Source organism: Paenibacillus terrigena DSM 21567, from assembly GCF_000374845.1.
GTDB classification, from domain to species: domain Bacteria; phylum Bacillota; class Bacilli; order Paenibacillales; family Paenibacillaceae; genus Paenibacillus_K; species Paenibacillus_K terrigena.
Map to the genome: position 1 here is coordinate 115343 of NZ_KB895416.1, position 57671 is coordinate 173013.

Below are 57671 nucleotides of genomic sequence, written 5' to 3' on the forward strand. Positions count from 1 at the left end.
AAGATTCGGCAGAAGAAGGGATGATAGCTTTCGTGGAGTGGATTCATGAGCAAATAATAGTATTGAATGATTTCGTGTGGACTTACATTCTAATCGCGATCCTGATCGCATTAGGGGTGTACTTCTCCATTCGTTCACGGTTCGTACAGGTGACGGCGGTTCGTGAGACGTTGAGATTATTGGTGGAGAAGGAGCCAGGCGATGCCGAAGGCAAAAAGGGAGTCTCTTCCTTCCAAGCTTTTTGTATAAGCACAGCGTCGCGGGTTGGAACAGGAAATCTCGCGGGTGTAGCGATTGCCATATCACTAGGGGGACCCGGCGCCGTGTTCTGGATGTGGGTTATGGCGATTTTTGGCGCGGCATCTGGCTTTATCGAGTCAACACTAGCCCAAATTTTCAAAGAACGAGACGGATCGGCCTTCCGAGGTGGACCTGCTTATTATATGGAAAAAGCGCTGAATGCGCGGTGGTTAGGCATTATTTTTGCTATATTAATTACATTTAGCTTCGGGTTCGTATTTAATGCGGTACAAGTCAATACGATGAGCTCTGCCTTTCAAGGGTCGTTCGGGTGGGATCCGTTATGGATCGGGATTGTCCTCGCTATTATGCTGGCACTTACAATTTTCGGCGGTGTGAAGCGAATTGGGCAAGTAAGCTCCATCATCGTACCGATTATGGCAACAGGGTACATCTTATTAGCGCTTTTTGTTATTGTCATGAATTTCACGGCGATTCCTAGCGTGTTCGCATTAATCATAGAGCATGCATTCGGCTGGAAAGAGGCTGCTGCTGGGGGTCTCGGTACAGCGGTTATGATGGGGATCAAGCGCGGTTTATTCTCCAATGAAGCCGGGATGGGGAGTGCCCCGAATGCGGCGGCTACGGCAAGCGTAAGCCATCCGGTTAAGCAAGGGATGATTCAATCCCTCGGGGTATTCGTAGATACGCTTCTCGTATGCAGCGCGACGGCGTTCATCATTCTGTTCTCAGGCGTTCATACGAGCGGGGATTATGATGGTATTCAATTAACGCAGCAAGCACTAGCTTCACAGGTCGGCGACTGGGCGAATGGATTTATTGGTCTTGCCATTTTCTTGTTCGCATTTAGCTCCTTGATTGGGAACTATTATTATGGTCAGAGTAATATTGAATTCATAAGCAAAGGACGTCATACACGAATCTGGATGCTGATCTATCGGCTCATCGTGCTTGCTATGGTCATTCTAGGATCCGTAGCCAAGGTCTCGCTCGTGTGGGATATGGCCGATCTGTTCATGGGCTTTATGGCGCTCATTAATCTAATCGTTATTGCGCTGATTGGCAAATATGCGCTCGCAGCGCTCAAGGATTATCGAGAACAGAGGAAGCAGGGACTGGATCCAGTCTTTACGGCGGATTGTATTCCGGGTTTGAAGCATGCGGACTGCTGGGAAGTTAAAAGCAGTTAATAAAATATAATAAAGATTCAAAATCAGTTTTTCAGCACCTAAAAGTTTTCGAAGAAAACTGGCATCGTAAGCGATACTAGGTTGCAAGAAGCCGAAGAGCCAATGCTTCCGTAGCGAGTTTTTCTTCGAAAAACTTTCAGAGGAACGGAGTGTAGGCAAAACCTACATGAGTACCGGATTTCGAGGGTGAACGCAAGATTCGATGTCGAGAAGGCTTCTTGGAATACTTCGTGGGCAAAAGATGATTTTTGAATTACATCTAGCGGTTAATTGGGCCGAGAAAGGGAAATACTGTGAAGTATTACACTTTCTCGGTTTCTTTGTGCTGTTCAAGAGATTTGATTCAAGAGAGATAACGAGGATGCATTGAGGAGGAATGATGGATGGATTTCAGTATGGCGTTAATGTTCATTCAAGTATTTTTTGCGATTATTATCGGCCTTTATTTCTGGAACTTGTTAAGATCGCAAAAAACGAATCGGACGGCTGTGGATCGCGAATCACGTAAGGAGATGGATAAGCTGCGCAAAATGCGCTCGATTTCCCTGACGAAACCGCTCGCGGAGAAGACAAGACCGACAACGATGCGGGACATTGTAGGACAGAAGGACGGCTTGCGGGCGCTGACGGCTGCGCTATGCAGTGCAAATCCGCAGCACGTCATCATATACGGACCACCGGGTGTTGGGAAGACAGCCGCCGCGCGTGTCGTCCTAGAAGAAGCGAAGAAAAATTCAAATTCTCCATTTTTGTCAGATGCGAAGTTTACAGAGATTGATGCAACCACTGCAAGATTCGATGAACGAGGGATCGCCGATCCGTTGATTGGGTCTGTGCATGATCCGATTTATCAAGGTGCAGGAGCAATGGGGGTAGCTGGCATTCCGCAGCCCAAACCAGGTGCGGTCACCAAAGCGCACGGCGGCATCTTGTTTATTGACGAGATTGGGGAATTGCATCCGATCCAGATGAATAAGCTGTTAAAAGTATTAGAAGATCGCAAGGTGTTCTTGGAGAGTGCTTATTATAACTCCGAGGATACGAATATTCCTGTCTATATTCATGACATATTCCAAAATGGCTTGCCTGCAGACTTCCGTCTTGTGGGGGCAACGACACGTTCACCGCAAGAGATATCGCCTGCGCTTCGCTCGCGCTGTATGGAGATCTTCTTCCGTCCATTGCTTCCGGAAGAAATTCGGGTGATTGCATCGGATGCCGTACGCAAAATTGGGTTCGATCCATGTCCTGAAGCGGTAGATGTAGTATCGCGTTATGCAACCAATGGACGTGAAGCCGTAAATGTCATCCAGCTGGCTGCAGGACTTGCGATGGCTGAGAAACGTAATTCGATTACATCCGGAGATGTAGAGTGGGTTGTAAATAGCAGTCAAATCCCACCGCGTCCTGATCGTAAAATTCCACAAGCGCCAAGTATTGGCTTCGTGAACGGTCTTGCCGTCTATGGGCCGAATATGGGCACGCTGTTGGAGATTGAGGTAACGGCGATACGAAGCAAACCGGGTCAAGGGAAAGTGAACATTACAGGGGTCGTCGAAGAAGAAGAATTGGGCGGAGGGTCTCGTACGCTGCGCCGGAAGAGTATGGCGAAGGGATCCATTGAGAACGTCTTAACCGTTCTTCGGACCATTGGGCTCGATCCGTATAGCTTTGATTTGCATGTGAACTTCCCGGGTGGAACGCCGATTGATGGTCCTTCAGCTGGTATTGCAATGGCTACAGCGATTGCGTCAGCGATGAACCATGTTCCGATTGATAACAAGCTTGCGATGACAGGGGAAGTGAGTATACACGGGAAGGTGAAGCCGATTGGCGGGGTTATTGCGAAAGTAGAGGCTGCTTTCCAAGCGGGGGCAACAACCGTCATTATCCCTCGGGAGAATTGGCAGGAGATTTTCTCGGGCTTGAACGGTCTGAAAGTCATTCCTGTTGACACAATCCAAGAGGTATTCCAACATGTATTCGGTGAAGCGGTGCAAGAAGTTCTGTTAGAGCTTCCACAGGATAAGGACCTCTTTATCACGCCGCCTGCGACGTCGTTTTTGCAGGCCAAATCGATGGATGATGTGCGTTCCACAGAGTCCGGCGGAGTATAATCGCTTGATTGAGCGGCGCTTTCAGGCCAATTGGTTTTTTTAAGCAACATTTGATAAAATGTTATAAACATCTTATTGAGAGCCACTGGAGGTGCGTAACACATGGGCCTAAATAAAGCAAAAGGTCGCCGTATCCCTCTACTGCCCTTAAGGGGACTGCTTGTCTATCCTAGCATGGTATTGCACTTGGATGTGGGACGGGATAAGTCAGTTAAGGCTTTAGAGCGAGCAATGGTAGATGACAATATGATTCTGCTATGTTCTCAATCGGACGTCAATATTGAAGATCCGGGTCAGGATGATATTTACTCGATAGGCACGATTGCCAAGGTTAAACATATGCTGAAGCTGCCGAATGGTACGATTCGTGTATTGATTGAAGGTGTAATCCGCGCTGAGATCCTACAGTATGTGGATAATGCGGAATATTTCGAAGTCTCGGTGCAGGAGCTGCCGGAACAAGAATTATCCGATGCGGAGACCGATGCGCTGATGCGTACGGTGCTCAACCAGTTCGAATACTACATAAATCTGTCGAAGAAAGTAACGCCGGAGACGCTTGCTGCCGTAACGGATATTGAAGAACCTGGGCGCCTCGCGGATGTGATTACAAGTCATTTGTCGCTCAAAATGAAGGATAAGCAAGAAATTCTTGAGACGATTGATGTGACGGAACGGCTGGAGAAGCTGCTCGACATCCTGAATAACGAGCGTGAAGTGCTGGAGCTTGAACGAAAGATCAGCCAACGCGTGAAGAAGCAGATGGAGAAGACGCAGAAGGAGTACTATCTGCGCGAACAGATGAAGGCCATCCAGAAGGAACTTGGCGAGAAAGAAGGACGCCTCGGCGAAGTTGAGGAGCTGCGTGCGAAGCTCACGGAATTGAATGCGCCGGAGTCGGTGCAGGAGAAGATCAACAAGGAAATTGATCGTCTCGAGAAGACGCCTGCTTCTTCAGCAGAAGGCGGCGTAATCCGTAATTACGTCGATTGGTTATTGTCTTTGCCGTGGTCGAACAAGACGGAAGACCATTTGGATATTGAGGAAGCGGAACGAATATTGAATGAGGATCATTACGGTCTGGATAAGCCAAAAGAACGTGTGCTTGAGTATCTTGCGGTCCAACAGCTTGTCAAGCGGTTGAAAGGCCCTATTCTCTGTCTCGTTGGGCCGCCTGGGGTTGGGAAGACCTCCTTGGCTCGTTCAATCGCAAGATCGCTTGGCCGTCAATTCGTGCGCATCTCGCTCGGCGGCGTTCGGGATGAGGCAGAAATTCGCGGACACCGACGGACGTACGTAGGGGCGATGCCAGGCCGAATCATTCAAGGCATGAAGACCGCAGGCTCCATGAATCCGGTGTTCTTGCTCGACGAGATCGACAAGATGGCATCCGATTTCCGCGGCGATCCATCCGCAGCGCTGCTCGAAGTGCTCGATCCGGAACAGAACAGCAGCTTCAGCGATCATTTCGTCGAGCTGCCGTTTGACTTATCGAATGTCATGTTCGTGACGACGGCGAATGCGGTTCATAATATTCCAAGACCGCTGCTTGACCGGATGGAGATGCTATATATTCCGGGGTACACGGAACTCGAGAAGCAACAAATTGCAACGCAATATTTGGTGCCGAAGCAGACGAAAGAGCATGGCTTACAGCCAGAACAGCTTGAAATCGAAGATGCTGCACTCTTAAAGGTTATTCGTGAATATACACGGGAATCAGGGGTTCGTAATCTGGAACAGCAGGTTGCCGCGCTCTGCCGGAAAGCTGCCAAGCAGATCGTCGCTCATGAGCATGAGAAGGTCGTCATTGCACCGGATGATCTGAAGGATTATCTGGGCAGTGCGAAATTCCGATATGGTCATGCTGAAGAAGAGAATCAGATCGGTTCAGTGACAGGCCTTGCTTGGACGGAGGTTGGCGGAGAAATGTTGAATATCGAAGTCACCGTGATGCCGGGAACCGGGAAGCTGACGCTCACAGGCAAGCTTGGGGATGTCATGAAGGAATCTGCTCAAGCGGCGTTCAGCTATACGCGTTCACGCGCGGAAGCGCTGAAGCTAGAACCGAATTTCCATGAAAAATATGATGTGCACATTCATGTGCCGGAAGGCGCGATTCCGAAGGATGGACCATCCGCAGGGATTACGATCGCAACAGCGCTGATCTCAGCGCTTACGAACCGTTATGTATCGAAGGATGTTGCGATGACAGGAGAGATCACCTTGCGTGGTCGTGTGCTTCCGATTGGCGGCCTGAAGGAAAAGTCTCTTGCAGCACATCGTGCCGGGATTAAGAAGATCCTCTTTCCGAAGGAGAATGAACGCGATCTGCGGGATATCCCAGACAGCGTCAAGAACGACGTGACCATCGTCTTCGTCGGTCATATGGATCAGGTGCTGGAACACGCACTGGTCGAGCCGATTACATTATCTGAATAAAGTTGTTGAATAAGAAAGGAATTACAGACGACATGAAAGTAACACAAGCAGAATTTATCATTAGCGCTGTAGGACCTGACCAATATCCTGATGATGCCTTGCCGGAGATTGCTCTGGCAGGGCGTTCTAATGTTGGGAAGTCCTCGCTTATTAACCGTATGATTAACCGCAAGAACCTGGCCCGGACAAGCTCGCAGCCCGGTAAGACACAGTGTCTGAACTATTACCGCATTAATGATTTATTATATTTTGTAGACTTTCCGGGATACGGTTATGCGAAAGTATCGAAAACCCAGCGCCAAGCGTGGGGAAAAATGATTGAACGCTACCTGCTGGAGCGCGATCCGCTCCAATTGGTGCTTCAGGTTGTAGATTTACGCCATCCACCTTCCAAAGACGATATCATGATGCGTGAGTGGTTGATTCATTATGAGATCCCGACCTGCGTCGTTATGACCAAGGCGGATAAATTGCCGAAGAGTCAGTGGCATAAGCATATGAAAGTGATCAAAAATGACCTGCAGTTGACCGCAGAGAATCCAATGGTCATGTTCTCGTCAGAACTCGGCCTGGGCAAGGACGAGCTGTGGGAAATTATTAGCCGCTACACACAGCAGGCAGAGGAAGTTGTGGAAGATTTAACAGATGATGTAGGGAATCCTCAAAGTTAGTGTAGGAAACAGAGTATCTTCATTAAAACCTCAATTTCTTCACGGATAAATACGTATTTTTCGTGAAAAATGAAGAAAAATCAATGCTGATGAGCAGGAATAATTGTGCTTGCTAGTGTATAATATCCTTAAAGCATTGAATTTTCGAAGTTGTAAGTTAAAGAATTGAGGAGATTTGTATGGGTCAACGGTTGGCCACAGAGTATGTTAAAGCCAGTTTACAGTTAACGGAAGCAGAGATGTCCAAGTTTGTGCATAGTTTTGAAGAGCAGCACATCCATTCGTATGTGCTCGTGCTCGATAACGGCAATCAAGAAGTTGTTCTTGAGGATGGTGCAGGGGAGGAGATTCGGTTACCGTTTCAACGGAAGGCGAAGACGTATGTATGTGAAACGTCCTGCCGTCTGGTTAAACCGAAGTTGACCAATGCGATGCGTCAAGCGCTAGCAGCGTTTAAAGGAAACGCGATCGTGAATCGAATTTACAGAGGATATACGATGGAATACAAGTATGATCAGGGCAAAGTATCTCGAATTATTGAACATGTAGATGGTCAAGATCGTCTCGTATTCGAGTATAAAGATACACTTGGTCAATTGCAGCAATTATTTAATCAGTGTCAAGTGGAAGTCCAGATTGAAGGGATCCAAGATCATATTAATATGTTGCTCGATGCAAGAAATCGGGCGGAGAACCCTGAACAAATCGCCCAAATTGATGCAAAGCTAAGCGTGTATACCCAACAATTATTCGTACTAGAAGCGTAAAATCGTGCACTTATATGTAAAAGGAGTCCGTGAGGATTCCTTTTTTTGTATTGACACATATACAGGTGGATTGCATATGTTGTATACGGGGCTGAGGGCTCCAGCTCATTTCAAATAATCACCAAAAAAAAGTATTGCTTTTCTGGGCAGAAGATGTTATTTTTATTCTCGTTGAAAAGAATATAGGAACCAGGATTCACTCAGGACATTGTATGTTGCGAGAGAGTTTTCCCTCGGGAAGTGAATGACGTAGGTCCTAGCGGATGAAATTTTTCAAACATTTTATTCCTAGGAAGGGGGAACCGGAAGATGGAATATTCAACTTTCGGAAGACACGTTGCAGTTGACACTTGGGGTGTTGATTTTGAACTCCTAAACAATGCTGAATTTTTGCAAGCTCAAATGGTAGAGGCGGCTGAAGCTAGCGGTGCAACTGTACTGTCTGTTCAAGCCAAACAATTCGAACCACAAGGTGCAACGGTATTAGTAATGTTATCTGAGAGTCATCTCTCGATTCACACGTATCCTGAAAGAGGTTTTGCTGCAATTGATTGTTATACATGCGGCGAGACAGTAGACCCGCAAGTTGCAATTGACTACCTGGTATCCGTACTTAAACCGGATAAAACGTATGCGAAGAAATTGGTTCGCGGTATCGGGGAGCTTCAAGTTGAGAACCCTGTGATGAAGCAAACTCAATTCGCATAGTACGCCATAGCAAGTGAAAGATAACCATGGAGAAGATTGATTCATCTCCATGGTTATTTGTTTTCTCGGAACCCCATAGAATGTACAAGGTTGAACAATGTACATGCAAAGGGGTTCGAAGTATGCGCCGAGGTCAAAGTCGAATATCAGGAAAATGGTTCATCGTCGTTATGGTTTTTCTCGTCATTGTCTGGCCGTCTTATCAGATTTATAAGCTGATGGGTGGCAGCGAGGCCAAGGAAGATGCAGGACGAATGCTCTACGAAGTCGCCTCATTTCAAATGGGTCTAGTACAGAATTCGTTAAATGAAGCGTCTGCCATTGAGAATACAAGCCAATTGGATGCCGTCAAGCTCGCGATCTATTCAGCGAACTATACGCATGACCGACTCGTGAAGGCATATGGGAACGATCATTTGAAACGATTAGAGTCTTTGAATAAGCTGCTCGAATTTATTACAAGTGTTCAGATCGCAGGATACCGTCCGCTGCATGAAGAGGAGAAGGTCTTACTCCAGGAGGTTCAGAAACGATATGGAGAGCTCTACGAAGCTTACGAGCAGCTCGTAACAGGTAGCGGTCAGTTGGTTAGCTCAGAAGCGGTCATCGTAACGGAAGCGGATGAAGCAATGAGGGGACTTCTGGAGAAGCAAATGAATCCTTAATGGAATAGATTGTAACATGGGGTGTCGGTCTTGGTATAAGTGAAAGAGCTTAGGTCTACACTAAATACGAATGTTTACCATTTCATAATTTTTTCAAATTTGAACGTAATGGATTTGTCGAACTGTGATATAATTTACATGATATAGCGATAGAGAAGGCAGGTGACACAATGCACATTTTAGCGGTCGGACTCAATTATCGGACTGCCCCGGTCGAAGTGAGGGAGCGGTTCGCCATTGCCGAACAAGCTTTACCAGAGGCGTTACAACAACTTAAGGCAACGAAAAGCGTTCTAGAATGTGTGATTGTTGCGACTTGCAATCGGACGGAAATTTATGTTGTTGTGGATCGTCTGCACATGTGCGGACATTTCATTCGCAGCTTTATGGAGAAATGGTTCCAGATTCCTCGTCAAGAATTTACAAATTATTTGTACATCTATGAGGATGATCGCGCACTGGAGCATTTATTCCAAGTGACAAGCGGACTTGATTCGATGGTCATTGGGGAGACGCAAATACTTGGGCAGATGAAAGATGCTTTCCTGCTTGCACAAGAGTACGGAGCAACTGGAACATGGTTCAACATGCTCTTCAAACAAGCCATTACGATGGCCAAGCGTGCCCATGCGGAGACGACCATTGGTGAAGCGGCTGTCTCGGTTAGTTATGCGGCGGTGGAGCTCGGCAAACGAATCTTCGGGCAATTTTCGAAGAAGAAGGTTCTCATTCTTGGAGCCGGGAAGATGAGCGAGTTAACGGTGAAGCATTTATATGCGAATGGAGCGGACGAAGTGATCGTCGCGAACCGTACACTAACGCGTGCGGAACAATTAGCGTCGAAGTTCAATGGACGAGCTTGTTCGATTCAAGGCGGGATATCGCTGCTTTATGAGGTGGATATCGTCATTAGCTCGACAGGGGCAGATGGTTTCGTACTGGATGTGAAGCAGGTACAGGAGAGCATGAAGAAGCGCAAGAATCGACCGATTTTCATGATCGACATTGCGGTGCCGCGTGACTTAGACCCTGCGATTGGTTCGATACCGAATGTGTTCTTGTACGATATTGATGATCTTGAGGGGATTGTTGAGAGCAATCTCGAACTTCGCCGGAAGGAAGCGACGAAGATTGATGCGATGATTGCGAAGGAGATAGAAGCTTTCCGTCAGTGGCTGAAGACCCTTGGCGTTAGCCCTGTCATTTATGCTTTGCAGCAGAAGTCAGCGCAAATCCATCAAGACACCATGGAGAGCCTATTCAAGAAACTGCCGGATCTGGATGAACGACAAGCGAAGGTCATCCGCAAATTGACGAAGAGTATTGTCAATCAGATGCTGCATGATCCGATTCTACGGATTAAAGAAATGGCTGTTGAGAAGAACGGCGACGAGGCAATCGAAATGTTCACGCAGATTTTCGCGCTCGAAGAGCAGATGGAGAAGGCGGAAGCAGAAGAGCAGCGTCAGAACAAGGCACATGAGCAAACATCATCACCTGAGATGAGAATGAACGAAAGATCGTCTGCCGGATCAAAATCTGGATTTGCATGGGCGACCGTAACGAAGTAGGTGGTGAAGGATTGATGTTAACTCAGAATTGGATGTATGATGCGATTATCTATATATACGCCCTGAGCCTTCTGTTTTATTTCTCCGATTTTGCACAGCCAAATCGGAGTGCGAAGCGGATGGGCACGGGGCTTCTTCTTTTTGTATGGGGCCTGCAGACACTCTTCCTTGCAGGGAAATTAATTGAGCAGCCGGCCGTTCCATTGTTGTCTGTACTTGAATTTATGTTTCTTTTATCTTGGTTACTCGTCACGATCTCGCTGCTCATCAGTCTCTTTTTTAAGATTGAATATATTGTGTTTATCGTGAACGTAATAGGGTTTGCCGTACTTTTACTTAATTTATTTAGCAGTCCGATCGGGGAGCAACGGCTAGAACACTGGCAGATTGTCAAAGAAATTCTAATTCTGCATGTTGCGTTTGCGATATGCAGTTTTGCTGCATTTACGATTGGGAGTATATTCTCAGGGATGTACATGTACTTACACCGGAAGCTGAAGGAAAAGCAGTGGGATGACTCCGTTCGTCGATTGCCGAGCTTGGAGAAAATCGATCGCTACGCGAATCTGTCGATCATGATTGGTACGCCGTTGTTGATCCTATCACTAGCAGTCGCCATCTCATCGATTTATATGGAAGAAAAGTTGGATCTTCTCCTCGATGTGAAGGTGCTGCTCACGCTCGTGGCCGCGATTTGTTACGTGTATTATTTTATTAAAAGAGTTTCACTTAAGCATACAGGATATCGATTGGCACGGTGGGCGCTGCTTGCGTACACACTCATGGTGCTCAATTTCGCAGTGAATTCTTTCTCTACATTCCATCATTGGATATGGGAGTGATTGCTATGGAAGAGGCCTCGGACGCGGTGTTTTATCCGATATTACTGCAGATGGAACACCTACGATGCATTGTCATAGGTGGTGGACGTATCGCGGAACGTAAAATTCGAGGTTTGCTCGAAGCAGGAGCGAAGGTGCATGTTGTCAGTAGTGACTATTCCCCGCAAATCGACCAATGGATCGCAGAAGGGCGAATAACGGATAGGAATCGAACCTATCAACCTGGGGACCTCAAAGGGGCTCAAATCGTGTTCGCTGCGACCGATTCGGAGGTAGTGAACGAGCGTGTCTCAATCGATGCGCATGCTCTAGGCATTCTGGTTAATGTCGCGAGTTCCTCACGCAGCTCCAACTTTGTGAATGTGAGCACGATGCGGCGAGGGAAATTGATTATTTCGGTATCTACCTCCGGGGCGAGCCCAGAGGTTGCGAAGCGGATTGTGTCAGAGATTGAAGCGCAGTATGGTGAGGCATATGAGATATATTTGGATGTACTAGCTGATCTACGTCACATGATACAACGCAGCATTCCTGATGCTGGCGTTCGAAGACAATTGATGAAGCAGATGCTTGAGATGAACTGGTTAGAGCAGATCGAGCAAGGTGTCTTTCCTCCAGCGGATTCAGGGTGGATGGAGAAATGGATAAAGGAACAGATTGCTGTGATCGAATAAAAGCTAAATCTAATATTGCTATATTTGCAAGTCAGGACGAGGAGGCAACACGATGCGTAAGATAATCGTAGGAACAAGGCAGAGCGCACTTGCGTTGACACAAACAGGACAAGTCATAGCGCAGTTGGAACAAATCTGTAAGAAGCATGGACTGCCCTATCAATTCGAGATCCATAAAATTGTAACAAAGGGCGATAAGATTCTAGATGTTACCTTGTCAAAGGTCGGGGGCAAAGGGCTGTTCGTGAAGGAAATTGAACAGGCCCTAATCGATGGAGTGATTGATATGGCTGTTCACAGTATGAAGGATATGCCTTCAGAGCTGCCAGCAGGCCTCATGAATGGTGCTATACCGATGCGCGTAGACCCGCGGGACTGCCTTATCTCTCGTGAAGGACTCAAGCTGTCGGAGCTTCCGCTGGGAGCCAAAGTAGGAACGAGCAGTCTGCGTCGTTCTTCGCAATTACAGCATGTACGACCTGACCTGAAATTGGAGTCGATTCGCGGAAATATTGATTCTCGACTGCGGAAACTGGAGACAGAAGGCTTTGATGCGATTATGCTCGCAACAGCGGGGCTTGTTCGTATGGGATGGGAAGATCGGATAACAGAACATTTGTCACCGGATGTATGTCTGCCAGCGGTTGGACAAGGGGCGCTTGGGATTGAGTGTCGGGAGAATGATCCTGAGGTTCGCGAATTGCTGCAGCTATTCAATGATCACTCGACTGCGTTGACGGTTCGAGCTGAACGTCGTTTCCTTGGACGGTTGAACGGCGGATGCCAGGTGCCGATTGGTGCATTTGCGACGCTCGTGTCGGATGATGAACAGCATCCTGTGATTGAATTGACAGGGATGGTCGGCACAACTGATGGACGTGTTATACTGAAAGAAACGCTTCGCGGGAATAACCCTGAACAGCTAGGGGAACAGGTGGCTAATCAACTTATTGCACAGGGAGCAGACCGAATTTTGGCGGAATTGAATCAGTAGGGAGATGGACGGATTGGGGAAAGGAATCGTTTATCTTGTCGGCGCAGGGCCGGGAGATGCCAAGCTCATTACATTAAAAGGTCTGGAGTGCATTCAGCGGTCAGACGTCATCGTCTATGACCGTCTTGCTTCTCCAAGGTTGCTCAAATATATGAAACCAGGCGCGACGAAGGTCTATGTCGGCAAACTCCCGGATCGGCACACAATGAAGCAAGAAGACATCAATCAATTGCTTGTTGATCTTGCCTTGGAGGGTAAGGTGGTTACACGTCTTAAGGGCGGAGATCCAACGGTATTCGGACGTGTCGGGGAAGAAGCCGAATTGTTACGGCAGCATGATATTGGTTATGAGATCGTGCCGGGCATTACCTCTGCGATTGCGGTCCCAGCATATGCGGGAATCCCAGTTACACATCGTGATCTTGCCTCTTCGTTCTCCGTCATCACAGGGCATGAAAGTCCAGATAAGCTGGATAAATCTATTTATTGGGACAAGGTAACGAATGCGACAGGTACACTTGTATTTCTGATGGGTGTAGCGAAGATCGATTACATAAGTGAGCAATTGATGAAGCACGGCAGGTCGCCGGAGACACCCGTTGCCCTCGTTCGTTGGGGGACACGGCCCGAGCAAGAGACGCTCGTCGGAACACTTGCAACGATTGCGGAGCAAGTCAGAGTCACGAATTTCCAATCTCCCGCGGTTATCGTGGTCGGCGATGTGGTCTTGCAGCGTGAGAAATTAAAATGGGTGGAGCATCAGCCTCTGTTCGGAAGACGGGTGCTCGTAACACGCGCCAGATCGCAAGCAAGTGACCTTGTGCAGCACATCGATGACCTTGGCGGGGAACCGGTCGAATTTCCTGTCATTGAGACAAGGCGTACCTCATCGCCGGATCAGCTTGCTGTTATCCGTGAGACGATGCAGCAGCTGGAGTCGTATGACTGGGCTATTTTTACGAGTGTGAATGGGGTAGAGAGTTTCTTCGAACATCTGCGTGAGAATCGGATGGATATCCGGCGGTTAACGCGAGCACGTGTGGTAGCGGTGGGTCCGAAGACGGCAGAAGCTCTTGAATCTCGTGGGATCATGACAGAATGCTTGCCGGAAGAGTATCGGGCAGAGGGTATTCTGGAAGCAATCCGTACGGAGTTGAATCCAGGGCAGCGCGTGCTGCTTCCTCGAGGAGATCTTGCACGCAAATGGTTGCCAGAGCAGCTTCATAGCCTGGGTCTTGACGTTACGGACCTAAAGGTATACGAGACAGTTCAAGTGAACGATGATGAAGAAGGACGAGAGTTGCTGGAACAGCTTGAGGCCCGTGACATTCATATGATTACATTTACGAGCTCCTCGACGGTTACGAATTTCATTCGAGCATTTCAACGATTAGGCGTTACCAATTTAGCTGACATGCTAAGCGGTGTGGAGATCGCTTGTATTGGGCCGCTTACAGCGGAGACCGCCGTAGCAGCAGGGCTGACCGTGTCAGCCATTTCGGAAGAAGCAACAATTGAATCGCTTGTACATGCGCTTTGCGTTTTAGCGAAAAGATAAACATGTTTGTGTTCTCATTTCAACGATATATTGATTTCACTTCTAGGAGGGTACCTTAATGAGTTTTCCAATCGTGAGACATCGCCGTCTGCGCCGTACGGCAGGCATTCGCAACATGGTGCGTGAGACGGTACTAACGGTAAATGATTTGATTGCGCCGATTTTTGTTACATACGGAACGAATGTCCGTGAAGAGATTCCTTCGATGCCTGGTGTGTATCATTTGTCTATGGATCAATTAGATGCAGAGATCGATGAGATCGTCAGCTTGAACATTCCTTCGGTACTGCTGTTCGGCGTACCTGAGACCAAGGATGCTGTAGGGTCATCTGCCTATGCGGAGGACGGTATTGTTCAGCAAGCGACGCGGTATATTAAGAAGAGATATCCAGATCTTGTCGTTGTGGCGGATACTTGCTTATGTCAGTTCACAGATCATGGACATTGCGGCATGGTGCATGTGGAAGATCGCTGCGGCGAGCTGCATGGTGAAGTGGATAATGATGCTTCGCTCGAACTGCTCGTGAAGACGGCTGTATCACAAGCTGAGGCGGGTGCGGATATTATTGCGCCATCGAATATGATGGATGGATTCGTGCAGGCGATTCGTGCGGGCTTGGATGAAGCGGGTTACGCTCATATTGCGATCATGTCTTATTCGGTCAAATATGCATCGGCTTTCTACGGCCCGTTCCGTGAAGCTGCACATTCGGCGCCGCAATTCGGGGATCGCAAGACGTACCAAATGGACCCTGCCAATGCACAAGAAGCGCTACGTGAAGCAGAATCCGACGTGCTCGAAGGTGCGGATATGCTGATGGTGAAGCCTGCGCTTGCCTATATGGATATTATTCGTACGCTCAAAGATCAGTTTGATCTTCCGCTCGTCGCTTATAACGTAAGTGGGGAATATTCGATGGTCAAAGCGGCTGCACAGAATGGATGGATCGATGAGAAGGCCATTGTGCTAGAGACGTTGATCGGTATGAAGCGTGCGGGTGCTGATTTAATCATTACGTATTTTGCCAAAGATGCGGCAAGATGGCTGAAGTAAAGGAGATAGGAATCGAAATGGACAATCTTCAAACACGTAAAGATGACCGTGCTAGAGAAGCTTTTGCAGAGGCAAAAAAATATATTCCAGGTGGCGTAAACAGCCCCGTTCGTGCATTTAAATCGGTAGGTTTAACACCGTTATATATTGATCATGCGGCGGGTTCGCGGATTTATGATATTGATGGCAACAGCTTCATCGATTATATCTGTTCCTGGGGACCGCTCATTATGGGGCATGCCCATCCAGAAGTGATTGAAGCGATTCAGAAGACTGCTGCCAAAGGAACAAGCTTCGGTGCGCCGACTGAAATTGAGACGTTAATGGCGAAGCTTGTGTGCGAACGTGTACCTTCGGTGGATATTGTGCGGATGGTGAATTCGGGGACAGAAGCGACGATGAGTGCGATCCGTCTGGCTCGGGGTTACACGGGACGCAGCAAGGTACTGAAATTTGAAGGTTCTTATCATGGCCATGCCGATAGTCTCTTGATCAAAGCGGGTTCCGGTGTAGCGACACTCGGACTTCCAGATAGCCCTGGCGTACCTGAGGGCGTAGCTTCGAATACCATTACGGTGCCCTATAACGATGTGGAGTCGGTGCGTGTTGCTTTTGAACGCTACGGTGAAGAGCTTGCTTGCGTGATCGTTGAACCGATTGCAGGAAATATGGGTGTGGTTCCGCCATTGCCTGGGTTCTTGCAAGGACTGCGTGATATCACCACACAATACGGCAGCTTGTTGATCTTCGATGAGGTCATGACAGGATTCCGGGTACATATTAACTGTGCACAAGGATTGTATGACATTAAGCCTGACTTGACTTGTATGGGAAAAGTGATCGGTGGCGGTCTGCCTGTAGGCGCATATGGCGGTAAACGTGAGATTATGGAACAGATGGCTCCATCCGGTCCGATCTATCAAGCAGGAACGCTCAGCGGTAATCCTCTGGCGATGATTGCAGGGTATACGACCTTGAAGCTTCTAACGAAAGATGTGTATGAGCAGCTTGAACGGCAAGCGGTGAAATTGCATCTTGGATTTGAGAAGAATGCAAAAGAACTGGGTATTCCAGTGACAATAAACCGCGTGGGATCGATGGTCTGTCCTTTCTTTACAGATCAGTTCGTGATTAACTATGATACGGCGAAGACAGCGAATTTGGATCATTTCCGTCGCTACTTCGGCAATATGCTGAATGCGGGTGTAAGTATCGCTCCATCGCAATTCGAGGGTATGTTCGTCTCTGCGGCGCATAGCGATGCAGATATCGATGCGACGATCGAAGCGAACTACATTGCGCTCAAGCAGCTATGATTCCGGAACGTTATCTATCCCCGGAACAGTGGATACGCAAAGGGGAATGGCTCGTGACGACTGCACCGCAGTCGTCTCTTCATTTACCGGAGAAGCTTGCATCGAAGCTGGCCCATAGGGGTGATCTCGTGAAGGCGGGAGATCGCCTGCGGGTCCGATTGTTCCCAGAAGAGACGGATCCGATCCCGGCTTATTGGACAGAACTTGAGGTTCTGTACGAAGATGATTTCTGTATGGTGGTGAACAAGCCAGCGGGGATGCTCGTACATCCCACGGTGCCGGATCAAGTAGAGACGCTTGCGAACGCCGTAGCCAGCTATTATGCATGTTCGGGACAGCAGCATCGCGTCCGGCATATTCATCGGCTGGATGAATATACGACAGGCCCGGTCCTGTACGCGAAAAATGAGTTCAGCCAAATTCGACTCGATGAAGCAATGCGTGAGAAAGCGATTGAACGGGTTTATGTCGCCTTCGTGCAGGGGATCGTTGATCCTAAGCTGCACAAGATTGATGCGCCGATCGGTAAAGACCGTCATCATAAGCAGCGGCGTCGTGTCTCGCCAACAGGAGATCATGCAGTGACTCATGTTGAGCTAATCGAGACATTCCCGCATGCAGGAGTGAGCCTCGTACGTCTTCAGCTTGAGACAGGAAGAACCCATCAGATTCGCGTCCATATGAATCATGCGGGCCATCCACTGCTCGGAGATACCCTCTATGGCGGCAGAGATGAGTATGCAGCGTACCAGGCGTTACATGGCGAATTGCTGCGCTTCCAGCATCCTATGTACGGGGAATGGATGGAGGTCGAAGCTCCATGGACCGTGATGTTCAAGGAGCTGTATGCGAAGTTTAGCGGTTCGAATGCATAAAGCGCGGAACTTACGATGTTAAAAGTAGAAGAGAGCACAAAGTAGAACAAAAAAGGGAACCCCATACCCGTCCCTCCCACACGCGCAGACGTATGGGTTTAGATGTATGACCTGGCCAACGGCCAGGTTTATTTTTTTTACCAATCCACGAAGTTCATAAACTTTGTCCCACTTTTCAAAAATATATGGCATGCTCTTTCCTTCTAGGCATATAGATAAATGTAAGTAGTCATGATATCCATCTGACAATGATGGTCATTTAGGTTTATATGCAGAAGGGAGGACCTCGTTTTGTTTGATCAATCCTATGGTTTGCGATTTGACATTTACGAGCGGGTTCACTTATCAGATGAAGTAGTTGGGATACAAGAATTAGAAGAGATCGAGCTTGTTCCGAATGTTCAAGTCGTTCCGCATGGAGACCACGCAACGCTGCGCGGCAATCTGCTGCTGTCTGGCGTATATAAAGGCGATGATGAGCAGCGTTCAACGCTTACTCTCGCGCACTTTATTCCAGTGGAAATTACATTGCCAATGAATCGTGTACAAAGTCTGGACGATATTTCAGTCGAGATTGAGAATTTCGATGTGGATCTGCTATCGACGCGAACGATTAACATTAATGGCGTACTGTCGCTCAAAGGGATTGAACTGACACAGCCGGAGCAATCGCCTTGGATGGCCGAGCAATTTACCGTTGTTCACCAGACCGAGCCGGTAAAAGTTCAGGCAGCTGCACCGAAGGATTTCCGTTCTCAATCGGAAGAAGACGTACCGGAAGAGGCGTTCCAGGCCTCGAAGAATAATGATGTTGGCGATATTCTCGAATCCGTCAGCTTGTACGAGCGTGAGCAACAGATTGAACACGAGATTGAGCAACAGCAGCATCAAGGTATAACGTTTCACCCCGAATTTATAACCATTCAGGCCGAGGGAGCGGATAGTCAGAATCAGATTGAGCAAGAAGATCGTGAATCGACGGAACGCATTGCCGAGGTAACGCTCAGCGATCAGCCACAACAGATTGATTCACTGGAGACGGACAAGGAACCTCATCTGGAATTCACACCGCAAGAACCAATTGAGCAAGAAAAAGAAAGAGTGTTTATTTCAAATTCGGAGCATCCGATCGAAGAGTCTCAGCAGGCCCCTTTCTATGATTACGGGTTAGTAGAGGAGAACACGACCTCCGAAGCGGAGGAACTTTCTCTTGAAGAGCGGATCGAGGAAGAGAAGAAAGCGCTCAAGGTTGCTTTTAACAGTAAGAAAGAGCCAGAACCTGAGAATGCTAATAATATGGGTCTTAGTGCGCTGCTCTATTCGAGTAAGAATATCAAGGAAATTGAGACGCGTCATGCCGTGGAAGAACTAGAGAAGCAAGCGAAGAAGCTGCGTTCTAGTTCGAATGGTGAAGAAGTCGAATGGAAGAGTCTGTTCTTGAATCATGAAGATGAGAAGAGAGCCTTCCGCAAGTTAAAGATGTGTATAGTTCAGCGGGAAGAAACCTTGGATATGATCGCCGATCGCTATAACATGAATCCACGTGAACTGCTGTTATATAATCGATTGAATGATCATACGATAGCGGAAGGTCAAGTTTTGTATATCCCATAATTGAATTGAGTGGAGCAAAATGACATTCGATGATCATGATGTTCAGCGTGGATCGGATGAGCGAGCCCCGTAACCAGAGCCACTTCGAGAGAATCTCGACCGGGTCAGGTGAGGGGTTTTTTGCTGTTCTGCGAGTGCCTTGCCTGATATATGTTAAAGAGGCCTTACAGACTGACGTCTGCAAAGCCTCTCAGGCATGATGTATGCTAATAGACGTTAAATATAAATCCTAAGTAGATTAAGAACAGTGCAAAAAGGACGAAGACACCAAAACCCGTAGGCAATATGAGGGTATGGACAAATTGGATGCAGATTAAAGGGAAAATGACGCCTTTGACGGTATAGCGGTTTTTGTACCACCATCGTTCCACGTTGGACCACCACCTTATCGTATTCTATGAGGATTGACGAGCTGGTATGACTAGGAAGCCTAGCTTCTGTACATCTGCTTGCAATGATTGACGATGAGGGATTTAAATGATAAAATATTGGATATTCTATATAGGAAAGACATTGAAAGGGAATAGTAGGCACCGAACCCTTCAGAGAGTGGAGCTGACTGACGCTGTGAGGCTCCGCAGGATGTAGTTGCTGAAGTCGCCCTGGAGTTGTTTGTTCGAATCCTTCTAGATGCAGATGTATCTGCGATGAATGGAAGAGCTAGTGCAAACCGGTTGCAGCCGTTATCTGTTGAGTGTCGCATGCTATAGGTAGATGATGTTTGTTAGCGGTATGCGAAACAAAGGTGGTACCACGGAAGATATCCTTTCGTCCTTTGAGACGAAGGGTTTTTTTATTTGTTCAATTCCCAAGTTTATTGGTTTTTCCTATAGACTTATACATGGATTGAACGTGTAGGTGTAGACTCTGAATGTAAATAAATGGAGGGTTTATCATGTCAGAAGCACAGGATAATAAGAACCAGACGTCAATGCCAACGACGTATGATCCAAAAGCGGCCGAGCAGAAGTGGTACGATTTCTGGATGAAAAATGAATTTTTCAAAGCAGGACAACGTCCGGATGCGCCGAAGTATTCCATCGTGATCCCACCGCCGAACGTAACAGGAATGCTTCATATTGGGCATGCGCTCGATTTTACATTGCAAGATATTCTTGTGCGTACGAAGCGGATGCAGGGTTATGATGCGTTGTGGCTGCCAGGTTCTGACCATGCAGGGATTGCGACACAGACGAAGGTTGAGCAGAAGCTGCGTGAAGGCGGCGTAACGCGCCATGATCTGGGACGTGAGAAATTTCTAGAGCAAGTATGGGATTGGAAAGAAACTTACGCGAACACGATACGTGAGCAATGGGCAAAAATGGGGTTGTCACTCGACTATTCCCGTGAGCGGTTTACACTCGATGAGGGTCTGTCCAAAGCGGTTCGTGAAGTCTTCGTGAAGCTCTATGAAAAAGGCTTGATCTATCGCGGCAAATATATCATTAACTGGGATCCGGCAGCACGCACAGCATTGTCGGATATTGAAGTAGAGTATAAGGAAGTACAAGGCCATTTGTATCATTTGAAATATCCACTTGCAGATGGTAGCGGTTCGATCACAGTGGCAACGACGCGTCCGGAGACGATGCTCGGTGATACAGCGGTTGCAGTTCATCCCAAAGATGAACGTTACAAAGATATGATTGGCAAGATGCTTATCCTTCCAATTGTTGGGCGTGAAATTCCGGTGATTGCGGATGATTATGTTGAGAAAGACTTCGGAAGCGGCGCGGTGAAAATTACGCCAGCACATGATCCGAATGACTTTGAAATGGGTCTTCGCCATGATCTTCCACAAATCACAGTGATGGATGAGTCCGGCGTCATGAACGAGCTTGCTGGTAAGTACCAAGGAATCGATCGTGCGGATTGCCGGAAGCAAATCGTAAATGACTTGAAAGAACTTGGTGTATTGATCAAGATTGAAGATCATGTTCATCAAGTAGGACATAGCGAGCGCAGCGGAGCTGTGGTTGAACCTTATCTCTCCACACAATGGTTCGTACGAATGAAACCATTAGCTGAACGTGCGATTGAAGCGCAGAAGTCAGGCAAAGGCGTTAACTTTGTTCCGGATCGGTTCGAGAAAACATACTTGAACTGGATTGAGAATGTTCGTGACTGGTGTATTTCCAGACAGCTCTGGTGGGGACACCGTATTCCAGCTTGGTATTGTAATGATTGCGGTGAGCTTCATGTGGCGCATGAAGATGTAACGGCTTGCTGCAAATGTGGAAGCGCGAACCTAAAACAAGACGAGGATGTACTGGATACGTGGTTTAGTTCAGCACTATGGCCTTTCTCAACACTTGGGTGGCCAGAAGATACAGAAGATTTGAAACGCTACTACCCGGTTGATGTGCTCGTAACAGGTTACGACATCATTTATTTCTGGGTTGCTCGCATGATCTTCACGGCGCTGGAATTCACTGATGAAATTCCGTTCAAAGATGTATTAATGCATGGTCTTGTTCGTGATTCCGAAGGACGCAAAATGTCCAAATCCCTCGGCAATGGTGTTGACCCGCTTGAGGTTATCGACAAATACGGTACAGACGCTATGCGCTACATGATCTCCACGAGCAGCACGCCAGGGCAAGACCTGCGTTTCCGCTGGGAGCGGGTTGAACAGGCACGTAACTTTGCCAATAAAATTTGGAATGCCTCCCGTTTTGCGTTGATGAATCTTGAAGGCTTCACGGTTGATCAGATCGATATCAGCGGTAATCTCTCAACGGCGGATCGCTGGATCCTACACCGTTTGAACGAAACTGCACGTGATATTACACGTCTGATGGATTCTTACGAATTTGGTGAGACAGGACGCCTCTTGTATAACTTTATCTGGGATGATCTGTGTGATTGGTACATCGAGTTCGCGAAGCTTAGTCTCTACGGTGAGGATGCGGAAGCGAAACGTACGACTCAATCCGTATTGTCCTACGTGCTTGACCGTACACAGCGGATGATCCATCCATTCATGCCTTATATTTCCGAGGAAATATGGCAGCATTTGCCGCATGAAGGCGAGACGATTACGCTTGCTGCTTGGCCGACATACGATGAGAAATTGGAAGCTCCGGATGCCGTGAAAGAAATGAACTTGCTGATGGACATTATCCGCGCTGTTCGTAACGTACGTGCAGAAGTGAACGTTCCGATGAGCAAGAAAATCGAACTTGTCATTAAATCGGCTGATGCGCAGAGCGATGCGATTATCCGTAACAATGAAGGCTACATCAAACGTTTCTGTAACACTTCGCAGTTCGAAGCTTCTACAGACATTGCTGTGCCAGAAAAAGCGATGACAGCCATCGTGACGGGCGCCGAGCTGTATCTCCCGCTTGCAGGATTGATCGATATTGCGCAGGAAATTGAGCGTCTTGAAAAAGAAGTGAAGAATTTAAGAAGCGAAGTTGAACGTGTCGATAAGAAGCTTGCCAATGAAGGTTTTGTTGCCAAAGCACCTGCTAAAGTCATCGAAGAAGAGCGCGCGAAACAGCAGGATTATTCCGATAAGCTTGACAAAGTGCTTGCACGCATTCAAGAGCTGCAAAGCTAAGAGTGAAGGGTGAGATCACCATGGCGGACAATCGCGGGGCTGTAACGACAGCCCCTTTCGACCAATACCAACAAGCAGTAGATTGGATTAACGGACTCATTCCATTCGGGATTCGTCCTGGTATGCAGCGTATTGAGTTGATGATGGAGCGGCTCGGGCATCCGGAGCGCACATTGAAATTCATTCATGTCGCGGGGACGAACGGTAAAGGATCGACGTGTGCGTTTCTTACCTCTGTGCTTCGTCAATCGGGTTATGATGTCGGAACGTTCACATCACCGTATATTACGAAGTTTACAGATCGCTTCCAGTATAATGGCACGAACATTCCTGAAGAGACTTTGCTAGCGATCACGAATACTTTGAGGCCTCTCGTTGAAGAGATAGCCGCGTCTGAATTGGGATCACCAACGATGTTCGAGGTCTCGACGACGATTGCGATTATCTATTATGCGAAGGTTGTGTTCCCTGACTTTGTCGTCTGGGAGACAGGCCTTGGCGGACGTATGGATGTGACCAACATCGTAACACCGATCATCTCGATTATTACGAATGTCGGCCACGATCATATGGATATTCTCGGCGATTCGCTGGAGGCGATTGCCCGGGAAAAGGCAGGGATTATCAAACCAGGCGTGCCGATCGTTAGCTCCGTGGAGCAGCCTGAAGTGATTGAAGTGATTCGTAATACGGCGCAGCACCAGAAATCAACTTTGTACTTAATGAATGATCAATATCGTCTCACGACGTTATCAAGTGAAGAGAATCAACAAGTTTTTAAGTTCCAAGGGCCGTTCCGTACGTTGGATCAGTTAACGATTCAATTGAATGGTGCGCATCAGATTAAGAATGCTGGTGTAACAGTGATGGCGCTGGAAGTACTGAAACAATATTATGCATTGCTGATTGATGATGAAGATTTGCTGGAAGGATTGCGAGCAGCTGCATGGGCTGGACGGCTCGAGATGATCTCGGAGCAGCCGCGCCTATTAGTTGACGGGGCCCATAATCCTGAAGGTGCAGCAACCCTCGCACAAGCACTGCGCGAGACGTATACGTACGAGCGTGTACATTTGATGATGGGAATGTTATCAACGAAGAATCATACAGACTATTTACGGCATATACTACCAATAGTGGATACGCTCATTTTGACCGAGCCTGATTTCCGTAAAAAAATGAATGCGGAGGATCTCTACGCCATCGTGCAAAACGTATTGGCAGAGTCGCCGCGTCCTGATCTTCAGATCATCATCGAACCGAACTGGAAGGCGGCGCTTGCGAAGCTAGCGTCTATGGCAGCTCCTGCAGATTTAACCGTTGTCTCCGGTACTTTGTATTTAATCGCAGATGTACGATCTTATATTTTGTATCAAACCGATTCTGAAAAAGGTTGGTGAGGATTTCTTGAATACAACAGAACATGTTCATTTTATCGGTATTGGCGGCTACGGAATGAGCGCGATTGCTCGCGTAATGCTAGAGATGGGTTACACCGTAACGGGCTCCGATGTCGCAGCGCAAGAGTTAACAGAGAAGCTCGCGAAGAATGGCGCCAAAATATATATTGGCCATACGGCGGATAATGTTGAAGGGGCTGACCTCGTCGTCTATTCAACGGCTTTATCCAAAGACAATGTGGAACGCGTAAGGGCGGAAACGCTCAATATCCCGGTTCTGCATCGTGCACAGATGTTAGCACGGTTAATGAATACCCGTAAAGGCGTTGCTGTAGCGGGTGCGCATGGCAAGACAACGACCTCGTCGATGATCGCGCTTGTCATGGAGCAATGTGGTACGGACCCGACCTATATCATCGGTGGCGAGATTATGAATATGGGGACCAACGCGAAGGCTGGAAAAGGCGATTATGTCGTCGCAGAAGCCGATGAGAGCGATGGCTCCTTCTTGCAATATCATCCACAAATAGGGATTGTGACGAATATCGAAGCGGATCATCTGGAGAACTATGACGGGGATTATGCGAAGCTGAAACAAGCTTATGTGCGATTCCTGAACCAAGTGAAGCCAGGCGGTAAAGCTATCGTCAGCGCGGATGATGAGATTCTGCAAGCAATGATTCCGAATCTCCAATGTGATGTGCTTACATACGGCATCGACTCGCCTGCGGATTATCGGGCGACAGATATCGTACTTGGCGATCGTAAGAGTTCGTTCACCTTTACCTATCAAGATGTTCCACTCGGGACTATCGAGCTGTCAGTACCGGGACGACACAACATCTCGAATGCGATGGCAACGATTATTACGTGCATGCAAGCGGACATTCCATTCTATGCCATTGCAGAGTCGATTAAGGAATTCCGTGGTGCGAAACGTCGGTTCCAAGTGCTCGGTGAAGTAAATGATATTCTCGTTATTGATGACTATGCGCATCATCCGACAGAAATTCAAGCAACGATCCAAGCGGCGAAGTCCACGGGTAAACGTATTATTGCAGTGTTCCAGCCGCAGCGCTATACACGGACGTATTTCTTGCTGGAACAGTTCAGTCAAGCTTTTGGTGACGCAGATGAGGTTATTATTACGGATATCTATTCGCCTGCAGGCGAGAAACAGATCGAAGGGATCACTTCGTCCAGACTTGTTGATATGATCATTCAGAACAGCAATCCGAACACGAAGTATATTCCAACGAAGGAAGAAGTATTATCGAAGTTAAGCGAGGATGTGAAACCTGGCGATCTAGTCATTACGATGGGTGCAGGTGATATTTGGAAGGCGGCAGATGGTCTAGCAAAGGCACTGCGTGCACGCTTCTAATCGTTATATTCCCGATTCAGACTTATCTATCGTTCAATAGAAACGTCCAACCTTATGGGTTGGACGTTTTTTGGCGTTGCTATCGATTTGAATTATGTTTTCCATGGTAAAGTGACTTCTCGAGGGGCTCTCCGATAGCAGCAAACGCCTGTCGAGAGGCCTCCGATGGTAATGGTCAGAATGGATAGGAAGAAGGTTCGGGGCGAGAATAATAGACCACCCAGGGTAATAATGAGTCCGTCTAGAATGAAAATGGTGAATCCTACATTGACGGATAATTTATCCGCGATGTATTTGGCGAGCAGATCGGTTCCGCCGGTGCTAATATTGTTTCGAAGCATGATGCCAAATCCGACTCCCATAAAGATCCCTCCAATGAAGGAACTGGTAATGGGATGGATATGCAACGGAGCAAGGAGGTTATGGCTAATGCCTGAGAAAAGGTCAATGAAAAAGGAGGAAATAATCATGCCTGGGAAGCTGCTGAAGAAAAAATGGCGATATTTGAACCAGGCGAGCACCAGGATCGGCAAACTACACAGAATAAAGGTGATGCCTATGTTCGCCTTCCACATGTAATTGAGAATTAACGCGATGCCGATAACGCCTCCATCGAGAACATTGTAGGGGATTAGGAATAGATTGATTCCGATCGCGAGTAGCATGCTTCCCGCGATCGTCGCAACAATCTTATTGAATAACTGCACTTTCATCAGCTCCACTTTCGACAACCGAATAAAATCTAGGTCTTCTCTGATGTATATGCTAGTTTGTCCCGTCATATTCAATGGATACGGCATGTGCGATACAAGGAATACTTTCACCTTGCTGATAAGAGATTGGGGATAGAAGCGCACCGGTGGCAACGACGAGAATTCTTTTCCACGTTCCGGCTCGAAGCTGCTTGAGCAAATGCCCGTAAGTAACGGTAGCAGAGCATCCACATCCACTAGCTCCCGCTTGGACGGATTGGTTCTCATAGTCATAGATCATCATGCCGCAATCCCGGAAATCCGTCTGATTCATAGGGATGTGATGTTTCTTGAGCAGTTCACTTGCGATTTCATATCCGACCTTTGCTAGATCCCCTGTAACGATTAGATCATAATGCCCAGGTTCAATCCGCAAATCTCGGAAATGCGCTTGAATGGTATCTACGGCTGCTGGTGCCATAGCAGCACCCATATTGAATGGGTCTGTAATGCCCATATCTATGACACGCCCAATCGTAGCTGAGGTGATGAGAGGGCCTTCGCCATGTTTGGAGACGACGGCAGCTCCTGCACCCGTGACAGTATATTGAGCGGTTGGCGGTTTCTGGGACCCATATTCCGTCGGATAACGGAACTGCTTCTCAGCGGTTGCATTGTGGCTCCCTGTTACAGCTAAAGCGTAGTGAGCGGAGCCAGAGTTTACGATCAACGAGGCGAGTGCAAGGCTCTCCATCGAAGTGGAACAAGCGCCAAATACCCCTAGATAAGGGATGCTGAGGGTTCTAGCCGCGAAGCTTGAACTAATAATTTGATTGAGCAAATCGCCTCCGACGTAGAATTGAATTTGCTCTTTCGTTAATCCGGCGCTTTCGATGGCGATTTTGGCTGCCTCTTCGATGAGCTTGTTCTCCGCTTTTTCCCATGTACTCTGACCTAACATGAGGTCGCCATGGATAATATCAAAGTCATTCGCTAATGGGCCCTGTCCCTCAAAAGGACCTACAACCGATGCGCTTCCGAATATGCGAGGCTTATTCTCGAATATCCAAGATTGATGTCCTCTTAGTGTCATTAGGACCCGGCCCCCGTTCCGTTAAACTGAAGAATCATATGCACGATCCCGACAATGAAGGCTGCGACGGTACCAAATACAATAACAGGCCCTGCCACTTTGAACATTTGCCCACCCACGCCAAGTACAACGCCCTCACTACGATGCTCGATTGCTGCTGATGCCATGGAGTTCGCAAATCCTGTAACAGGAACCGCAGTCCCTGCTCCAGCCCATTGCGCGATTTTATCATAGACCCCGAAGCTCGTTAAGATGACTGACAAGAGCACCATGATGGCTACGGTTGGATTTCCTGCTGTTTTCTCTGTGAATCCGCCCCATGTGATAAAGGCTTTGGTAATACATTCACCTATGAGACAAATGATCCCACCCGACAGAAATGCCCGCACGCAGTTCTTAAAGGTCGTTCGTTTGGGTTCAATTCGTTTCGCAAGGGCTTGGTATTCCTGCTGCACGGGCGTTAACTTCTGTTTCTTCTGCTTTTCCGACAAAACCATAACCTCCTTCAAAATCTAAACAGATCAATGCATTAACGGGTAAGCAAAGGTCTCATATCTACGATGACCTGGTCCATCTGATCTACACATTGTGTATAAAGCGCCTTGGCAGCTTCATTTTCCGAGGATAACGCGAATAATTCTAAATCTGCCTCGCATTTTTTCAGTGTAGCAAACAGGGTTGCTTTCTTCTGCGGCTCGGGCACTTGGATTTGATCGTCATAGAGGTCGACATACAGCTGTCCGTATGAATCCACTTGACCCAAGTATACGTTCTCGATGGCCACGCCAAGGGTCTCTAGCTCTCGATTTAGCCAGTTACGGTTGTAACCGAATGCAGCTAATCCCTCATCCATAAGCTTTCCATCCATAATAACAGCCTCTGGTGATTTATCAGGTGAGACCTTAATACCCAAATGCTTTGGCGTAAGCGGTTGATTCTCGCGTTTGAGCAAGATATTGAACTCCCCGTTCGATTCCATAATGGCAAATTCAACGTCCGCCGCATTGAACACATTTTTTTTGCGCAGCTGGGATAATAGCTCATCGGAGGTAACGCGAACCTTCTTCAAGTTATCTTCAAGAATTTTGCCATCCTTAATGAGGACCTCAGATTTGCTATCTATAAAATCCCGAAGCTTTTTGGTCTTCAACTGCACCATTTCAATGATGAAGGATACACCAACCCACACGGCGAGGGAGATGATACCAAGCCCCCAATGCTTCTCTAAATCCATGGAGATGTATGCAGCAAGGCTACCAATCGTAATCCCCGTAATGTACTCGAACAGAGATAGCTGCGCGACCTGACGTTTTCCTAATACTTTGGTGAAGAAAAACAGAACCAAAACAGCCACCAATGTACGAAGGGCAGCTTCAAACCATTCAGGCATCGTTTTTTCGACTCCTTCCCCTTTATGTTTTGTCAAAAGTTGTGAACAGGATTCATATGAAATGTTCCCGCAAAGTGAGAAGAATATTCTGGTGACATTCGGACACATTAGAGTGGTATTTGTAAAAAGGAGGTGTGAGAAATGACCGTTGGATCCCAAGTGAAAACCACTTTAGCAAGTTTGAAAAGTGCTCAAGCGAGTCTAGAATCCTTCGCGCTTGAAACGCAAAATCAAGAAGCGAAAAAAATGTTCGAGTCCGCTGCGCAGTCGACACAATCAGTCGTATCGCAAGTTGAAGCCCGCGTACAACAACTCGAAAATGAAGAGCCGCAATTTAAAGGGTTCTAGACATTTCGATAAGAAGGACAGGAGTGGGAAATCTCGATTCTTTGCACAAGCAGAGGATCGAGATTTTTTTGTCATGCCATGGAGAAGCAGTTATAAATCTCTCAACTCTATCATAAGAATGATATTAGAAGATTGGACAAGGGAGAGGGTAAGCATGAGTAAGGCCAAAATGACGTTTCGCTTCGATGATCCGCCGCGTAAGTCGGGAGGAACAGAGATCATTCCTAATAATGATTCGGTAGAAGAAACTGTAGAGTCAACGACGGTTGGTCATGTTGTTCCGATCCAGAGGTACAGCTCCGATTATGGTGCATGGGACCCCACATTCGATGAAGAGACGAACCGTATTGAGAAGTTGATTCGTGGCGAAACCTCTTCGATCCAGCCCGAAGTCATCCTTCCAAAGTCACAGCCGCGGATTGTGGATATGATCCAAGATTCAGAGGAACATGTAGAACGATCCAATGCTGAATTAGGAAATCATAGTGAAGAAGGGCATAGTGTACAATGGACGGAGCTGCCAGTCGGTGGATTTTATCGTAAAACAAGAAATCCTTCATGGGTCAAAGTCGTTGCCTCTGTCGCTGGCGCAATTGTGACAGGTGCTGTATTCGGCTTCGTTGTATTATCGTTATTTCAAGGGGAAGTGAGTCTGCCAGGTGTGAAGTCGGGCTCTTTATCGGATAATGTTCGTACAAGCGGTAGTGTTCAGACTTCAGGTAAGGTGGCGGAGTCCGGGGTGAAGCAAGGAGCGATCACACCAGGTGAAGCGGTTAACATAACGATTCAACGTGATGCGAAGACCTATTATATGCTACAGTATGGTGTTTTCAAAGATCTAGCAGGTGTAAATACTGCGCAGCAGGAGTTGACGGATAAAGGCTTGGCCGCGTTCGGAGATACTACGGATCAGAATCGGGTGTATGCCGGTATGGCGACATCGCGTGAAGAGGCCCAGTTGATGAAAGCTGAGCTGGCACTGCAAGGAGTTGAGCTCTATGTTCGAGATTTGCAGCTGCCGGAGACGACGCAATTGATGTATGCTGGTGATGCGTCACAGATGGAGCAATTTCTGAAACAGAGCGATCAGGTGGTTCAAATTCTATTACAGATGTCAACAGCACAGCTAGAGCGTAAAGACCCTACGGCTTATACACAGGCAGAATTGTTAGCCATTAAGGATGCGCATCAGAAATGGACAGAGCTTGGTACAGTGGCGGTCAAAGGCCTGCCAGAGTCTTCGAAGGAAGCTTGGGGGAAAATGACCCAGTCGATGAACACGGCAATTATCTCGTTAAATGAATACGGTAAGCAGCTGTCGACATCCCATCTATGGAGCATTCAATCCGCATTGATGGCGTTCGTGGTAAGTGAGAAAAATTGGATGGCGTCTATGCAAGCCGTGTGAGATAAAGTATATCTAACCGATAGGACCTGATTTCAAAGGCGCCTGTCGGTTTTTGGTTTGTGTTAAACCGTAAATATAAGTATAATGTGTAAAGGTGTAAAATAATGGTGAAGGGGAGTCGAAAATGCTGAATAGGGATCAACGTCGCCTCATCTTAGCGTCTGCATCACCACGAAGACAAGAGCTCATTCGCGTTCTGAATATCCCGTTCGAAATTCGTGTGAGTGATGTCGATGAGACCACGCCGACGTATTGGTCGCCGGCACAGGTCGCAGAGCAATTGGCGCTTCGCAAGGCTGAGGCTGTGCATCAGATGCTGCAGGAGGGCGATCAAGGCATTATCATTGGTGCGGATACCATTGTGGTGCTTGATTATCGTGTCCTTGGCAAACCAAAGGATGCAGAGGATGCGATATCGATGCTGAATCTGCTGGAAGGAAAGACACATCAGGTGTATAGCGGTGTGGCTTGTATTGATGCGCAGACAGGGGAGACCCATGTATCTCACCGTGTTACGTATGTCAAAATGAAGCATTTAACAGAACAGCAAGTGCAGCGGTATGTCGCAAGTGGGGAGCCTATGGATAAAGCGGGTTCGTACGCGATACAAGGATTAGGTTCAACGATTGTAGAGTCGATCGACGGATGTTATTTCAACGTCGTGGGTCTGCCGTTATCCTTGCTTAGTGATATGCTCACGAAATTTGGCATTGAAGTACTTTAAGAAAGCTAACTTATGGAAGATGTATTCTAGGATTATTTCAACAATGAAAGAGGGGAATTCATGGATTCGCAAGGGCTTGTTCTGCGCGATATCCCCCATGAAGAACGTCCAAGAGAACGCATGATACAGAATGGGGCAAGCGCACTTAGTCACGCTGAATTGCTAGCAATTCTTCTTCGCACAGGAACACAGCGAGAATCCGCTGTTCGCGTCGCTGAGCGGCTGCTTAAGCAAGTAGGCAACATTCGCCATTTGGTTGATATGACCGTAGAAGAAATGACACAAATCAAAGGCATCGGACCAGCAAAGGCTATTCAATTAAAGGCAGGTATTGAACTTGGTCGTCGCTTGTCAAGAGCGACAATGAATGAGAAGATTACCATTCGAAAGCCGTCAGATGCAGCAGATTTGCTCATGGAACAAATGCGTTATTTGCAGAAAGAACATTTTGTATGTTTGTTTCTCAACACCAAAAATCATGTGCTCCAACAAGAGACACTGTCGATGGGAAGCTTAAATGCTTCAATCGTTCATCCCCGAGAAATTTTCCGAGCTGCCATCAAGTGCAGCAGCGCATCAGTAATATGCGCTCACAACCATCCAAGCGGCGATCCAACGCCCAGTCCAGAAGACATTCAGCTTACGCAGCGTCTCGTCGAGGCCGGCAATATTATTGGCATTGAGGTGCTTGATCACCTCGTGATTGGTGATCAACGTTACATAAGTTTGAAGGAACAGGGACTTATGTAATATAATATTTAAATTATCAGCACGATAAGATAAACGATGAAGAGTTACAGGAAAGAAAGGGAGATTACAGCATGTTTGGAAGCTTCACGAAAGATTTAGGAATTGATTTGGGAACTGCAAATACACTTGTATATGTTCGAGGAAAAGGGATCGTTGTTCGCGAGCCTTCCGTTGTGGCGATCCGTACAGATACGAAAAAAATAGAAGCTGTTGGTGAGTCGGCTAAGAAAATGATCGGTCGTACACCGGGTAACATTCGCGCGATTCGTCCGATGAAAGACGGCGTTATCGCGGATTTCGATACGACTGCAACAATGATTAAATATTTTATTAGACAAGCTCAGAAGCAGCGCTCTGTATTCCCGCGTCATCCGAACGTGATGGTATGCGTACCTTCAGGGATTACAGCTGTAGAACAACGTGCGGTTGAAGATGCGACAAAGCAAGCAGGTGCGCGTGAAGCTTATACCATTGAAGAGCCATTCGCGGCAGCGATTGGTGCAGATCTTCCGGTATGGGAGCCGACAGGCAGCATGGTTGTTGATATTGGCGGCGGTACGACAGAAGTTGCGGTCATTTCGCTTGGCGGAATTGTAACAAGTCGTTCGGTTCGTGTTGCAGGCGACGAGATGGATGATGCTGTCATTCAATATATCAAACGGATTTATAACCTGATGATCGGTGAACGTACAGCTGAGCAAATTAAGGTCGATATTGCTTCCGCATTGCCGCTTGATCAAGTAGAGACGGTTGAAATTCGTGGACGCGATCTCGTATCTGGACTTCCGAAGACGCTCACGATCACCTCCGATGAGATTACAGAAGCGTTGCAGGATACCGTGAACTCTATCGTTGATGCGGTGAAGGTAACACTTGAGAAATGTCCACCAGAGCTCGCAGCGGATATTATGGACCGCGGGATCGTGTTGACAGGTGGCGGCGCATTGCTGCGTAATCTCGATAAATTGCTTGCACGTGAGACAGGTATGCCGGTTATTGTTGCGGAAGATCCTCTTGATTGTGTAGCAAAAGGTACCGGTCGTGCGCTAGAGAACATCCACTTATTTAAATCCAAAAGCAGTACGGCGGTTCGCTCGAAACGATAAGAGGTGTTTAAACTGTTTAAATTATTGGGGAATAAACGATTGTTCATATTATTGCTCGGCATGATTATATTCATCTCGCTTCTCGGCTTTACGTTGAGTAATAAACGAGAGAATTTAACATTTCCTGAGAAGATGATTAACGATACGTTTGGGTTCGCTCAAAGTTTATTTTACAAGCCCGCTGGCTTTATAGCGGGCTTGTTTGAAGATATTCGCGACCTGAACCATATCTATGAAGAAAATGAACAGCTGAAAATCGCAGTTTCGCACTATATTCGCGACAAAGCGAATTATAATTTCATTGCTGCTGATAATGAGAGATACCAGAAAGAACTGCATTTTACAGAAGAACAGAAGAAATTGTATAAATATGATTACCGCATTGCTCAGGTCGTGTCGGTGAATCAGGATCCGTACAATAAGAACATTACGATCAATATCGGTGAGAAGAACGGTGTGAAGCCGAATATGGCTGTCATTTCCGTCGATGGCATGGTCGGCACGATTAGTCATGTATCGCCGCTTACGAGTACGGTGAAGCTGCTTACAGACCTGAACGAAAAGAATCCGAATTCCAATGCGATTGCGGCAACGGCCATCGGTAAAGAGAACCAGTCGTTTGGACTTATTGAGAGTTACGATCCACAGACAGGCACGTATCTCATGACCAAGATTGATGAGAAGGACCCGCTTGCCGTTGGTGATACGATCGTCTCATCGGGGATCGGTGAAGCATTTCCACGCGGACTCATTATGGGAACGGTTATTTCCAGACAAGTCGGAGACTACGGCTTAACTCATACAGCGACGATCAAACCAGCAGCGAATTTCGATAATTGGAAAGAACTGTTCGTCGTGGTACCTTAACGTGGAGGAATCGCTCGGATGAATCGTAAATGGATGATTGTCGTTATGATCTTGTTATTAATCATTGAGGGCACGGTGATGCCGTGGATTATTCCAGTGGAATGGAGAATGCGAGTTATCCCTCATTTTGTCTTTATCATTGTATTATTCTATGCGGTGTATACCACGAGATATCAAGCGCTGGTTATCGGGTTAATCTTCGGTCTCCTTCATGATGTGATCCATTATGGGAATATGATAGGTGTGTATTCGTTCAGTATGGGGCTTTGTGGTTATTTAATCGGCAAAGTATTCGGCGAGAAGCGGCTCGGCATCGGATGGATGATCGTGGTTTCGATCCTCGGCAGCTGGATGTTCGACTCGATCATATTCTTGATTTACACGATGTTCAAAGTGAACCATATGTCCTACGATTGGGCGCTAGCTTATCAAATTATTCCTAGCTCCTTCCTGCAGTTATTATTTGCTCTTATTGTATATGTTCCGGTTCGCAAAGTGCTCGACCAAGAATTTCGACCGAAGCTTGAAGAAGATTAAGGCATAAGCAGGAACTTTCTTACCCTAGGACGAATTATTTAGGGAGGAGGGACAGGCAAATATGGGAACGACAAAACAACATCATGTTACAATCAAAGGAATGAAAGACGGCCTTGTGTTCCTGCTGGACGATACATGTGAATTCACAGCACTGATACAAGATTTGCAATATAAATTAGAGCATTCGCATCAGAATATTTTGACAGGACCGATTATGCATGTTGATGTTAAGCTCGGTGCAAGAGCGATATCGGATGCAGAGAAGGAAGAGATTCTGAATATTCTGAAGCAAAAGGGGAATTTGTTGATTCGTTCGATTGAATCGGATGAGACTGAGATCGCATCTGTGAGTGAGAATGATATGAAGATCATGACCGGGGTGGTGCGTTCAGGGCAAGTGCTGCATCACGTCGGCAATCTTCTGTTTCTAGGGGATGTGAATCCAGGGGGAACGGTGAATTGTACCGGGGATATCTATGTGATGGGTTCACTACGGGGAATGGCGCACGCAGGAATTGAGGGAAATGTCGATGCGATTATTGCCGCGTCTTATTTCTCACCGACACAGCTACGGATTGCCGATGTGATCAGCAGACCTCCGGATGAATGGGAAATCAAAGAGTCCAATATGGAATTTGCATACCTTCAAGAAGGCCATATGCAAATTGATAAAATACAGAACATTGCGCGGTTGCGCAAAGATACCCATATATTTAAAGGAGTGTAGTCCGCATGGGAGAGGCTATCGTCGTCACATCAGGAAAAGGCGGAGTTGGCAAGACAACAACATCCGCAAATTTAGGTACTGCTCTCGCATTACTCGGCCGCAAAGTATGTATGGTGGATACAGATATTGGTCTTCGTAATTTGGATGTCGTCATGGGGCTGGAGAATCGGATTATTTATGATCTGTGTGATGTAGCTGATGGTCGTTGCCGTCTGAACCAAGCTCTTGTGAAGGACAAGCGGTTTGAAGAACTTTATTTGCTGCCGGCCGCACAGACGAAAGATAAGAATGCGATATCGCCGGAGCAGGTTAGAGATATTATTTTGGAATTGAAGAAAGAATTTGAATATGTCATTATCGATTGCCCGGCAGGAATAGAGCAAGGCTTCAAGAATGCGATTGCTGGTGCAGATCAGGCGATTGTCGTGACAACACCGGAGAATGCCGCTGTACGTGACGCGGATCGCATTATTGGTTTGCTCGAGAACTCGCATATTGAATCACCGAAGCTAGTCATTAATCGAATACGCCAGAATATGGTAAAATCGGGCGAGATGCTCGATATTGATGAGATTATCCAAGTACTGGCGATTGACTTAATCGGCATTGTACCGGATGATGAGCATGTAATCAAAGCTGCGAATAGCGGGGAGCCTACCGTGATGAACCCGGATTCAAGAGCAGCGATTGCCTATCGGAATATTGCGCGTCGTATTGTTGGGGACACCGTCCCACTTATGCTGCTTGATGGCAAGCCAGGCATGTTCAAGCGCATGAAGAAGTTTTTTGGAATGGGCTGATGTAATTGGTAAATAAATTCAAAAGATTAGACTGGCCGATCATTATTATCTTAGCCATATTTATGGTCATTAGCATATTTGTCATCAAGAGTGCTACGTTCAGCGATCCCAAGTTCGTCGGGTCTCATTTAAAAATGATGTATTTCTATATCGGCGGGTTTGCCATCATGCTGGGGATTTCACTCGTTGATTATCGATTATTGCTAAAAGGCTGGATTTATTTCTACGTTCTCGGGGTTGCGCTTCTTATCGCCGTGTTCTTCCTAGGTGCCAAAATTAACGGTGCTGTCGGCTGGTTTAAGCTGCCGGGCGGGCTGCAGTTCCAACCAGCAGAATTGATGAAGCTTGCGATTATTGTCATGGTTGCATATTTGATGGGCCGAAGATCAGGGGATTCGCTTCGTTTTAGGCGTGATGTCATTCCAATCGGTCTCTTAACCTTAATCCCATTCTTACTCGTATTGATTCAACCGGACTTAGGGAATGCGATTATCTACGTCGTGATCCTGCTCGGGATGTTCTGGATCGGCAATGTTCGCTATACGCATGTTGTCATTGGACTCGGGACTGTGCTCGCTGGTGCATTCCTGTTCGTCTTCTTGTTCAATACCTTTAATCAAGATATTAAGGATTATTTGGAAGCCAAAGACAAAATCCATTGGTACCAGCGGATCAATACATTCATGAATCCAGCTTCCGCGACAGAAGATGAGAAGCATCAATCGAATAATGCGATGATTGCGATTGGATCTGGCGGCCTCACAGGCGAAGGCTATATGCAATCAGAATCGATTAAGAAGAAGTTCGTGCCTTATCCGTATTCGGACTCCATCTTCGTTGTGATCGGGGAAGAGTTTGGTTTCCAAGGGGCTTCGGTGCTGCTCCTGCTCTATTTCTTATTGATTTATAGGATGATCTTGATTGCCTTCCAGTGTTATGACCAGCGAGGAGCTTATATTATCATCGGCATTGTCTCGATGTTCGTGTTCCAGATTTTCGAGAATATCGGAATGATGATTGGGCTTATGCCAATTACTGGGATCACGCTGCCATTTATCAGTTATGGTGGTACCTCGCTGTTGCTCAATATGCTTTGTATTGGAATTGTGCTAAGCGTCAAGATTTACCAAGAAAAATATGCACTTGAAGATTAAGCTGTCGCATCTCGCGATGGCTTTTTTGCATGTTTAAGAGGTTTCGTGGGTCCCCCGCAAAGCAACTTGTGGGGTTATTTTGAAATATAAGTGTTTATAAGTTTCACTAATAAACTGTTCTTATATTTTTCGAAGATACGCTTATCGTCCGTTCAATGACAATAAGCGTATCTTCTTATTCATAATCATCGTGTGCTTGTCATATTTATGATACTAAGACAACCTCTAAGAAGGGGGACTACTATAGATGGAGATAAATGATAATGTTCGAAGACGAAGACAAGCCCGTATGAAGGCATTAACAGATGACAGCTTGCCAGTCACCAAGGCGCAAGAAGCACCGAATCGTATTGTACCTTATGCACCTGCAGATAGGAATCCGACGCCAGTGCCTAATATTTCATCAGATGCGGAAGCAGATCCTGAAATTGCATGGAAGGAACAGAATCGATTGTGGCGCACACAGCTTGCTGGAGAAGCTTCCCAATCGAATGGTTCGAATGGTTCGGATCCACCGGTCAATCGAACATCAAGCGGCTGGTTGCAGTCGTTGCAAATCAAATTCATGCTCTCTGCGTTGATCTTTGCTGCCTTATGGGCGATATTTCAAGTGAATCAGCCGTGGACCGCTAAGGTAAAGGCGTTTGTCGTAAGCGCTATGAACGAGGAGATGAATTTTGGGGCGATTGCCGTCTGGTATGATGAGACGTTCCATGGTGCGCCTTCCTTTATTCCAATCTTCGGTGCAGCTGAGGATCATGCGACCAAAGTGAACACATCGACCGTGCTCTATCCGCCGCTTCATGGGAAGATTGCGAGTCCCTACACGGTAGCTTTGAAAGGTGTTGACATCGAAGCTGCTGCAGCTGAACCCGGGAATCCGATTGTTGTAAAGGCGATGGATGCAGGTCAGGTGATCGAGGTAACTCCGAGTGAGAACAATACGTATCGAATCGTCGTCCAGCATGCGAATGATTTAAGCTCGATATATAGTGGCTTACAGGCTGCAGATGTCAGAGTTAATGATTGGGTTCAAGGGGGTCAACCTTTAGGAACGTTATCCGCTGAAGAGCAGGAGAGCCTTTTATATTTTGCGATTAAAAAAGGTGACCGATTTATTGACCCAACGGATGTGATCTCCTTTGATTAAATGGAGAGGAACCTCATTCTCCGTGCATCCTTTGTTCATCATGATCATGCTCGCCTCACTATTGACAGGCCATGTCATTGAAATGATTACGTTGTTCGGGATTGTCTTGATTCATGAGTTAGGGCATGCAGCGGCGGCGACGATTTTCGGATGGAAGGTACAAGAGATTAAGCTTCTGCCTTTCGGTGGTGTGGCTGTCACGGATGAAGGAGGCTCGGCTCCTTGTCATGAGGAGATTATCGTAGCTCTAGCGGGCCCGGTTCAAAACCTGCTTATGATTGGCGCTGCTTATGGGCTTCATATGTTGGGGTTCTGGAGTGAGGCATGGACAGAGTACTTCGTTCAAGCGAATGTGATGATTGCCTTGTTTAACATGCTGCCTGTGCTTCCTTTGGATGGAGGGCGTATCGTACAAGCGCTATGCAGCCTATTTGTGTCTTATCATCGTACATTGATTTGGTGCGGCCGAATTAGTATGACTTTTAGCCTATTCATGATTGGCTTCGCTCTGATGCCCCTTTATTACCGAGAACCGATTCATTTGAATCTGCTCATTATCGGTATTTTTCTGATCTATGCGAACTGGACAGACTATCGAAATGTGCCTTACCGCTTTGTGCGATTCATGACGAATCGGGATCGATTATCGCTCCTGCGAATGAAACAGGGAACAATTGCATATCCAATTGTCGTCGGATCAGAGCAACCTTTGGGTGGTGTTGTGCGTCTATTTATGAAGAGTAAGTATCATCTGATTTACGTACTGAATGATCGGGGGAAGATTGTCGCTGTATTACCAGAGCAACGGCTTGTTGATTCTTATTTCGCGAATTTCATGGTAAAATAGATGGAAAAATGGGCTAAAGTCAGGGGTGATCCATGTGAAAAGGATCATTGTTCATTGCGAACAAGAGATCACACAAATGGCATTGATGGAACATGGACAACTCGTTGAATTTACAATTGAGAATTCGCAAGGCAGGCAATTGGTGGGGAATTTGTATAAAGGCCGTGTTGTGAACGTGCTTCCGGGTATGCAGGCGGCATTTGTAGATATCGGATTAAAGAAAAATGCATTCTTGTATATTGATGATGTGCTTCATCCGCATTTGGAGAAGCAACCGAAAGTTAAGCCATCCATCTCACAATTGCTGCAGGCCGGCCAGGAGATTGTTGTTCAAGTCATGAAAGAGCCGTTAGGTGGCAAAGGAGCTCGCGTCACGACGCATTATTCGCTGCCAGGCAGATGGCTCGTCTATATGCCGCATGCGGACTATATTGGCGTGTCGAAGAAAATTGAGCTCGAAGTCGAGCGGAATCGTCTGAAGCAGATCGGCGATCAAGCACGACTGCCAGGTGAAGGGCTGATCCTGCGCACCGTCGCAGAAGGAGAAAGCAAGGAAGCGATTCAATCGGATATTCAACTGCTTCGCGCATTGTGGATTCAGATTGAAGAACGTGCGGGGGGAATGTCAGCGCCAGCACAGCTCCATCAGGATTTGAGCATTATTGAGCGGTTGGTTCGGGATATGTTCACACCGCAGACCGAACGGGTCATCATTGATGATCTTGTTCAGAAGGAAGAGATCGCTTCCTTCCTCTCGCGCGTGCTGCCTGACTGGGCGAATCGTGTTGAGATCTATAAAGGCAGTGAGCCGATACTAACGCATTTTGGTGTAAAGGAGCAGCTTGATAGGGCCTTCGAACACAAAGTGTGGCTCCGTAATGGCGGTTATCTGGTCGTTGATTATACCGAAGCGTTGACGGTCATTGACGTTAATACGGGTAAGTATATCGGATCGAATACGCTGGAAGATACCGTCTACGAGACGAATATGCAAGCTGCCGAAGAAATTGCTAGATTGCTTCGACTTCGCGATATTGGTGGAATCATATTGATTGATTTTATTGATATGGATATGGAACGGCATCGGCAAGATATTTGGGACAAGCTTGAGCTGTTGATGCGCAGTGATCGAACCAAGCATTTAATTCTAGGATGGACTAAGCTCGGGCTGCTCGAAATGACCCGCAAAAAAGTTCGCGATCATGCGATGAATCCCTTTACGGAACCTTGTTCGGTTTGTAAGGGGACCGGAAGAATCAACAGTCGCCTATAAAAATATGGTTTTCTGCTAGGGATAACCGTTGATTTATGCTGATGAGTATGGTAATATGCTTAGGTATGTGTTTCGTAAATATTGCGACACATGCTGTAACCGCACTGGACGGGTTCCTAAGTACAGCGCATGAATCTTCGGATGAGTGGCGCAGTCACCCTAAATCGGGCGAGTCTGAGACATGAGGAGGTGCACGAATATGTACGCAATTATCGAAACAGGTGGTAAACAATACAAAGTGCAAGAAGGCGATGTATTGTTCATTGAGAAATTGAATGCCGGTGAAGGCGAGAACGTAACTTTTGACCGCGTGTTGGCAGTATCGAAAGGTGAGGGCTTGGTAACAGGAGCTCCTGTCGTTGCTGGTGCAACTGTAACTGCGAAAGTAGAATCGCACGTTAAAGGTAAAAAGATCACTGTTTTCAAATACAAACCGAAAAAGAACTACCACAAAAAACAAGGTCATCGTCAACCTTACACTAAAGTAACAATCGAAAAAATCCAAGCATAAGAAGGTGCGGTATGATACGCATCAAGATTACGCGAAATCCAAGTGATCGTTCAATTGAGAGTTTCTCAATTAACGGACATGCAAACTATGCGAAACATGGTGAAGATATTGTCTGTGCAGGCGTATCGGCCGTGAGCGTAGGGACGGTGAATTCGATTGAAGCTTTAACAGGCGTTGTGCTCGATAGCAAGATGAAGAACGGATTTCTTAGCGGAAGGGTAACTTCTGTAGATTCTCCGGACACATTTGCGAAGGTACAATTGCTGTTGGAGTCGATGGTGGTCATGTTAAATACGATCGCAGGATCATACGGAACGTATATTGAAATACATGACAAAAAATAACTAAGAATAGGAGGTAGACAACATGTTAAAGTTGAATCTTCAATTGTTCGCATCGAAAAAAGGTGTAGGTTCCACAAAGAACGGACGTGACTCAGAGTCCAAACGTCTTGGTACTAAACGTGCTGACGGTCAATTCGTTACTGGAGGAAGCATCTTGGTTCGCCAACGCGGAACAAAAATTCACCCAGGTAACAACGTTGGTATTGGTAAAGACGATACGCTTTTCGCTAAAGTGGAAGGTGTCGTGAAATTCGAACGTTGGGGTCGCGATCGCAAAAAAGTGAGCGTCTACCCAGTGGACGCAGCTCCAGTAGCAGCAGCACTCGAAGTATAATTCGGTATAAGAGCCCTCGGCGCAAGCCGGGGGCTTTTTTGAAATTCCGGGGCCCTCGCAAAGTACCTGAATCGGCTTCGTAGTTAAAGCCCCACTGTGTGGGGTTTTCTTAGCTGTGATGAACATGCTATACTGTATAAGGTTTCGTTTGACAATTCATGGAAGAGGAATGTGAAGACGGTGAACTATTGGAGAACGATGCGAATGACGGCGATGGTGTCTTTAGTCATCCCTTTATTCATCGTAGTCATAATCCAGCAATGGCTTGTATGGAGTGTCCTATTGTTGATCCTATGGCTGATCATCGCAGGCTTAGTCATGGAATGGTCCGTACGTAAGGAACAAGCGGAAGTCATACGTGCTGAACAAGTGAAATCCATTCGTACGATGAATCATCATCGACATGATTGGATGAACGATTTGCAGATTATTTCAGGATATATCCAGCTGAAGAAGCATGATAAATTAGTTCGAAGCGTGGAAAGAATAAGAGATCGCATGCACGCCGAGAGTAAGGTTGCGAAGCTCGGTATACCCACCTTGGTATTGTTCTTCCAATCTTTCCGTACGACATGCAATGAGATTCAGCTTGAGATAGATATTGTGGACGAGCTCAATTTGGCGGAGATTCCTTTGACCGTACCTCCGGAGACGTTGTCGAGAGTAGTACAAGAAATGGTATGGGCGACGCGTCAATGCGCTGTGCCGACGATTGGGGAGCCGCAAATTTTATATATAATGTTTGAGAAGAATAACAATGAATGTTGCGTCAGTTTCCGATATCATGGTGAGATAAGGCAAGATAGTGACTGGGGCAGCAAAGTGAAATCGGTTATTCAAGGCAGTACGATGCGAGTGGAGCAAGATGAAGCGACCTTGCATTTATTTGTGCCTTGTGAATCCTAATGAGGTGAAACGATGTTTGTAGATAAAGCTAGAATATTGGTTAAGGGCGGCGACGGCGGCGATGGACTCGTCTCTTTTCGTCGGGAGAAGTATGTACCGGAAGGTGGACCTTCGGGTGGTGATGGCGGACGCGGCGGCGATGTCATTTTCCGCGTAGATGAAGGATTACGCACGTTGATGGATTTTCGTTATCAGCGTCATTTCAAGGGAGATCGTGGGATTAAAGGGCGCAACAAGAGTATGCATGGTGCGAATGCAGAGCATACCATCGTTCGAATCCCGCCAGGAACCGTTATTATTGATGAAGATACGGAAGAAGTCATCGGGGACATGACGCGTCACGGACAGCAGGTTGTAGTAGCCCGCGGTGGACGTGGTGGTCGAGGCAACACGCGATTCGCAACGGTGAATAATCCAGCGCCGGAAATTGCGGAGAACGGTGAAGAAGGTCAAGAGCGTTACATCGTACTTGAACTGAAAGTCATGGCGGATGTAGGACTAGTTGGATTCCCAAGTGTAGGGAAATCGACGTTACTCTCAGTTGTGTCGGGTGCAAAGCCAAAAATCGGTGCGTATCATTTCACGACCATTACACCGAACCTCGGCGTTGTTGATGTTGGGGATGGACGCAGCTTCGTCATGGCGGATTTGCCAGGTCTGATCGAAGGTGCGCATGAAGGCGTTGGTCTCGGCCATGAATTCTTGCGTCACGTCGAGCGTACACGTGTTATTATCCATGTTGTCGATATGGCGGGTTCAGAAGGCCGTGATCCATTCGAGGATTGGGTTAAGATTAATGAAGAATTGGACCTCTATAATACGAAGTTATCCGAGCGGCCACAGATTGTAGCTGCGAATAAGATGGATATGCCGGATTCAGCTGACAATCTGGAGGAATTCCGCAAGAAGGTCGCAGAAGTGCGTCCAGATATCGAAATTTTGCCGATTTCATCCCTTACAAGACAAGGTATACAAGACCTCTTGTATCGTGCAGCTACGATTCTGGAAGAGATTCCAGAGGCGGTGCTTGTGGAAGAAGTTGCAGAAGTTGAGGAACGTAAGGTATATCGCTTCGAGAAGACAGAAGAAGCACAGTTTACGATTCGTCGCGAGAACGAGACGTTTGTTGTTGAGAGTGAAGCTGTAGAACGTATGATGAAACGGATGCAGATGAACTCCCACGATGCGATCCTCCGGTTTGCGCGGACACTTCGCAAGATGGGTATTGACGATGAGCTCCGTAAACGCGGTGCGGTTGACGGAACAATCATCCGTATCGGCGATTTCGAGTTCGAGTTTGTTGAAGGAAGCAGTTACTATTATTAATATGAAAGCCTCTTCGGTGTTGGACCGAAGGGGCTTTTTTTCGAGTTCATGAACGATGCGATAGATGTTTGGTTTGGTATTTTTTGTACGAGTCCTCGCATTTTTTTGTATAATGGATTTAACTATTGCTCGGATCACCGATATTCGTTATAATGTCCACTATATACGAACGAAAGTCTTCGATAGGAGGACATTGTAGTGAGCGAACGTTTTTTTTTGGTCCGTGAAGATATATTACCTGATGCACTTGTCAAAACCGTGATGGCCAAACAACGATTGGCCGAGGGATCTGCACATACGGTGAATGAAGCAGCGGAGCAAGTAGGATTAAGCCGCAGTGCTTTTTACAAGTATAAAGACGGGATATTCATGATGAATCAGTTGGATCGCGAACGGATTGTGACGATATCGGTTGATCTCGAGCATCGATCAGGTGTGCTGTCCAAAGTGCTCGGACTTGTGGCAGGATTTGAAGGGAACGTACTGACCATTCACCAGACGATTCCATTGCAAGGGATGGCGAATGTCGTTATCACAGTGGAGACATCTCGAATGGGGGATCACCTGACAGCGCTGCTCGAAGCATTTCGATCGCATGAAGGTGTGAAGCGAGCCACCATCATAGGTCAAGGTTAATCGAACGAATAGACAGGAGGAATAGACATGAAACCGATCAGAGTAGGGCTATTGGGGCTAGGGACTGTTGGAACAGGTGTAGTCCGTATTGTAGAAGGACATCAGAGTGATTTGCAGAGTCAAGTAGGATCCGAGGTTATTATCGAGAAAGTATTGGTGAAGAATGTAGACAAATCTCGCAGCATCTCGGTGCCGCATCATAAAATGACTGATAACGCATGGGACATTATTCGTGACCCCGATATTAATATTATTGTTGAAGTGATGGGCGGCATTGAGACAACGAAAGAATATTTATTAGAGGCACTCGAGCGCGGCAAACATGTTGTAACGGCGAACAAGGACTTAATGGCACTTCATGGACCTGAGATCTTGGCGAAGGCCAAAGAACATCAATGCGATGTCTTCTATGAAGCTAGCGTAGCCGGGGGTATTCCGATTATTCGCACGTTGTCTGAGGGCTTCTCCTCGGATCGAATTCTCAAAATTATGGGGATCGTGAACGGTACGACGAACTTTATCCTCACCAAGATGAGTCAAGAGGGTGCATCTTATGCCGATGTGCTTAAGGAAGCGCAAGAGCTTGGTTATGCCGAAGCGGATCCGACTTCCGATGTTGAAGGTCTAGATGCAGCACGTAAAATGGCGATTTTGGGAACGCTTGGCTTCCGTGCCAATGTGGCACTCGAAGATGTGTCAGTACGCGGAATTTCCAGTGTATCCAAAGAGGACATCCTCTACGCGAAACGCCTTGGTTATGAAGTGAAGCTGCTCGGGATCGCTGAGCGTCAGGATGAGCATATCAGCTTAAGCGTTCAACCAACTATGATTCGCAAATCGCATCCGATCGCTTCGGTGAACGGTGTATTCAATGCAGTCTATGTCCATGGTGAAGCGGTTGGCGAGACGATGTTCTATGGCGCTGGTGCAGGCGAGATGCCAACAGCTACATCCGTCGTTGCGGATTTGGTCGCAGTCATTAAGAACTTGAAGCTCGGTGTGAATGGGCAGCAAGCTATAGTTACGTACAAAGAGAAGAAGCTTAAGACGGATGAGCAAATTGAATACAAGAACTTCATTCTCTTGCATGTTCAAGATAAAGCAGGCGTACTCGCACGTATTACGCAAGTATTTGCAGAATTCGAAGTTAGCTTAGCATCGGTATTGCAGCAGCCAAATCCAGATAATCCGGAAGCAGAAATCATTATCATTACGCATGATGCGAGCAAGGCGAGCATGGATAAAGTCTTGAAGCATTTCGAACAGCTCGATGTGATTCGCAAAATTAAGAGTGTATATCGAGTCGAAGGTTAATTAAGAACTTGCAAGCAAGCTAGAAGGAGAAAGAAAATGAACGCTTACGAACGTGTAATTGTCAAAGTGCCTGCCAGTACAGCGAACTTGGGACCGGGGTTCGATACACTGGGGATGGCGTTACAGCTATATTCCTACATCGAAATGTCTGCAGCGGAAGAGACCTCAATTACTTTATATGGGGAAGAACTCGGCGGGATTCCGACCGACAAACGTAATTTAATCTATAAAGTCGCGCAAATGGTATTCGAAGATGCAGGGGTCTCGGTTCCTGAGCTGCGAATCTCTATGTACAGCGATATTCCACTGACACGTGGACTCGGGAGCAGTGCATCCGCCATTATTGGCGGGATGTTCGCTGCGAATGCGCTGATCGGCTATGCGCTGCCGCAGGAACGAATCTTCACGCTGGCTACAGCGCTGGAGAAGCATCCGGATAATGTTGGGGCATCATTATATGGTGGGATTATTGCCGCGACATGGGATGGAACACAGGCCCATCACATCCGTCTCACGCCGAGTTCTCATCTAACCACGCTTGTTGCAATCCCTCAGTTCCAACTTGCGACAGAGAAAGCACGGAACATTCTCCCGCAGCAGTTCTCGATGGGGGATGCGATCTTTAATGTGAGTCATTCTTCACTGCTTGTCGCAGCGCTCGCAACAGAGAATTTCGGAATGATTCGACATGCGATGCGGGACCGTATCCACCAGCCTTATCGGGCTTCCCTAATCCCGGGTATGAGCGAGATTCTGGACAAGGCAGCCGACTATGGTGCGCTTGGCGTTGCACTTAGTGGTGCTGGACCGACACTTATTGCGCTCGTGGATGAACGCGAGTCACGCGAGGAACAATTAGAGCAATTTTTGATGGATACATTGAACCGTGAACAGATTACCGCTTCGACCCTGTGGTTGAAACCAAGTACTGAAGGTGCTGTTGCACTTCCAGATATCGAGGGCCGAATGTTCATGGACGTTGTTAAAGGAGACATGTAAGGATGGTTCGTATTGCATTGTTACCCCAGGGATCGGTATCCCATGAAGCTGCGGCCTACATTTTTCGGGGAGAGCCCGTGGAAATGGTGCATCACAGATTGATTTCGGATGTATTCATGTCTACAGTTGAAGGCAAGACCGATTATAGTGTGATCCCGATTGAGAATACGATTGAGGGCTCTGTGAGTCTACATATGGACTGGCTCGTGCATGAAGTCGATCTGCCGATTCAAGCCGAATGGGTCTATCCATCGATTCAGAATTTGATCGGAAGACGGGATGAATTGGAACGAAATGCGGATGGATCACTGAACTACAGTCAAATTCGTAAAGTGATGTCGCACCCGGTTGCCATTGCCCAATGCCGTAATTTCCTTCGCGAATATTTACCGCATGCGGAGCTCGAACATCTCAGCAGTACAGCAGAAGCGGTAAAGCAGGTGAAAGAGCATCCGGGCGAAGGAATGGCGGCGATCGGCACAACGCTCGGGGCAGCTAGCCAAGGTCTCGATATTCTGGCTCCGCAGGTAACGGACCATCAGAACAATTTTACTCGTTTCTTGCTTGTCGGTCCGAAGACGGCGCCCATCGCACCTTCAGATCAAGTGAAGACGAGTATTCTGATCACGCCACCGCAAGATTATTCTGGTGCCTTGTATCAGATTTTATCGGCATTTGCTTGGCGCCGAATCAATTTGTCACGGATTGAATCACGGCCGACCAAGAAACAGTTAGGCAATTATTATTTCTATATTGATGTTCTGGCTTCGATGGATTCGGTTCTGCTGCCTGCAGCGATTGCTGAAATTGAGGCGATTGGCTCGCAAGTTCGCGTGCTCGGATGCTACCCAAGTTATGCGTTTGACACGACTTATACGTCATAATCAGACTTCTCAATAACCAAAGGACTCTTATAATTCCTCGAATCTTCGCGAGCGGCGAAGACTCGGGGAATTTTTTTGTGTGAGGGGATGTCAAATGCCCAGATATTGCATAGGATGTATTAATTGGTTCCGGGCTCTTGTACTGTGTTAGGAACTTTGTAGTGAAATGCAGACGGTTGGGGCTCATTCTCCGCTAAAAAAATGTAGGAGGTTCTTACGCGTGAAAATTCACATTGTAAAAAAAGGGGATACGCTCTACACCATAGCAACCAAATATGAAGTACCCCTTCAAAAACTGATTGATGCAAACCCCAATTTGAAGGATCCGAATAAGCTTGAAGTCGGGATGAAAATCAAAATCCCTGTGGAAGCAAAACCGGTGAAACCAGAATATGAAATGATGCATAAACACGATGTGAAGAAAGGCGATACATTGTGGAAGTTAGCAAAAGCATGGGGGATTCCGCTGCAAGATATGCTAATGGCGAATCCGCAATTAAAGGATCCGAATACGTTATCGGTCGGGGAGGTCGTGTACATTCCAAAGGTAACGGGAGGAATGCCGCCACTGGACCCGCACATGATGCCACCGATGGACTCGCACATGATGCCGATGCATGACGGGGGTATGAACGTATCTCCTCCCGTCAATAATGCCTTCCCAGGCGTCTCTCAGGCTATGCATGAGGCTCATCACAAACATCATCACGATGGTATGCATCACCATGGTATGCATCACGATGGTATGCATCATGATGGTATGCATCACCATGGTATGCATCATGACGGTAAGCATATGGGCGGCGAGAATTTACCGCATTACCAGGTGCATCAGATGCATCATCAGCCGGTATATACAATGCCGACGAATAATTGCGGTTGCAATACCTTGTCAACGCATATGCCTTATGACATGCACAAAGGCCACCCAGGGGACGGCATGTCAGAGGACTTATTCGCTCAATTCCAAGTCCCTGCGACAGAAGCGATATCGCTCTATGACTTGCCGCAAGTGCCACAGGTGAGTACATCTGCGAATTGGGGCGGTATGCCGCAAGGTGGGGTCGATGGTTATCCAATGCCATACGGCATGAATCCTTATGGTATGATGGACCCTTACGGAATGCAGATGGACCCTTACGGTATGCAAATGCATCCATACGGTCATCCAGGAGCGGGGTATGGCATGCCAGGAATGCCATTCAATCCTTACGGTATGCCTTACGGAACCGACATGTACGGTTCACAGTTTCAACCACTAAGCTCGATGGATCATATGTCAGGGCATTGCGGATGTCACCCTCGAGAGGATGAGGTTGCGCCTGAGGCAACCTCAGCTGCAGCTCCAGCTCCAGCGAAGACGGAACCTGCGAAGCAGAGCAGTACGAAATCTTCCGAGAGCCGATCCTCGTCCAAAGGGAAGGCACGCACTTCTTCGAAGAAATCGAGCAGCAGCTCACGCCGGCAAGTGAAGCCTAGGAAATCGCGCAGTATGCCTTGGATTAACGGTTAATTCATGCCCATTATGGAGTCACCCTTAGAGTGAATAAGGGTGACTTTTCTATTTTACAACTAGGTGATCGTATAAATCGATGGTTCCATGGCTACACTAGGGGAAAATTAGGATAGAAGGGGATTATCGTGAATTTGATGAATAGTTGGAAACAAATCAAAAAGCGTCTGCGTCGAATCAAACGTCCCTTATTATCGCTCGGTCTGCTCGTATTGCTGATTATGCTGCTTGCTATCGGTTATCATACATCTGCTACGGGATCGTCAGATCCTGTGATCGCGAAACTTCGAGAGGAAGGTCAGGATCGAGAAGTTTATTTGACTCGTACCTATGTATGTGGTCAAGAGCAGTTAAACCTTGGGACGATGAGTGCGAATGCGATTATTGAATTGATGCTGCGTCACCCGGAATGGAGTGGGAAGACGGATGAAGCAGGCAAGATATGGATAACAGAAGAAATTGAGGATTTATCAGCAACATGCAAGAAGAATGGGTACATTAGTGTAGATAAGAATGGGAATTTAACACTCTATGATGGACCTCCAAAAGAAGAAAAAGTTATGAGAACATTTTTTCAGGTCGATATTGATTCCATGGAAAGTTCGCTTCCAAAATCGGTCTTAGACCAACTGCACCAAGGAATTCGCGTAAGCGATGTGGACGAGTACCATAGTGTTCTGTCTACATTTAGTGATTATGCCATGGAGCAATCTGAGAAAGTTATGAAACGAAAATCGTAATTGAACGTATTAGATATGAAGATGGGCGTGAATAACGTCCTTCTTTTTTTTGGAATGATATAAACAAAGCAGCATGTTCAGACAGTTAGATTGTGATGGAGGTTGATCGGATGGATTTGGTAATACAATTGGTAATTATTCTAGTATGTACGAAGCTGGCGGGGGACTTAACTGTGAAGCTGGGCCAGCCTGCCGTGTTGGGGAAATTAATCATAGGTATTATTATTGGGCCTGCACTTCTAGGCTGGATTCAGAACGGGGATTTGATCAAAGAGCTGGCACAGATTGGTGTACTCTTATTGATGTTCATTGCGGGACTTGAGACAGATCTGGTTCAATTGCGTAAAAATTGGAAGTCTGCCTTCGCTGTAGCACTCGGTGGAATTATTTTACCGTTTATCGGAGGGTATAGTGCAAGTTTGTTCTTTGGACTTAGCAATAATTATTCCTTGTTTATGGGGTTATTGCTCTGTGCGACTTCGGTGAGTATTTCTGTACAGACATTGAAAGATATGAATCAATTGAGTACACGTGAAGGGACGACCATTCTCGGCGCGGCCGTTGTTGACGATGTCTTGGTTGTGATATTGCTTGCTTTTATGATGAGTTTGCTCGGCGGTGGTGCCGACGTAAGTCTTGGCATGGTTATCGGGAAAAAAGTTCTGTTCTTCGCCGGCGCTGCTGTGCTTGGAATCTTTGCTGTACCTTGGATTATGAAAATATTCGCGCCGCTTCGCGTAACGGAAGCGCTCATCAGCGGTGCATTGATTATATGCTTTGGATTCTCTTATTTGGCGGAATGGCTTGGTGTTGCTGGAATCATCGGTGCATTTGCTGCAGGGATCGCGATCTCACAGACCCCATATAAGCATGATGTCGAACATCGTTTAGAGCCGATTGCATATGCGATTTTTGTCCCTATTTTCTTCGTCAGTGTTGGGCTGGATGTCAACTTTGATGGTGTCGGCAGTCAACTTTGGTTCATTATCGTCTTTACAATTGTTGCGATTATTACCAAATTGATTGGTTCGGGACTTGGGGCGCGTCTTACAGGATTTGATCTCCGTTCATCGATCGGGATCGGTTCGGGGATGGTCTCGCGCGGTGAAGTGGCGCTCATCATTGCGACGACCGGATTGTCATCAGGCTTACTGGCGCAAGAGTATTTTACACCGCTTGTTATCGTTGTGATTCTGACGACATTGGTAACGCCGCCGATGCTTAAATTGTCGTTCCAGTCGAAGTCGAAATAGAGTTCAGATTGGTACGGTATCCATAAGGTCTAAATATTAAAGTTCTCTTCCTCATCAACATTTGTTATAATGAAGTGGATACATATGTTCGCTTCATTGGATGAGGGAGAGATTTTTTTTGCGTATTTTGGGAATTGACCCGGGGATTGCGATCGTCGGTTTTGGCTTTATTGATAAAGATGGGAGCAAGCTTACCCCTGTTCAGTATGGGTGTATTCAGACAGAGGCGCATACACCTACGGAGGAGCGTCTGCTGCAGGTCTATGAAGCAACATTGCAGTTGATTGATAAATATAAACCAGATGCGATGGCACTGGAGAGGTTGTTCTTCAATCGGAACGTTACGACAGCCTTTACCGTAGGGCAGGCGCGAGGGGTTCAGATTCTTGCTGCTGTGCAGCGCGGGATTCCTGTTGCGGAGTACACACCGCTGCAAGTGAAACAAGCTGTGGTCGGATATGGAAAGGCAGAGAAGAAGCAGGTGCAGGAGATGGTTCGCATGTTCCTCAAGCTGAAGGCCATTCCGAAGCCGGATGATGTGGCGGATGCGCTTGCGGTCGCTGTATGCCACGCCCATTCTAGTACATTAAATAATAAAATAGCCGAGGTATTGCGAAATGATTGATTATTTACATGGCAAAGTTGCTCATTTAGAGACAGAATATATTGTGCTGGATGTACAAGGTGTAGGATATCGGGTGTTCTGCCCGAATCCGTATTTTTTTGCGAAGAGTGATCAATCGGTGACGGTCTATATTCACCATCATGTGCGCGAAGATGCCATTCTATTGTTCGGGTTCAGTTCACGCGAAGAACAGAAGCTCTTCCGTCGTCTGCTGGACGTGTCTGGTATTGGACCGAAGGTAGCCTTAGGCGTGCTCGCTGGCGGACGCCCGGAGACGCTCGTGGCAGCGATTCAGCAAGAGAATTTAGCGTTCCTTACGAAGCTGCCGGGTATTGGCAAGAAGACGGCGCAACGGATGGTATTAGATTTGAAGGACAAGCTGGATCATATCGGACTTGGGCTGGATGTATCGGCAGGCGGTCTTTTGATGGGAACAGCGACCGATACAGCACTTGGCGGCGGCGCATGGCCAGAAGCCAAAGAAGCGCTCAAAGCACTCGGTTACACCGAAGCGGAGCTGGATCGTGTATGGTATACACTGAAGGACAATGCGAGCGACAAGGACGGCGTAGATACGCTCATGAAACGGGCGCTTCAATTGTTGTTCAAGGGCTAATTCGACGTGATATGCAACGTTTCGGATATTGCTGACGTCAGAATAATTAGTGATCGAGGGGAGCGAAAGGAACTGTAATGGATGATCGAATCATATCGGCGAATTTAATGATGGAAGATCAAGCGGTGGAGCTGAGCCTTCGCCCTCGTTATTTATCCGAATATATCGGACAGAACCAAGTGAAAGAGAATTTGAAAGTATTCATTGAAGCCGCGAAGATGCGTAAGGAAGCGCTGGATCATGTGCTGCTGTATGGGCCACCTGGTCTTGGCAAGACGACATTGTCGAACATTATTGCCAATGAGCTGGGCGTCAATCTACGCACAACTTCAGGTCCAGCAATTGAACGCCCTGGCGATCTGGCAGCGCTACTAACGAATTTGCAGGAGAATGACGTGTTGTTCATCGATGAAATCCATCGCCTGCATCGTACGGTCGAAGAAGTCCTCTATCCTGCGATGGAGGATTTCGCGCTTGATATTATGATTGGTAAAGGGCCAAGCGCTCGATCCGTACGGTTAGATCTTCCGCCATTCACGCTGATCGGTGCGACGACGCGTGCGGGGCTATTGTCTGCGCCGCTGCGCGATCGATTCGGCGTTGTGAGCCGGCTCGAATTCTATACGGTCGATGAATTAGCGTTCATCGTCTCGCGTGCTTCCGACATACTCGGCGTTCAGATTATAGGGAATGCAGCGGAAGAGATTGCACTGCGATCGCGGGGGACACCGCGGATTGCGAATCGCTTGCTGAAGCGGGTAAGGGATTTCGCTCAAGTACGGGGAGACGGCATAATTACGGCATCCATCGCGAATGAAGCGCTGCGGATGATTCAAGTCGATGAAGCAGGGCTTGATCAGATCGATCATAAAATGTTGACGGCGATGATTCGTCAATTCCGAGGCGGCCCCGTCGGACTGGATACGATCGCGGCAACCATCGGGGAAGAGAGTCAGACGATTGAGGATGTCTATGAACCGTATCTCATGCAAATCGGGTTCTTGCAACGCTCACCGCGCGGTCGAATGGTTACCGAATTAGGATACAGACATCTTGGCATTCCTATGCCTACAGATCACAACAAGTAAATCGCTGAGGAGGAACTCATGTACTTACTAGGGAGAGGTAGAGCACGTTCTTTAATGGGAAAAGTAGGCTTAGCGGCCATACTCACACTATCTGTTGCTACAACACCAATGATGATGAATTCGATATCTGCAAAGGAAGCTACAGCATCGGAGCAAGCGGATCAGATCCGTGTCGTCATCTTTGCCGATTTAGGCAGTCAGTACAAAGCTATTCAATCAACGGTGACACTCACGTCAGCAAGTGGATTTCAGATCGGCGTTCAAGGCGATCCTTGGCTTAATGCGAGTGCGAATCAATCGGTTAAATTCGGCCTAGATGCGTATGCCGTGAAGGTACTCGAGACGACGGACACACGGGAAGTAAACGGCGTAGTGAATCGACTGCAAGCGATGAAGGAAGCCCCTTCCGTCATGATGGTGCGCCGCCAAGGCGTGGCAACTTATCAAATCGTTCTCGGGGATTATGTCAGTGCTGCTGAAGCGAGCAAGGTTCGTGACCGCGTGACAACTGACGCGAGCTTGGCTGCCTACTATAAGAAAGATAAGCCCGTCATTACGGGGAATCTGCATCTCGGAGCAGGAAGTTATGGGTCGGAACAACAAGCTGCTGCCGTTCAGCAGAAAATACTCGACGCAGGGATGGATGCTTATATCGCCATCACGAAGACCGGAGGAGGCTTGCAGTTCGCGGTATGGGTCGGACAAGCTGCGGATCAAGCCGAATTGAATGCCCTTCGTAATCAAGCAGCACAAAAGCTGCCAGGCATGTCTCTTCAACCTGTAGATGCTTCGCAAATGGGGCTACTTGCACGAGATAACGTAACCGTTGGTTATGCCAATGGCAGCGAGCCAATACCCCAATATTCGATGAGTGGATCTGCAGGAGCCAAATTGTGGATTAACGGCTCGTCTTCGGGAATCAAATTATCGGAACGGAGTAATCGGTCGTATCGAGGGAGCTTCGAGATTAGCGCCTATAATAATCGACTAGCTCTTGTGAATGAATTACCGCTGGAGCAGTATCTATATTCCGTCGTCGCGATGGAAGTCTCGCCCTCCTGGCCGGCGGAATCGCTTAAGGCACAGGCCGTAGCGGCTCGTACGTATGCACTCTTCCAAGGCAACAAATTCAAGATTGGTCAAGTAGTCGATACAACCCTGAGTCAAGCCTATTATGGCATGGACAAGGAGCATCCGAATACGAATGCGGCTGTCGAGGCGACGGCAGGGCTCGTTATGAAGGTTGGCGGCAAACTGATCGAACCGGTCTATTCCTCGAATAGCGGTGGGAAGACAGCAGATAGCTCCGAAATTTGGGGCAATAAGACTTCCTATCTCGTGAGTGTCGACAGTCCTGATGATGTCGCTGAAAAGGGATTGCCTTATTGGTATCGTGTGATGCTAAGTGATAACACGACAGGTTATGTACGAGAAGACCTCGTGAAGGATTCCGGAAGGAAGACGGATGCAGGCTTACCGATTTATACGATTACAACCGATGGGACGAATCTTCGAGATATCCCGCTTATTCAAGCCGATGTGAAACCGGTGGCAATCGTAAATATCGGTACGGAAGTCGTGATCTTGGACAAAACGATTCAATCGAATACGATGCATTGGATTCGAGGTCCATACACGTCGGACGAATTAGTCAAAGCCATGTCGGGTAAATCAAAGACCCCCGTTGGAAGCTCGATTGCACGGCTCGAAGTATCAGGACGTGGTCCATCTGATCGTGTGACCGAGATCAAGGTCAATGGACAAGTATTCGATGTCAAGAATCCGGACACGCTTCGCAGTGCATTGAATGGCTTGCCAAGTACCCGATTTGATATTGAAGAAACGGGCAGTTATACTATATTAGGTGCGAACGGGGCAACTCGGACCTTGGCAAGCAGCAATGGCAAGGTTCAAGCCGTAACGAGCAAAGGCAATGCTGCACTGAATCCAGGATCTAACCTCATTATGGGTGGGCATGGACAAGTTCATGTGATCACAGGAGAAGCATTGTACCGGTTCATCGGTACTGGAAATGGACATGGGGTTGGCATGTCTCAATGGGGCGCGAAAGGCCTCGCAGATCAAGGGTATGATTACCAATCGATATTGCAATACTATTATAAAGATATTAATTTGGTTAAGGAATGAAATAGCGATCATGAATGTGGACTTATATGATTTTCATTTACCAGAGCATTTGATAGCTCAGACACCGCTCTTGGATCGCACAGGATCTAAGCTGCTTACTGTACATAAAGAAACAGGCCATATTGAACATCATGTTTTTTCAGAGCTCATCGATTATTTGGAGCCAGGCGATACCTTGGTTTTAAATGATACACGTGTCATCCCTGCACGAATCTTCGGGGAGAAGCTAGATACAGGTGCAAAGATGGAAGTGCTCCTACTCAAGAACCTTGGAGAAGACCGCTGGGAAGGGCTAGTCAAGCCGGCGAAACGAGCTAAGATTGGTACCGTCATTCAGTTCAGCGATGAGTTATCAGCAACCGTTGAGACTGAGGGCGAGATGGGCGCGCGCGTGATGCGTTTTCATTACAACGGCATCTTTAATGAAATATTGGATCGATTGGGTCAAATGCCATTGCCGCCATATATTAAGGAGCAGTTGGATGACCGCGAGCGTTATCAGACAGTATATGCGAAGCACGAGGGTTCTGCGGCAGCGCCAACAGCAGGTTTGCATTTTACCGAGGAGCTGCTGGGGCGAATTGAGGCCAAAGGAATTCAGATCGCTTATATTACCCTCCATGTCGGTCTAGGAACTTTCCGTCCGATGTCTGCGGAGCGGGTCGAAGATCATGTTATGCATGAGGAATTCTATTCGATAAGCCCGGAGACGGCTGCGCTCATACAAGCTGCGCGGGATCGTGGGGGACGCATCGTTGCTGTAGGAACAACGTCAGCACGAACATTAGAGACGATTGGTACACGATTTGGTGATCAGCCAATTGAAGCTTGCAGCGGGTGGACGTCGATCTTTATTTATCCAGGATATACGTTCAAACTCGTGAATGCGCTCATGACGAATTTTCATCTACCCAAATCTACACTTGTCATGCTCGTGAGTGCATTAGCAGGACGAGAAACGATATTAAGAGCATACCAAGAAGCCATTGAACATGAATACCGGTTCTTTAGCTTTGGTGATGCAATGTTTATCTACTAGACGGTACAAGAGGAAGCGATAAAATGGCAGCTATTACTTACGAACATATTAAGACTTGTAAACAATCAGGCGCACGTCTCGGCCGTGTACACACGCCTCACGGGGTCATTGAGACACCAACCTTCATGCCTGTAGGTACGCAGGCTTCCGTGAAGACGATGAGCCCTGAAGAACTGAAGCAAATGGATGCTCACATTATTCTGAGCAACACGTATCACCTATTCTTACGTCCAGGTCACGACATCGTTCGTGAAGCAGGCGGTCTGCATAAGTTTATGAATTGGGATCGTCCGATTCTCACAGACAGCGGCGGATTTCAAGTGTTCAGCTTGGCAGAAATGCGGAAGATTACCGAAGAAGGCGTACACTTCCGTTCCCACTTGAGCGGGGATAAGCTGTTCTTATCACCGGAAGTTGCCATGGAGATTCAGAATGCTCTGGGTTCGGATATTATGATGGCATTCGATGAATGTGCTCCATTCCCGGCGGAACATTCCTATGTGAAGAATTCCTTAGAGCGCACGACACGTTGGGCGGAGCGTTGCCTGAAGAGTCATGCACGTCCGCAAGATCAAGGGTTGTTCGCTATTGTGCAGGGTGGTATGTTCGAGGATCTGCGCAGACAGAGCGCGGCTGATTTGACTTCGATGGATTTCCCGGGTTATGCTATTGGTGGATTGAGCGTCGGAGAACCGAAGCATTTGATGTATGAAGTGCTCGATTATACGACACCATTACTTCCTGTGAACAAACCACGTTATTTGATGGGGGTTGGATCACCGGATGCGCTGATCGAAGGTTCCATTCGCGGTGTCGATATGTTCGACTGCGTGCTGCCAACTCGGATTGCACGGAATGGAA

General features: G+C 47.3%; 55 protein-coding genes and 1 other annotated feature (1 of these 56 cut by a window edge). Of the genes, 50 read left to right on the forward strand and 5 right to left on the reverse strand.

Going from position 1 to position 57671, the window contains the following annotated elements:
* Positions 1 to 20: 20 nt before the first annotated feature.
* From C558_RS0114480 to C558_RS0114560, 16 genes are all read left to right on the forward strand, one after another.
* Positions 21 to 1451: an alanine/glycine:cation symporter family protein gene (locus tag C558_RS0114480; protein ID WP_018757002.1), complete on the forward strand. Its 1431-nt coding sequence runs from the start codon at positions 21 to 23 to the stop codon at positions 1449 to 1451.
* 383 nt (positions 1452 to 1834) lie between these two features.
* On the forward strand, positions 1835 to 3568 hold the full coding sequence (gene lonB / locus C558_RS0114485) for an ATP-dependent protease LonB (RefSeq protein WP_018757003.1): 1734 nt from the start codon (positions 1835 to 1837) through the stop codon (positions 3566 to 3568).
* Between the two features lie 102 nt (positions 3569 to 3670).
* Positions 3671 to 6010, forward strand: a complete 2340-nt coding sequence (gene lon, locus C558_RS0114490) for an endopeptidase La (RefSeq protein ID WP_018757004.1) — start codon at positions 3671 to 3673, stop codon at positions 6008 to 6010.
* 32 nt (positions 6011 to 6042) lie between these two features.
* A complete protein-coding gene (gene yihA / locus C558_RS0114495; RefSeq protein ID WP_018757005.1) occupies positions 6043 to 6681 on the forward strand; it encodes a ribosome biogenesis GTP-binding protein YihA/YsxC in 639 nt (212 codons plus the stop codon).
* Positions 6682 to 6860: 179 nt separating this feature from the next.
* Positions 6861 to 7448, forward strand: coding sequence for a hypothetical protein (locus C558_RS0114500; RefSeq protein WP_018757006.1), 588 nt, complete (start codon positions 6861 to 6863; stop codon positions 7446 to 7448).
* 309 nt (positions 7449 to 7757) lie between these two features.
* Positions 7758 to 8156 (forward strand): adenosylmethionine decarboxylase, encoded by a 399-nt coding sequence (gene speD / locus C558_RS0114505; protein ID WP_018757007.1) that lies wholly within the window; start codon positions 7758 to 7760, stop codon positions 8154 to 8156.
* Between the two features lie 122 nt (positions 8157 to 8278).
* The gene (locus C558_RS0114510) at positions 8279 to 8821 is read left to right on the forward strand and encodes a hypothetical protein (RefSeq protein ID WP_018757008.1); all 543 of its coding nucleotides are present in this window, start codon (positions 8279 to 8281) and stop codon (positions 8819 to 8821) included.
* A 170-nt stretch (positions 8822 to 8991) separates the two neighbouring features.
* Positions 8992 to 10392 carry a glutamyl-tRNA reductase gene (gene hemA / locus C558_RS0114515; RefSeq protein WP_018757009.1) on the forward strand — a complete coding sequence of 467 codons (1401 nt, stop codon included), beginning with the start codon at positions 8992 to 8994 and terminating at the stop codon, positions 10390 to 10392.
* A complete protein-coding gene (gene ccsA, locus C558_RS0114520) occupies positions 10371 to 11234 on the forward strand; it encodes a cytochrome c biogenesis protein CcsA (RefSeq protein WP_245583805.1) in 864 nt (287 codons plus the stop codon). Before hemA ends, ccsA begins: the two co-directional genes overlap by 22 nt.
* A 5-nt stretch (positions 11235 to 11239) precedes the next feature.
* Positions 11240 to 11908, forward strand: coding sequence for a precorrin-2 dehydrogenase/sirohydrochlorin ferrochelatase family protein (locus C558_RS31050; RefSeq protein ID WP_018757011.1), 669 nt, complete (start codon positions 11240 to 11242; stop codon positions 11906 to 11908).
* A gap of 52 nt (positions 11909 to 11960) precedes the next feature.
* Positions 11961 to 12902 carry a hydroxymethylbilane synthase gene (hemC, locus tag C558_RS0114530; protein WP_018757012.1) on the forward strand — a complete coding sequence of 314 codons (942 nt, stop codon included), beginning with the start codon at positions 11961 to 11963 and terminating at the stop codon, positions 12900 to 12902.
* A 4-nt stretch (positions 12903 to 12906) separates the two neighbouring features.
* Positions 12907 to 14460 carry a uroporphyrinogen-III C-methyltransferase gene (gene cobA, locus C558_RS0114535; RefSeq protein WP_040675073.1) on the forward strand — a complete coding sequence of 518 codons (1554 nt, stop codon included), beginning with the start codon at positions 12907 to 12909 and terminating at the stop codon, positions 14458 to 14460.
* A gap of 58 nt (positions 14461 to 14518) precedes the next feature.
* Entirely contained in the window at positions 14519 to 15514 is a 996-nt protein-coding gene (gene hemB, locus C558_RS0114540) for a porphobilinogen synthase (RefSeq protein WP_018757014.1), read from the forward strand.
* A 17-nt stretch (positions 15515 to 15531) separates the two neighbouring features.
* On the forward strand, positions 15532 to 16830 hold the full coding sequence (gene hemL / locus C558_RS0114545; RefSeq protein ID WP_026263927.1) for a glutamate-1-semialdehyde 2,1-aminomutase: 1299 nt from the start codon (positions 15532 to 15534) through the stop codon (positions 16828 to 16830).
* Positions 16827 to 17705: an RluA family pseudouridine synthase gene (locus tag C558_RS0114550; RefSeq protein WP_083927189.1), complete on the forward strand. Its 879-nt coding sequence runs from the start codon at positions 16827 to 16829 to the stop codon at positions 17703 to 17705. Before hemL ends, C558_RS0114550 begins: the two co-directional genes overlap by 4 nt.
* 291 nt (positions 17706 to 17996) lie before the next feature.
* Positions 17997 to 19319, forward strand: a complete 1323-nt coding sequence (locus C558_RS0114560) for a LysM peptidoglycan-binding domain-containing protein (RefSeq protein ID WP_018757018.1) — start codon at positions 17997 to 17999, stop codon at positions 19317 to 19319.
* A gap of 206 nt (positions 19320 to 19525) precedes the next feature.
* Here the strand turns inward: C558_RS0114560 and C558_RS34275 are convergent, their stop codons facing one another.
* Positions 19526 to 19690, reverse strand: coding sequence for a hypothetical protein (locus C558_RS34275; RefSeq protein ID WP_169445380.1), 165 nt, complete (start codon positions 19688 to 19690; stop codon positions 19526 to 19528).
* Between the two features lie 133 nt (positions 19691 to 19823).
* Positions 19824 to 20098: a binding site (T-box leader), on the forward strand.
* A 116-nt stretch (positions 20099 to 20214) separates the two neighbouring features.
* Between C558_RS34275 and C558_RS0114570 the strand changes: the two genes are divergently transcribed.
* Genes C558_RS0114570 through murC form a run of 3 tightly spaced genes read left to right on the forward strand, consistent with a single transcriptional unit; the run spans position 20215 to position 25668 of the window.
* The gene (locus tag C558_RS0114570) at positions 20215 to 22884 is read left to right on the forward strand and encodes a valine--tRNA ligase (RefSeq protein WP_018757020.1); all 2670 of its coding nucleotides are present in this window, start codon (positions 20215 to 20217) and stop codon (positions 22882 to 22884) included.
* A 20-nt stretch (positions 22885 to 22904) separates the two neighbouring features.
* Complete coding sequence (locus C558_RS0114575; RefSeq protein WP_018757021.1) at positions 22905 to 24284, forward strand: bifunctional folylpolyglutamate synthase/dihydrofolate synthase; 1380 nt, start codon at positions 22905 to 22907, stop codon at positions 24282 to 24284.
* 7 nt (positions 24285 to 24291) lie between these two features.
* Positions 24292 to 25668, forward strand: a complete 1377-nt coding sequence (murC, locus tag C558_RS0114580) for a UDP-N-acetylmuramate--L-alanine ligase (protein WP_018757022.1) — start codon at positions 24292 to 24294, stop codon at positions 25666 to 25668.
* A gap of 92 nt (positions 25669 to 25760) precedes the next feature.
* Here murC and C558_RS0114585 read toward each other — a convergent pair whose 3' ends face one another.
* From C558_RS0114585 to C558_RS0114600, 4 genes are read right to left on the reverse strand one after another with little or no spacing between them, the layout of a single operon-like run.
* Complete coding sequence (locus C558_RS0114585) at positions 25761 to 26381, reverse strand: YitT family protein (protein WP_018757023.1); 621 nt, start codon at positions 26379 to 26381, stop codon at positions 25761 to 25763.
* Positions 26382 to 26433: 52 nt separating this feature from the next.
* Entirely contained in the window at positions 26434 to 27453 is a 1020-nt protein-coding gene (gene spoVAD / locus C558_RS0114590) for a stage V sporulation protein AD (protein WP_018757024.1), read from the reverse strand.
* Positions 27453 to 27944, reverse strand: a complete 492-nt coding sequence (spoVAC, locus tag C558_RS0114595; protein WP_018757025.1) for a stage V sporulation protein AC — start codon at positions 27942 to 27944, stop codon at positions 27453 to 27455. The genes spoVAD and spoVAC overlap by 1 nt, the downstream gene beginning before the upstream one ends.
* Before the next feature lie 38 nt (positions 27945 to 27982).
* Positions 27983 to 28843, reverse strand: a complete 861-nt coding sequence (locus C558_RS0114600; RefSeq protein WP_018757026.1) for a DUF421 domain-containing protein — start codon at positions 28841 to 28843, stop codon at positions 27983 to 27985.
* A gap of 141 nt (positions 28844 to 28984) precedes the next feature.
* Between C558_RS0114600 and C558_RS0114605 the strand changes: the two genes are divergently transcribed.
* The 31 genes from C558_RS0114605 to tgt form a co-directional block, all read left to right on the forward strand.
* Positions 28985 to 29191 (forward strand): DUF1657 domain-containing protein, encoded by a 207-nt coding sequence (locus C558_RS0114605; protein WP_018757027.1) that lies wholly within the window; start codon positions 28985 to 28987, stop codon positions 29189 to 29191.
* Positions 29192 to 29345: 154 nt separating this feature from the next.
* Positions 29346 to 30599: an SPOR domain-containing protein gene (locus C558_RS31055; RefSeq protein ID WP_018757028.1), complete on the forward strand. Its 1254-nt coding sequence runs from the start codon at positions 29346 to 29348 to the stop codon at positions 30597 to 30599.
* Positions 30600 to 30723: 124 nt separating this feature from the next.
* On the forward strand, positions 30724 to 31323 hold the full coding sequence (locus C558_RS0114615) for a Maf family protein (RefSeq protein WP_018757029.1): 600 nt from the start codon (positions 30724 to 30726) through the stop codon (positions 31321 to 31323).
* Between the two features lie 60 nt (positions 31324 to 31383).
* On the forward strand, positions 31384 to 32073 hold the full coding sequence (gene radC, locus C558_RS0114620; protein WP_018757030.1) for a RadC family protein: 690 nt from the start codon (positions 31384 to 31386) through the stop codon (positions 32071 to 32073).
* A gap of 71 nt (positions 32074 to 32144) precedes the next feature.
* Complete coding sequence (locus tag C558_RS0114625) at positions 32145 to 33179, forward strand: rod shape-determining protein (RefSeq protein ID WP_018757031.1); 1035 nt, start codon at positions 32145 to 32147, stop codon at positions 33177 to 33179.
* Between the two features lie 24 nt (positions 33180 to 33203).
* Positions 33204 to 34046, forward strand: coding sequence for a rod shape-determining protein MreC (gene mreC, locus C558_RS0114630; protein ID WP_281167124.1), 843 nt, complete (start codon positions 33204 to 33206; stop codon positions 34044 to 34046).
* 18 nt (positions 34047 to 34064) lie between these two features.
* Positions 34065 to 34583 carry a rod shape-determining protein MreD gene (gene mreD / locus C558_RS0114635; protein WP_018757033.1) on the forward strand — a complete coding sequence of 173 codons (519 nt, stop codon included), beginning with the start codon at positions 34065 to 34067 and terminating at the stop codon, positions 34581 to 34583.
* 61 nt (positions 34584 to 34644) lie between these two features.
* Positions 34645 to 35310, forward strand: a complete 666-nt coding sequence (gene minC, locus C558_RS0114640) for a septum site-determining protein MinC (RefSeq protein WP_018757034.1) — start codon at positions 34645 to 34647, stop codon at positions 35308 to 35310.
* A gap of 5 nt (positions 35311 to 35315) precedes the next feature.
* Positions 35316 to 36110: a septum site-determining protein MinD gene (minD, locus tag C558_RS0114645; protein WP_018757035.1), complete on the forward strand. Its 795-nt coding sequence runs from the start codon at positions 35316 to 35318 to the stop codon at positions 36108 to 36110.
* Between the two features lie 5 nt (positions 36111 to 36115).
* Entirely contained in the window at positions 36116 to 37264 is a 1149-nt protein-coding gene (locus C558_RS0114650; protein WP_018757036.1) for an FtsW/RodA/SpoVE family cell cycle protein, read from the forward strand.
* A 247-nt stretch (positions 37265 to 37511) separates the two neighbouring features.
* Positions 37512 to 38414, forward strand: a complete 903-nt coding sequence (locus C558_RS31060) for a M23 family metallopeptidase (RefSeq protein ID WP_018757037.1) — start codon at positions 37512 to 37514, stop codon at positions 38412 to 38414.
* Positions 38407 to 39261, forward strand: a complete 855-nt coding sequence (locus C558_RS0114660; protein ID WP_018757038.1) for a M50 family metallopeptidase — start codon at positions 38407 to 38409, stop codon at positions 39259 to 39261. Before C558_RS31060 ends, C558_RS0114660 begins: the two co-directional genes overlap by 8 nt.
* Before the next feature lie 34 nt (positions 39262 to 39295).
* Entirely contained in the window at positions 39296 to 40534 is a 1239-nt protein-coding gene (locus tag C558_RS0114665) for an Rne/Rng family ribonuclease (RefSeq protein WP_026263929.1), read from the forward strand.
* A gap of 199 nt (positions 40535 to 40733) precedes the next feature.
* On the forward strand, positions 40734 to 41045 hold the full coding sequence (gene rplU, locus C558_RS0114670; RefSeq protein ID WP_018757040.1) for a 50S ribosomal protein L21: 312 nt from the start codon (positions 40734 to 40736) through the stop codon (positions 41043 to 41045).
* An 11-nt stretch (positions 41046 to 41056) separates the two neighbouring features.
* Positions 41057 to 41389, forward strand: a complete 333-nt coding sequence (locus C558_RS0114675; protein ID WP_018757041.1) for a ribosomal-processing cysteine protease Prp — start codon at positions 41057 to 41059, stop codon at positions 41387 to 41389.
* Between the two features lie 22 nt (positions 41390 to 41411).
* Complete coding sequence (rpmA, locus tag C558_RS0114680; RefSeq protein ID WP_018757042.1) at positions 41412 to 41723, forward strand: 50S ribosomal protein L27; 312 nt, start codon at positions 41412 to 41414, stop codon at positions 41721 to 41723.
* A gap of 180 nt (positions 41724 to 41903) precedes the next feature.
* Complete coding sequence (locus C558_RS32585) at positions 41904 to 42629, forward strand: Spo0B domain-containing protein (protein ID WP_156826122.1); 726 nt, start codon at positions 41904 to 41906, stop codon at positions 42627 to 42629.
* Positions 42630 to 42641: 12 nt separating this feature from the next.
* Entirely contained in the window at positions 42642 to 43955 is a 1314-nt protein-coding gene (obgE, locus tag C558_RS0114690; protein WP_018757044.1) for a GTPase ObgE, read from the forward strand.
* A gap of 198 nt (positions 43956 to 44153) precedes the next feature.
* Positions 44154 to 44591: an ACT domain-containing protein gene (locus C558_RS0114695; RefSeq protein WP_018757045.1), complete on the forward strand. Its 438-nt coding sequence runs from the start codon at positions 44154 to 44156 to the stop codon at positions 44589 to 44591.
* Between the two features lie 27 nt (positions 44592 to 44618).
* Entirely contained in the window at positions 44619 to 45905 is a 1287-nt protein-coding gene (locus C558_RS0114700; protein WP_018757046.1) for a homoserine dehydrogenase, read from the forward strand.
* Positions 45906 to 45941: 36 nt separating this feature from the next.
* Positions 45942 to 46904 carry a homoserine kinase gene (gene thrB, locus C558_RS0114705; protein WP_018757047.1) on the forward strand — a complete coding sequence of 321 codons (963 nt, stop codon included), beginning with the start codon at positions 45942 to 45944 and terminating at the stop codon, positions 46902 to 46904.
* Between the two features lie 2 nt (positions 46905 to 46906).
* Positions 46907 to 47788, forward strand: a complete 882-nt coding sequence (gene pheA, locus C558_RS0114710; RefSeq protein ID WP_018757048.1) for a prephenate dehydratase — start codon at positions 46907 to 46909, stop codon at positions 47786 to 47788.
* Positions 47789 to 48008: 220 nt separating this feature from the next.
* Positions 48009 to 49301, forward strand: coding sequence for a LysM peptidoglycan-binding domain-containing protein (locus C558_RS34470; RefSeq protein WP_018757049.1), 1293 nt, complete (start codon positions 48009 to 48011; stop codon positions 49299 to 49301).
* Between the two features lie 137 nt (positions 49302 to 49438).
* Positions 49439 to 50041: a BofC C-terminal domain-containing protein gene (locus C558_RS0114720; protein WP_040675112.1), complete on the forward strand. Its 603-nt coding sequence runs from the start codon at positions 49439 to 49441 to the stop codon at positions 50039 to 50041.
* Positions 50042 to 50151: 110 nt separating this feature from the next.
* On the forward strand, positions 50152 to 51294 hold the full coding sequence (locus tag C558_RS0114725) for a cation:proton antiporter (RefSeq protein WP_018757051.1): 1143 nt from the start codon (positions 50152 to 50154) through the stop codon (positions 51292 to 51294).
* A gap of 118 nt (positions 51295 to 51412) precedes the next feature.
* A complete protein-coding gene (gene ruvC / locus C558_RS0114730) occupies positions 51413 to 51919 on the forward strand; it encodes a crossover junction endodeoxyribonuclease RuvC (RefSeq protein WP_018757052.1) in 507 nt (168 codons plus the stop codon).
* On the forward strand, positions 51912 to 52535 hold the full coding sequence (ruvA, locus tag C558_RS0114735; protein WP_018757053.1) for a Holliday junction branch migration protein RuvA: 624 nt from the start codon (positions 51912 to 51914) through the stop codon (positions 52533 to 52535). Before ruvC ends, ruvA begins: the two co-directional genes overlap by 8 nt.
* Positions 52536 to 52612: 77 nt before the next feature.
* Complete coding sequence (gene ruvB / locus C558_RS0114740) at positions 52613 to 53623, forward strand: Holliday junction branch migration DNA helicase RuvB (RefSeq protein WP_018757054.1); 1011 nt, start codon at positions 52613 to 52615, stop codon at positions 53621 to 53623.
* 18 nt (positions 53624 to 53641) lie between these two features.
* On the forward strand, positions 53642 to 55771 hold the full coding sequence (locus C558_RS0114745) for a SpoIID/LytB domain-containing protein (RefSeq protein WP_018757055.1): 2130 nt from the start codon (positions 53642 to 53644) through the stop codon (positions 55769 to 55771).
* 10 nt (positions 55772 to 55781) lie between these two features.
* Positions 55782 to 56810: a tRNA preQ1(34) S-adenosylmethionine ribosyltransferase-isomerase QueA gene (gene queA, locus C558_RS0114750; RefSeq protein ID WP_018757056.1), complete on the forward strand. Its 1029-nt coding sequence runs from the start codon at positions 55782 to 55784 to the stop codon at positions 56808 to 56810.
* A 23-nt stretch (positions 56811 to 56833) separates the two neighbouring features.
* Positions 56834 to 57671: the 5' portion of a tRNA guanosine(34) transglycosylase Tgt gene (gene tgt, locus C558_RS0114755; RefSeq protein ID WP_018757057.1), read on the forward strand. Its footprint extends 299 nt past the window's final position; 838 of the gene's 1137 nt are visible here — the first part of the coding sequence; the start codon lies at positions 56834 to 56836; its stop codon lies beyond the right edge, outside the window.

What these genes read in the sequence shown, in the direction of transcription:
- C558_RS0114480 (WP_018757002.1), top strand. Translation starts at nt 21, where the DNA reads ATGATAGCTTTCGTGGAGTGGATTCATGAGCAAATAATAGTATTGAAT.
- lonB (WP_018757003.1), top strand. Translation starts at nt 1,835, where the DNA reads ATGGATTTCAGTATGGCGTTAATGTTCATTCAAGTATTTTTTGCGATT.
- lon (WP_018757004.1), top strand. Translation starts at nt 3,671, where the DNA reads ATGGGCCTAAATAAAGCAAAAGGTCGCCGTATCCCTCTACTGCCCTTA.
- yihA (WP_018757005.1), top strand. Translation starts at nt 6,043, where the DNA reads ATGAAAGTAACACAAGCAGAATTTATCATTAGCGCTGTAGGACCTGAC.
- C558_RS0114500 (WP_018757006.1), top strand. Translation starts at nt 6,861, where the DNA reads ATGGGTCAACGGTTGGCCACAGAGTATGTTAAAGCCAGTTTACAGTTA.
- speD (WP_018757007.1), top strand. Translation starts at nt 7,758, where the DNA reads ATGGAATATTCAACTTTCGGAAGACACGTTGCAGTTGACACTTGGGGT.
- C558_RS0114510 (WP_018757008.1), top strand. Translation starts at nt 8,279, where the DNA reads ATGCGCCGAGGTCAAAGTCGAATATCAGGAAAATGGTTCATCGTCGTT.
- hemA (WP_018757009.1), top strand. Translation starts at nt 8,992, where the DNA reads ATGCACATTTTAGCGGTCGGACTCAATTATCGGACTGCCCCGGTCGAA.
- ccsA (WP_245583805.1), top strand. Translation starts at nt 10,371, where the DNA reads ATGGGCGACCGTAACGAAGTAGGTGGTGAAGGATTGATGTTAACTCAG.
- C558_RS31050 (WP_018757011.1), top strand. Translation starts at nt 11,240, where the DNA reads ATGGAAGAGGCCTCGGACGCGGTGTTTTATCCGATATTACTGCAGATG.
- hemC (WP_018757012.1), top strand. Translation starts at nt 11,961, where the DNA reads ATGCGTAAGATAATCGTAGGAACAAGGCAGAGCGCACTTGCGTTGACA.
- cobA (WP_040675073.1), top strand. Translation starts at nt 12,907, where the DNA reads ATGGACGGATTGGGGAAAGGAATCGTTTATCTTGTCGGCGCAGGGCCG.
- hemB (WP_018757014.1), top strand. Translation starts at nt 14,519, where the DNA reads ATGAGTTTTCCAATCGTGAGACATCGCCGTCTGCGCCGTACGGCAGGC.
- hemL (WP_026263927.1), top strand. Translation starts at nt 15,532, where the DNA reads ATGGACAATCTTCAAACACGTAAAGATGACCGTGCTAGAGAAGCTTTT.
- C558_RS0114550 (WP_083927189.1), top strand. Translation starts at nt 16,827, where the DNA reads ATGATTCCGGAACGTTATCTATCCCCGGAACAGTGGATACGCAAAGGG.
- C558_RS0114570 (WP_018757020.1), top strand. Translation starts at nt 20,215, where the DNA reads ATGTCAGAAGCACAGGATAATAAGAACCAGACGTCAATGCCAACGACG.
- C558_RS0114575 (WP_018757021.1), top strand. Translation starts at nt 22,905, where the DNA reads ATGGCGGACAATCGCGGGGCTGTAACGACAGCCCCTTTCGACCAATAC.
- C558_RS0114585 (WP_018757023.1), bottom strand. Translation starts at nt 26,381, where the DNA reads ATGAAAGTGCAGTTATTCAATAAGATTGTTGCGACGATCGCGGGAAGC.
- spoVAD (WP_018757024.1), bottom strand. Translation starts at nt 27,453, where the DNA reads ATGACACTAAGAGGACATCAATCTTGGATATTCGAGAATAAGCCTCGC.
- C558_RS0114600 (WP_018757026.1), bottom strand. Translation starts at nt 28,843, where the DNA reads ATGCCTGAATGGTTTGAAGCTGCCCTTCGTACATTGGTGGCTGTTTTG.
- C558_RS0114605 (WP_018757027.1), top strand. Translation starts at nt 28,985, where the DNA reads ATGACCGTTGGATCCCAAGTGAAAACCACTTTAGCAAGTTTGAAAAGT.
- C558_RS31055 (WP_018757028.1), top strand. Translation starts at nt 29,346, where the DNA reads ATGAGTAAGGCCAAAATGACGTTTCGCTTCGATGATCCGCCGCGTAAG.
- C558_RS0114615 (WP_018757029.1), top strand. Translation starts at nt 30,724, where the DNA reads ATGCTGAATAGGGATCAACGTCGCCTCATCTTAGCGTCTGCATCACCA.
- radC (WP_018757030.1), top strand. Translation starts at nt 31,384, where the DNA reads ATGGATTCGCAAGGGCTTGTTCTGCGCGATATCCCCCATGAAGAACGT.
- C558_RS0114625 (WP_018757031.1), top strand. Translation starts at nt 32,145, where the DNA reads ATGTTTGGAAGCTTCACGAAAGATTTAGGAATTGATTTGGGAACTGCA.
- mreD (WP_018757033.1), top strand. Translation starts at nt 34,065, where the DNA reads ATGAATCGTAAATGGATGATTGTCGTTATGATCTTGTTATTAATCATT.
- minC (WP_018757034.1), top strand. Translation starts at nt 34,645, where the DNA reads ATGGGAACGACAAAACAACATCATGTTACAATCAAAGGAATGAAAGAC.
- minD (WP_018757035.1), top strand. Translation starts at nt 35,316, where the DNA reads ATGGGAGAGGCTATCGTCGTCACATCAGGAAAAGGCGGAGTTGGCAAG.
- C558_RS31060 (WP_018757037.1), top strand. Translation starts at nt 37,512, where the DNA reads ATGGAGATAAATGATAATGTTCGAAGACGAAGACAAGCCCGTATGAAG.
- rplU (WP_018757040.1), top strand. Translation starts at nt 40,734, where the DNA reads ATGTACGCAATTATCGAAACAGGTGGTAAACAATACAAAGTGCAAGAA.
- C558_RS0114675 (WP_018757041.1), top strand. Translation starts at nt 41,057, where the DNA reads ATGATACGCATCAAGATTACGCGAAATCCAAGTGATCGTTCAATTGAG.
- rpmA (WP_018757042.1), top strand. Translation starts at nt 41,412, where the DNA reads ATGTTAAAGTTGAATCTTCAATTGTTCGCATCGAAAAAAGGTGTAGGT.
- obgE (WP_018757044.1), top strand. Translation starts at nt 42,642, where the DNA reads ATGTTTGTAGATAAAGCTAGAATATTGGTTAAGGGCGGCGACGGCGGC.
- C558_RS0114700 (WP_018757046.1), top strand. Translation starts at nt 44,619, where the DNA reads ATGAAACCGATCAGAGTAGGGCTATTGGGGCTAGGGACTGTTGGAACA.
- thrB (WP_018757047.1), top strand. Translation starts at nt 45,942, where the DNA reads ATGAACGCTTACGAACGTGTAATTGTCAAAGTGCCTGCCAGTACAGCG.
- pheA (WP_018757048.1), top strand. Translation starts at nt 46,907, where the DNA reads ATGGTTCGTATTGCATTGTTACCCCAGGGATCGGTATCCCATGAAGCT.
- C558_RS0114720 (WP_040675112.1), top strand. Translation starts at nt 49,439, where the DNA reads ATGAATAGTTGGAAACAAATCAAAAAGCGTCTGCGTCGAATCAAACGT.
- C558_RS0114725 (WP_018757051.1), top strand. Translation starts at nt 50,152, where the DNA reads ATGGATTTGGTAATACAATTGGTAATTATTCTAGTATGTACGAAGCTG.
- ruvA (WP_018757053.1), top strand. Translation starts at nt 51,912, where the DNA reads ATGATTGATTATTTACATGGCAAAGTTGCTCATTTAGAGACAGAATAT.
- ruvB (WP_018757054.1), top strand. Translation starts at nt 52,613, where the DNA reads ATGGATGATCGAATCATATCGGCGAATTTAATGATGGAAGATCAAGCG.
- C558_RS0114745 (WP_018757055.1), top strand. Translation starts at nt 53,642, where the DNA reads ATGTACTTACTAGGGAGAGGTAGAGCACGTTCTTTAATGGGAAAAGTA.
- queA (WP_018757056.1), top strand. Translation starts at nt 55,782, where the DNA reads ATGAATGTGGACTTATATGATTTTCATTTACCAGAGCATTTGATAGCT.